The 57,671-nt window shown below is 49.1% G+C and carries 40 protein-coding genes and 2 pseudogenes (2 of these 42 cut by a window edge); 7 read left to right on the top strand and 35 right to left on the bottom strand.

All coding sequences use genetic code 11. The features are described from left to right. A protein-coding gene (locus tag K7I13_RS14845) for a hypothetical protein (RefSeq protein WP_255946876.1) crosses the window boundary here: on the bottom strand, nucleotides 1-2,081 show its 5' portion. It extends 922 nt beyond the left edge of the window; the window shows 2,081 of its 3,003 coding nt (coding positions 1-2,081); the start codon lies at nucleotides 2,079-2,081; its stop codon lies beyond the left edge, outside the window. A 12-nt stretch (nucleotides 2,082-2,093) separates the two neighbouring features. Further along, the gene (locus tag K7I13_RS14840) at nucleotides 2,094-3,023 is read right to left on the bottom strand and encodes an Ig-like domain-containing protein (protein WP_255946875.1); all 930 of its coding nucleotides are present in this window, start codon (nucleotides 3,021-3,023) and stop codon (nucleotides 2,094-2,096) included. A gap of 549 nt (nucleotides 3,024-3,572) precedes the next feature. Here K7I13_RS14840 and K7I13_RS14835 point away from each other — a divergent pair. Further along, nucleotides 3,573-4,421 carry an alpha/beta hydrolase gene (locus K7I13_RS14835; protein ID WP_255946874.1) on the top strand — a complete coding sequence of 283 codons (849 nt, stop codon included), beginning with the start codon at nucleotides 3,573-3,575 and terminating at the stop codon, nucleotides 4,419-4,421. Here the strand turns inward: K7I13_RS14835 and K7I13_RS14830 are convergent. The 3 genes from K7I13_RS14830 to K7I13_RS14820 all read right to left on the bottom strand — a co-directional run bounded on the left by K7I13_RS14830 (nucleotide 4,388) and on the right by K7I13_RS14820 (nucleotide 6,695). Continuing rightward, nucleotides 4,388-5,329 carry a helix-turn-helix domain-containing protein gene (locus K7I13_RS14830; RefSeq protein ID WP_255946873.1) on the bottom strand — a complete coding sequence of 314 codons (942 nt, stop codon included), beginning with the start codon at nucleotides 5,327-5,329 and terminating at the stop codon, nucleotides 4,388-4,390. The genes K7I13_RS14835 and K7I13_RS14830 overlap by 34 nt on opposite strands. A 76-nt stretch (nucleotides 5,330-5,405) precedes the next feature. Beyond that, on the bottom strand, nucleotides 5,406-5,897 hold the full coding sequence (gene ilvN, locus K7I13_RS14825) for an acetolactate synthase small subunit (protein ID WP_255946872.1): 492 nt from the start codon (nucleotides 5,895-5,897) through the stop codon (nucleotides 5,406-5,408). A 150-nt stretch (nucleotides 5,898-6,047) separates the two neighbouring features. Beyond that, on the bottom strand, nucleotides 6,048-6,695 hold the full coding sequence (locus K7I13_RS14820) for an RluA family pseudouridine synthase (protein ID WP_255946871.1): 648 nt from the start codon (nucleotides 6,693-6,695) through the stop codon (nucleotides 6,048-6,050). A gap of 13 nt (nucleotides 6,696-6,708) precedes the next feature. Between K7I13_RS14820 and K7I13_RS14815 the strand changes: the two genes are divergently transcribed. Next, on the top strand, nucleotides 6,709-7,884 hold the full coding sequence (locus K7I13_RS14815; RefSeq protein WP_255946869.1) for a hypothetical protein: 1,176 nt from the start codon (nucleotides 6,709-6,711) through the stop codon (nucleotides 7,882-7,884). Nucleotides 7,885-7,994: 110 nt separating this feature from the next. On the opposite strand, the gene K7I13_RS14810 is transcribed toward K7I13_RS14815, so the two are convergent. Both K7I13_RS14810 and K7I13_RS14805 read right to left on the bottom strand, forming a co-directional pair. Then, nucleotides 7,995-8,642 (bottom strand): PTS sugar transporter subunit IIA, encoded by a 648-nt coding sequence (locus K7I13_RS14810; RefSeq protein WP_255946868.1) that lies wholly within the window; start codon nucleotides 8,640-8,642, stop codon nucleotides 7,995-7,997. A 278-nt stretch (nucleotides 8,643-8,920) separates the two neighbouring features. Next, nucleotides 8,921-9,337 carry a cytidine deaminase gene (locus K7I13_RS14805; RefSeq protein ID WP_255946867.1) on the bottom strand — a complete coding sequence of 139 codons (417 nt, stop codon included), beginning with the start codon at nucleotides 9,335-9,337 and terminating at the stop codon, nucleotides 8,921-8,923. A gap of 42 nt (nucleotides 9,338-9,379) precedes the next feature. On the opposite strand from K7I13_RS14805, the gene K7I13_RS14800 reads away from it, so the two are divergent. Continuing rightward, nucleotides 9,380-10,450, top strand: coding sequence for a TP_0783 family beta-propeller protein (locus K7I13_RS14800; RefSeq protein ID WP_255946866.1), 1,071 nt, complete (start codon nucleotides 9,380-9,382; stop codon nucleotides 10,448-10,450). 43 nt (nucleotides 10,451-10,493) lie between these two features. After that, nucleotides 10,494-11,309 carry a M23 family metallopeptidase gene (locus K7I13_RS14795; RefSeq protein WP_255946865.1) on the top strand — a complete coding sequence of 272 codons (816 nt, stop codon included), beginning with the start codon at nucleotides 10,494-10,496 and terminating at the stop codon, nucleotides 11,307-11,309. A 10-nt stretch (nucleotides 11,310-11,319) separates the two neighbouring features. Here K7I13_RS14795 and K7I13_RS14790 read toward each other — a convergent pair whose 3' ends face one another. From K7I13_RS14790 to ilvD, 11 genes are all read right to left on the bottom strand, one after another. Further along, entirely contained in the window at nucleotides 11,320-11,916 is a 597-nt protein-coding gene (locus K7I13_RS14790; RefSeq protein ID WP_255946864.1) for an iron-sulfur cluster assembly scaffold protein, read from the bottom strand. Then, complete coding sequence (locus K7I13_RS14785; RefSeq protein ID WP_255946863.1) at nucleotides 11,913-13,139, bottom strand: cysteine desulfurase family protein; 1,227 nt, start codon at nucleotides 13,137-13,139, stop codon at nucleotides 11,913-11,915. Before K7I13_RS14785 ends, K7I13_RS14790 begins: the two co-directional genes overlap by 4 nt. Before the next feature lie 451 nt (nucleotides 13,140-13,590). Then, nucleotides 13,591-14,088: a TlpA family protein disulfide reductase gene (locus K7I13_RS14780; RefSeq protein ID WP_255946862.1), complete on the bottom strand. Its 498-nt coding sequence runs from the start codon at nucleotides 14,086-14,088 to the stop codon at nucleotides 13,591-13,593. Then, nucleotides 14,081-14,923 (bottom strand): 4Fe-4S binding protein, encoded by an 843-nt coding sequence (locus tag K7I13_RS14775; RefSeq protein WP_255946861.1) that lies wholly within the window; start codon nucleotides 14,921-14,923, stop codon nucleotides 14,081-14,083. Before K7I13_RS14775 ends, K7I13_RS14780 begins: the two co-directional genes overlap by 8 nt. After that, entirely contained in the window at nucleotides 14,916-15,077 is a 162-nt protein-coding gene (locus K7I13_RS14770; RefSeq protein WP_255946859.1) for a CD1871A family CXXC motif-containing protein, read from the bottom strand. Before K7I13_RS14770 ends, K7I13_RS14775 begins: the two co-directional genes overlap by 8 nt. 185 nt (nucleotides 15,078-15,262) lie before the next feature. After that, complete coding sequence (locus K7I13_RS14765; protein WP_255946858.1) at nucleotides 15,263-25,966, bottom strand: beta strand repeat-containing protein; 10,704 nt, start codon at nucleotides 25,964-25,966, stop codon at nucleotides 15,263-15,265. Between the two features lie 399 nt (nucleotides 25,967-26,365). After that, on the bottom strand, nucleotides 26,366-27,598 hold the full coding sequence (locus K7I13_RS14760) for an LL-diaminopimelate aminotransferase (protein ID WP_255949363.1): 1,233 nt from the start codon (nucleotides 27,596-27,598) through the stop codon (nucleotides 26,366-26,368). Nucleotides 27,599-27,647: 49 nt separating this feature from the next. Next, nucleotides 27,648-28,781, bottom strand: coding sequence for a DUF459 domain-containing protein (locus tag K7I13_RS14755; RefSeq protein WP_255946857.1), 1,134 nt, complete (start codon nucleotides 28,779-28,781; stop codon nucleotides 27,648-27,650). Between the two features lie 91 nt (nucleotides 28,782-28,872). Next, nucleotides 28,873-30,078: an MBOAT family O-acyltransferase gene (locus K7I13_RS14750; RefSeq protein WP_255946856.1), complete on the bottom strand. Its 1,206-nt coding sequence runs from the start codon at nucleotides 30,076-30,078 to the stop codon at nucleotides 28,873-28,875. Between the two features lie 245 nt (nucleotides 30,079-30,323). Continuing rightward, entirely contained in the window at nucleotides 30,324-32,027 is a 1,704-nt protein-coding gene (gene ilvB, locus K7I13_RS14745) for a biosynthetic-type acetolactate synthase large subunit (protein ID WP_255946855.1), read from the bottom strand. 87 nt (nucleotides 32,028-32,114) lie between these two features. Continuing rightward, nucleotides 32,115-33,773 carry a dihydroxy-acid dehydratase gene (ilvD, locus tag K7I13_RS14740; protein WP_255946854.1) on the bottom strand — a complete coding sequence of 553 codons (1,659 nt, stop codon included), beginning with the start codon at nucleotides 33,771-33,773 and terminating at the stop codon, nucleotides 32,115-32,117. 102 nt (nucleotides 33,774-33,875) lie between these two features. Here ilvD and K7I13_RS14735 point away from each other — a divergent pair, with 102 nt between their 5' ends. Then, nucleotides 33,876-34,208, top strand: a complete 333-nt coding sequence (locus K7I13_RS14735) for a helix-turn-helix domain-containing protein (protein WP_255946853.1) — start codon at nucleotides 33,876-33,878, stop codon at nucleotides 34,206-34,208. 81 nt (nucleotides 34,209-34,289) lie between these two features. Here the strand turns inward: K7I13_RS14735 and leuB are convergent, their stop codons facing one another. The 5 genes from leuB to K7I13_RS14710 all read right to left on the bottom strand — a co-directional run bounded on the left by leuB (nucleotide 34,290) and on the right by K7I13_RS14710 (nucleotide 40,940). Beyond that, nucleotides 34,290-35,378, bottom strand: coding sequence for a 3-isopropylmalate dehydrogenase (gene leuB / locus K7I13_RS14730; protein ID WP_255946852.1), 1,089 nt, complete (start codon nucleotides 35,376-35,378; stop codon nucleotides 34,290-34,292). Nucleotides 35,379-35,476: 98 nt separating this feature from the next. Then, nucleotides 35,477-35,971 (bottom strand): 3-isopropylmalate dehydratase small subunit, encoded by a 495-nt coding sequence (gene leuD / locus K7I13_RS14725; protein ID WP_255946851.1) that lies wholly within the window; start codon nucleotides 35,969-35,971, stop codon nucleotides 35,477-35,479. A 90-nt stretch (nucleotides 35,972-36,061) separates the two neighbouring features. Beyond that, nucleotides 36,062-37,327, bottom strand: coding sequence for a 3-isopropylmalate dehydratase large subunit (gene leuC, locus K7I13_RS14720; protein ID WP_255946850.1), 1,266 nt, complete (start codon nucleotides 37,325-37,327; stop codon nucleotides 36,062-36,064). 246 nt (nucleotides 37,328-37,573) lie between these two features. Next, nucleotides 37,574-39,187 (bottom strand): citramalate synthase, encoded by a 1,614-nt coding sequence (gene cimA / locus K7I13_RS14715; RefSeq protein WP_255946849.1) that lies wholly within the window; start codon nucleotides 39,185-39,187, stop codon nucleotides 37,574-37,576. A gap of 211 nt (nucleotides 39,188-39,398) precedes the next feature. Then, nucleotides 39,399-40,940 carry a 2-isopropylmalate synthase gene (locus K7I13_RS14710; RefSeq protein ID WP_255946846.1) on the bottom strand — a complete coding sequence of 514 codons (1,542 nt, stop codon included), beginning with the start codon at nucleotides 40,938-40,940 and terminating at the stop codon, nucleotides 39,399-39,401. A gap of 166 nt (nucleotides 40,941-41,106) precedes the next feature. Between K7I13_RS14710 and K7I13_RS14705 the strand changes: the two genes are divergently transcribed. Next, nucleotides 41,107-42,333, top strand: a complete 1,227-nt coding sequence (locus K7I13_RS14705) for an ATP-binding protein (protein ID WP_255946844.1) — start codon at nucleotides 41,107-41,109, stop codon at nucleotides 42,331-42,333. 55 nt (nucleotides 42,334-42,388) lie between these two features. On the opposite strand, the gene K7I13_RS14700 is transcribed toward K7I13_RS14705, so the two are convergent. The 10 genes and pseudogenes from K7I13_RS14700 to K7I13_RS14655 form a co-directional block, all read right to left on the bottom strand. Further along, the gene (locus K7I13_RS14700; protein ID WP_255946843.1) at nucleotides 42,389-44,509 is read right to left on the bottom strand and encodes an ABC transporter ATP-binding protein; all 2,121 of its coding nucleotides are present in this window, start codon (nucleotides 44,507-44,509) and stop codon (nucleotides 42,389-42,391) included. After that, the gene (locus tag K7I13_RS14695; protein ID WP_255946842.1) at nucleotides 44,502-46,337 is read right to left on the bottom strand and encodes an ABC transporter ATP-binding protein; all 1,836 of its coding nucleotides are present in this window, start codon (nucleotides 46,335-46,337) and stop codon (nucleotides 44,502-44,504) included. Before K7I13_RS14695 ends, K7I13_RS14700 begins: the two co-directional genes overlap by 8 nt. A gap of 272 nt (nucleotides 46,338-46,609) precedes the next feature. Continuing rightward, nucleotides 46,610-47,419 (bottom strand): TP0443 family flagellar-associated protein, encoded by an 810-nt coding sequence (locus tag K7I13_RS14690; RefSeq protein ID WP_255946841.1) that lies wholly within the window; start codon nucleotides 47,417-47,419, stop codon nucleotides 46,610-46,612. Nucleotides 47,420-47,554: 135 nt separating this feature from the next. Further along, nucleotides 47,555-49,238: pseudogene (gene recN / locus K7I13_RS14685) on the bottom strand (DNA repair protein RecN). A 180-nt stretch (nucleotides 49,239-49,418) separates the two neighbouring features. Then, nucleotides 49,419-50,021, bottom strand: a pseudogene (locus K7I13_RS14680) (NAD(+)/NADH kinase); the annotation flags it as partial. A gap of 134 nt (nucleotides 50,022-50,155) precedes the next feature. Then, nucleotides 50,156-51,181: a DegT/DnrJ/EryC1/StrS family aminotransferase gene (locus K7I13_RS14675; RefSeq protein ID WP_255946840.1), complete on the bottom strand. Its 1,026-nt coding sequence runs from the start codon at nucleotides 51,179-51,181 to the stop codon at nucleotides 50,156-50,158. 132 nt (nucleotides 51,182-51,313) lie between these two features. Continuing rightward, nucleotides 51,314-51,787 carry a chemotaxis protein CheW gene (locus K7I13_RS14670; protein ID WP_255946839.1) on the bottom strand — a complete coding sequence of 158 codons (474 nt, stop codon included), beginning with the start codon at nucleotides 51,785-51,787 and terminating at the stop codon, nucleotides 51,314-51,316. Between the two features lie 113 nt (nucleotides 51,788-51,900). Continuing rightward, entirely contained in the window at nucleotides 51,901-52,566 is a 666-nt protein-coding gene (gene rnhB / locus K7I13_RS14665; protein WP_255946838.1) for a ribonuclease HII, read from the bottom strand. After that, nucleotides 52,556-55,201 carry an FN3 associated domain-containing protein gene (locus tag K7I13_RS14660; RefSeq protein ID WP_255946837.1) on the bottom strand — a complete coding sequence of 882 codons (2,646 nt, stop codon included), beginning with the start codon at nucleotides 55,199-55,201 and terminating at the stop codon, nucleotides 52,556-52,558. Before K7I13_RS14660 ends, rnhB begins: the two co-directional genes overlap by 11 nt. Further along, nucleotides 55,198-55,806 carry a phosphoribosyltransferase gene (locus K7I13_RS14655; RefSeq protein WP_255946836.1) on the bottom strand — a complete coding sequence of 203 codons (609 nt, stop codon included), beginning with the start codon at nucleotides 55,804-55,806 and terminating at the stop codon, nucleotides 55,198-55,200. The genes K7I13_RS14660 and K7I13_RS14655 overlap by 4 nt, the downstream gene beginning before the upstream one ends. 299 nt (nucleotides 55,807-56,105) lie before the next feature. Between K7I13_RS14655 and K7I13_RS15805 the strand changes: the two genes are divergently transcribed. Then, complete coding sequence (locus K7I13_RS15805; protein ID WP_369413767.1) at nucleotides 56,106-56,288, top strand: NINE protein; 183 nt, start codon at nucleotides 56,106-56,108, stop codon at nucleotides 56,286-56,288. Nucleotides 56,289-56,457: 169 nt separating this feature from the next. Here K7I13_RS15805 and K7I13_RS14650 read toward each other — a convergent pair whose 3' ends face one another. Together K7I13_RS14650 and K7I13_RS14645 are read right to left on the bottom strand one after the other, a co-directional pair. Beyond that, entirely contained in the window at nucleotides 56,458-57,345 is an 888-nt protein-coding gene (locus tag K7I13_RS14650; RefSeq protein WP_255946835.1) for a DMT family transporter, read from the bottom strand. After that, nucleotides 57,345-57,671 carry the final stretch of an NAD(P)-dependent malic enzyme gene (locus K7I13_RS14645; RefSeq protein WP_255946833.1) on the bottom strand. It continues 1,179 nt past the right edge of the window, so 327 of the gene's 1,506 nt are visible here — the last part of the coding sequence; its start codon lies beyond the right edge, outside the window; it ends in the stop codon at nucleotides 57,345-57,347. The genes K7I13_RS14650 and K7I13_RS14645 overlap by 1 nt, the downstream gene beginning before the upstream one ends.

Below are 57,671 nucleotides of genomic sequence, written 5' to 3'. Positions count from 1 at the left end.
CCGCCCGACACATTAACGGGGGTATCCACATACCGGTAGAACCAATTCCCTGAACTGTCTTCTTCGACCGCAAGCTCCAGATAAACAGCCGTAAGAGACGCCGATTTTGGAATGGTTATGCTCCAGCTTCCGTTGGTCAGATTAGCCTGGGTTTCGCCAAGGTAATTATTAAGATAACTGTCTGCGTAAACCCCTATCCAGGCTTCCGATGCGGTAATCCCGGTCAGGTTGACGGTCCCGCTCAGGGTAATGACCTGCGGTTGGCTTACCGTAATGGTATAAGGACCGGAATCCCATCGATCACTTGAATAAACAAGATAGGGATGCCCGGCCTGAAGATCATAGGTAATACGGGAATTATAGCCTTCCCCGCCGTCGTCATCATAAATAAGCACGGACCCGTCAAGGCCGTCTACCAGATACATATAGGTGTCGATGTCATCGCTTTTCGCATCAAATGTAAAGGCGCCGGCTGTTTCGGGGATAAAGAGGACAACGTATCCGTTTGTATAGAGTTCCGTTACCGCTCCAAGCGTAACGCCTCCAAGATTCAGGGCTATGCCGCTGACATTGGTATCCCGCACAGTCGCGGTTTCTGAAAGCAGCACATCATAGATACCGGAACCTGTGTCAACTGAAACGGCGAAACTGACTTTCGTATCAACGTCAAAGGGTGTAATGTTCGCCGTCCAGGAATTGTCCTGAGTATCAATAGCCGCGGTTCCAATATAATTGCCGTCGTCATCATACATATCCATTGAATCCGAATCGAGGGTCAGGCCGTTTGTGTTCACCGTTCCGCTCAGGGTAATGGCGCCGGACGCGAACGGACCGATGGCAATGCCGGAAACACTTGTGTTATACACGCTTACCGGATCGGCCTTTTTCCTGTCCGCATAACCGCCGCCGTTCAGTTCAATGTACACGTCAAAATAGACATTTGTTGCGGAGGTAAAGGCGGGAACCTTAACACTCCAGGTTCCGTCTGTCTGGACTTCCCCATACCCAAGCCAGACGTTCCGGTCCGCGTCGGCATATACTTCTACTTCGGCATAGACAGAATCATAGCCTGTAAGGTCCACCGTGCCGCTCAGATTGATCAGCGTAAAGGGCCCGAAGTTGATATTCTGAACGCTTTCATTATGAACCGTTACCGGAGCCGCCTTAAGATACAAATCCTCGCCGGAGGCTGTATAGATATAAATTTCGGGATACATTTCCTGGGCAACAGGAAGAGCCAGGAAAAACATGCTCCAGGTTCCGTCCGCCAGGTCAACTTCAACCCAATCAAGCCAGTTCCAGTAGTTTGGATCCTCATAAAAGCTGATCTCAACGTAATTGACGTCGAGGCCGGTAAGGTCCACTGTGCCGCTTAAGATTATGGTGTTTTTAAAGTCCTCGGAGGTAATGGTATAGGACGCCTCTGTTTCCATATTCGAGTAAATATGAACCACTTCCGTGCGGTACGCGCCTTCGGCATTTGTTGCCAGGTATATCCTCATAAGGTAAAAACCGGGAGCCACCGCGAGGGTGTCCGCCGGGTCGGAGAGTAAATCGGCGCTGGTTACCAGGGAGTAGTCACTCAGTTTAAGGAGTTGCAGTGAAGCATACGAAACATGGGAGGGATAACTGACCGAATAGGTAAAGTAACCGTTCCCGGCGTTCTGAGCGGCGCTTATGTCTATGGAAACGGATTTGGCGCTTCCCGCGCTTATGGTTTCGGTTACAGTGTTCGCGGCGGCGGGATATTCCGTGCCGTTAATCATAACATAGCCGGTGGCCGTTATGTCCCAGGTTGCCGGTTCAAGCTCGACCACGGCGCTGTTTTTCCCGGTCAGGGTTATATCACTCTGGGTGGGAAGGCCGTCGGACACAAAAGACAGAACGTATTTTGTAAAGGCCTGCTTCGGGAGCAGGGTGCGCGAACTGTCCCCGGTCCCAATGGAAAGGCTCAGCTTCCCCTTCGAGCTGTCCTGAGAAATTCCATCCGGCGTGCTTATAAGGGGGTTCATACAGCCCGCGAGAACTACCAGGGCGAGCAGAATACCGTATATTCCGAATCGTTTAATTGAATATTTCATTTTTCGTCCTCCTTACGGCGCTACCGTGAAAATTACTTCCCTGGAATAGGGAAGGCCGTTCTTGTACACAATGGCGAGCACAGAATGCTGACCATAAGAATAGTTCTGGGCATATACTCTTATCTCTCCCAGGGCAACATTTTCGTAGTAATTATACTGATCGGCGTCAACTATCCAGGAATATGAATCATACCCCGTAGCCTTCACGGTCAGAGACTGGTTCCGGGCCTGGGAAATACTTCTGTTGGTGTTTTTTTCCATGGTTGGGGGTTCGTCGGTCATGGCGGTAAAGGTAACCGTTATGCCGGCGCCGGTATCAATGTCCGAAACCGTAACTGTGCAGGCTGCCGTTTCGCCGCTTCCGTCGGCGGCCGTCGCGGTTATAACAGCGGTTCCGCCGGATACAGCGGTAACCAGCCCGTCTGCCACGCCGGCTACGCCTGTGTCGCTGCTGCTCCAGGTTACGGCCTTGTTGGTGGCATTAGCGGGGGTCGCCGCTACCGTTAACTGGATAGTCTCCGTCGGCAGCAGTTCCGCCGCCGAAACATTCATTTCCAGATGTGTTACCAACTGTGCCTGTCTTGTAATAACAACGGTATATTCCGTTCCGGCTGCTCCTGAGGCGGAAACAACCTGCAGTTTTGCCGTAGCCGGTACTCCAACGGTAAGGGCTATCTGGCGGCTGGGGGTATAAGCCACAGTTGAGGCCGCGTTTTTCGGGGTGCCCGTCATGGTCACGGTTTCCACCGAGTTGGCTACCGACAGGGTGTAACTTGTTGTTTTTTCCGAAAAAGCAGGGGCCAGTGTTCCCGCGCTCGCGGTAATGCCTGCCATAGCGGTGGGGGAAACGGTTGGGGTTCCCGAATCACTGGCACTCTTGCATCCTGCCGCCAAGAGCAGGGCAATGGCCATGCAGCAGACGATAATACGTTTTTCTCTCATTTGTTCCTCCTGTTTTGTTTGCCGGTTTTGTGCCGGCATAAAAGAAAGCAGACTGCCCCTGTATCAGGGCAGTTGAAGTGTGGGTTATGTGTTGTACCGGGTACGCCGCTGTGGGCAAATTTCCTTATTTGCGCAAGGCTGTCAAAGGTTGAGGAAAATAATCAGTCGTTTTCTCACATTCCTGGCTGCTTTAAGCAGTCATACCCCTAATAGATGAACCTGAGAATCAGTATAAAAGAATCAAATAATACAGTATGACAATACTGTAGCACGGAATTTCCGGAAAAAAGGTAGCACGTCTGGAAATTTCACAGGACCAAGTGTGTTTTACATTGTAAAATGTATAGCTTCCTGAAACCGCAAAAGGTAACAGGGTCCACTACCAAACGCTTGACTATAAGGATTTCAGAGAAGAAAACTCTTCTCCTGGGATATTTATTTTTACGGATATGCAGAATTCTTGTGCAAATCCGCACTGTTTTGTTTTCCCTGCCAATACATCATAAAAGCATATTTACCCCTCCATAGGGGTTTCTGAAAGGAGAATGTATGAGAAAAGCCAAAAATGCCGAGGCCTTTATTACCCCCGCTGTTCTGCTGTTTTTTGTGATCGGACTGTCCGTCAGCTGCAGTTCCACCCCGAAGGATAAATCCGAAGCAAAAGGAAAGCCTGCGTTTACCCCCGTATGGCTTGAAGCGCCGTCGGCAACCATTACCTTTCCGTCCGAGGATGGTATCCCCATAACCGCCGATCTGTATATGGCCTATCCTGATACGGCGCCGCTTATTCTGCTCTGCCACAGGGCTGCCTGGTCCCGGGGTGAATACCTTGAAATAGCTCCGGTCCTCACTGAGATGGGTTTTAACGCCATTGCCATCGACCAGCGATCGGGAAGAACAAAGAACAATGTAGATAATGCTACCAAAGCCGCCGCGGAAGAAGCAGGAAAACCGACCGCGTTTATTGATGCGCTGCCCGATATTCAGGCAGCGGTGGATTATGTGAAAGCCCATTACGCAAAGGGCAAATTCATCCTCTGGGGTTCTTCCTATTCCGCATCTCTGGTTCTGAGTATTGTAAAGAACAATCCCGGCAAAATCGACGCGTGCCTCGTATTCTCACCGGGAGAATACTTTTCCGGTCAGGGCAAAGCGGCCGGCTGGGTAGCCACAGAAGCGGCCGATGTAAATATCCCCATATTCTTCACATCGAATAATAATGAAAAAGCGGAAGTGTCGTCGCTTTACAGACGGGTCCCGTCAGCAATCAAGACCTATTACCTGCCCTCCGGCGAGAGCAGGCACGGTTCAGAGGCACTGTATGGGGCCAGCCCGGAAAGTCAGCAGACATGGAAGGCGGTCCGTCAGTTTCTGGAACCCTTTGCAGCGATGCGGTAAGCCCTGGGGGAAAGCCGGTATTTTTGCCGGAACAGCCGTTCGAAGTGGCTGACGTCGCCTATGCCGACCCTTTCAGTCACTTCAGCGACTGAAAGGTCCGTGTTGAGCAGCATGACCGCCGCGACACGGAGGCGGAGATCGATGAGATAGGCAATTGCCGTCATACCGGTCTCCGCCCTGAACCGTTTATTCAGGGTCGTACGGTTGGTCCCGAATTCCCCGGCAAGATCGTCAAGGGAAATTTTCGTATTGTAAAAACGCATAATAAAATCAAGTACCGGTTTGAATTCATGAGAAACCTGTACCGGTTCGGACAGCCAAAGGGTACTGTTATTTTTTTCGCTCTCTCCTGACAGGCCTGTCCCCTTCTCATGGAGCTGGACCACCAGAAACAGGAGTTCCGTCAGGTATGAACGGGACCGGCATGGCCACCACCCGGTTTCCTGTTCATCCAGTTCATGACGTATTGATTCCAGGAGGTCTCTGATTCTGACCGCAGAGTCAGGGCTGGTATGGTTGAGGAAAACAAGCTGGTCGCCGGTAAAAGCCCTGAGGAGCAGCCTGTTTTCTATGACCTCCGCAGGCGCATCCATCCCTTTTTCACGGATATTTTCCATATTGAGATTCTTGTGGAGTGCGGCGGGATGAAAATAAAGAACCCGGGCGCCAAGAGGAGCAGATTTTAACCGCTGGTTTTCATTAATACAGATGAGACAGGGTGCGACCCATGGCCGGGTCTCGCCGTCGATATCACAGGCGCCTGCTCCTTTTTCCATAAAAATAACCCGGAAGCGCTGATCAAGCTTTTCCTCCGGAATATAGCTGTCTTCATATATCATAACCCTGAGAGGTTCTATCCGGGGAATATCTGAATTTTTCGCCTCTGTACTGAACCGGAGCATATCCATAATAATTTACTATAGCATGCCTTTATACCGCTTGTAAAATGCCGTCTTGCACCGCCGATTTACAATTCGGAAAAGATTATGCGAGAACGCCGCCGCCCCGTTCCATTGCGGAAAGTCCGGTCCTGACAAGTTCACGGATCCCGAATGGTTCCAGGAGGCGGATGAGACTGGCGATTTTATCTTCGCTTCCCGTAGCTTCAATTACCACTGAATCAACTGAAACGTCCACAATTCTGGCACGGAAAATATTGGCGGTTTCAATAACACCGACGCGGGCCACGCCTTCGGCGCTCACTTTTATAAGAGCAAGTTCACGGAAAACAGTAGACTGCGGGTCGCAGTGTTTGATTGAAATTACTTCAACCAGTTTTGCCAGCTGTTTTTCAATCTGTTCAAGAATATATTCGTCACCCCGGACTACAATGGTCATGCGCGATAAATCGGGATTTTCGGTAACACCCACCGTGAGGCTGTCAATATTATACCCGCGGCGGCTGAACAGTCCGGAAACCCGGCTTAAAACACCTGAATGGTTTTCAACCAAAACCGAAATGACGTAACGTTTCATATATTCTCCTTCCGGGAAGCCAATACAGTTATCCGGATAACCGGCAGTTCCCTTCATTTTATCAGATTGTAACAAATATACCGGACTGTTATTTTATATCGGGTATATATAAGTATTTTATCAGTAAGAGGTGGCACTGGCAAGTAAGTTTTAACTCATTTGAATGCCCAGGGAATCGAGACAATGCTGCATATGTTCAGGCAAGGGAACGGTAAAGCGTCTCAGAGTATTATTGACCGGAAGTGTCAGGGTACATGCCGCGAGCTGGAGCTTCCTGATATTATGTGATGAACGGAATTCCCTGTTTTTGCGGAAATCGCCGTATTTATCATCAGCTATTATGGGGCATCCGATTGAGGCAAGATGGATGCGGATCTGGTGCATGCGCCCGGTCCCGAGCTGCAGGTAAAAGAGAGCCGCTTCACTTCCTGCAGCATCAATATGATAGAAGGTCCTGGATGGTTTTTCGCTGCCGGAGCGTCCGGCCGGAAGAGTTATGGTTCCTTTTTTTTCAATGGAATCATTGTAAAAACAAACAGCGGCATATTCTTTTTTTATGCTGCCGTCTGTTATATACTGTGAGTAACGGCCGGCAGCATCGCGGTTTAAAGCAAGGACCAGGATTCCGGCCGTGTCCCGGTCAAGGCGGTGTACAGGATATATTTTTGTTCCCGCCTGCCGTTCGAGAATATCGGTCAGGCTGATTTTAATGCCTTCGCCGCCCTGAACGGGAATTCCGGCGGGTTTATTTACAAGCAGAATATCAGTATCTTTATAGATAACAGGGATGTCCTTCATGGAGACTAGTATAATGAAAAACCGAAAAAAACTGCACTGGTTTTTGAATTTTTTTGAAAACAGTTATTTGAAAAAGGTTTCTGTATATATTTTTATTTTTTCCTTTGCCGGCCTGATCCAGGCGGAACAGCTTTTTTCGCCGGAATGGGGATACGCTCTGGACATGCCGGAAGGGTATGTCCTGGCGGATAAAAGAGACACTACACGGTATCTTTTTGTCCACAATCTGGTTCCGGCCAACCTCCAGATAGCGGTTTATCCCTCCACCCAATTCAAAAAGGCTTCCGAGGCCCTCGGCTTTGCGGCGGAACAGATCAGCAGGGAAACAAAAATAGCGGACTTTGAATGGCGCTTCCGTTCCGCCGCAATAACCCAGATACACAGTGAACAGATTGCCGGATGGGGTATCGCGCTTGAACTTGAAACAAAGGGAAACTGGCTGGTCATGCTGTGCTATGCCAATGCGGAAAAGGCCGCCGGACTCGAAGATTTTCTGGTTTCCACTCTTGATTCCGTGTATACCGATACAGGTTCGTGGTTTGAACCGGGTCCCATGACAGCCTTTGCATGGGGAAATGAGGCTGAAAAAATTGTTCTGTACCGGGACTCGGAACGGAATCTGGCAGTTCCGTTTAATTCCATCGATTCCGAAGCAAATCAGTATATTGTGGACAGGGAATTCCGGATTCTTACGGGATATATGAATTCTCCCTACGTGATAGAAGCATGGAAACGCTACTACCGCAGTATCTACCGGGACGCCTGGAAACGGCTTGACAGGGCCTCTTTTATACTATCAAACAATCTGTCTGCTGAAAGCGACAGACTTACCGCCGAACTGCTTGCCTGGACGCAGGATTTTACGTATGAACGTGATTTTTCAGGAAGCGATTTTCTGAATCTGCCGGACGCCTTTGCGGAAAAACGGGGAGACTGTGACAGCAGATCGCTTCTTCTTGTGCTTTTGCTGAATCAGATGGGTGTCGATGCGATCCTGCTTGTTTCTCCGGAATACAGCCATGCGCTGGCCGCTGTAGACTGTCCCGGAGAAGGGGCCCGCTTTACCGAAGGTGAAAAAAGCTATCTGATAGCCGATACCACCGCGAAGGTCGGACCCGGTCTGATTGCGGAAGATATGGCCGATCCGTCCAAATGGTTCGCCGTCACTTTTCCTGCCTTCGGATACTGATAATTCGCAAAAAACCGTATCTCTGTAAGAATTTCCGGACAGGGAGATAAAAAAATCCCGGATCAAGTCCGGGATTCTAAACTATAAATGAAATATAAACAGAACCGGCGCTATTCTATCAGCAGATTATACGCGTCGAGCGGGGTTTGGGCATTAAGGAGACTGTCCCTCAGGTCAGAATTTTTCAGTTTCTTGCTGAAATAGGAAAGAGTCTGAAGATAATATGAATGCTGGTTATAGGCCGCCGCGATCATAAATATAAGCCTGACAGGCACATCATCTATTGTCTGAAAATCAATTATGTCATTCCGGCAGATCCCGACAGCCATAACCAGATCAGTTACCGAAGAAAGCCGGACATGGGGAATCGCAATACCGCGGCCGATTGCCGTTGACATTAATTCTTCCCGCTTAAGTATTTCAGCGGTCAGTTCGTGCCGGTTCTTTATCTGGGGCGCTGTTCCCAGTGTTTCGGAAAGTGAGACAAGCGCATCATGCCGCGTGGAATGGTTCAGCATGACTATACGGTCAGGAGAAAGAATATTCTGCACATGGATTAAAATGGTTTCCGGCGCGGTTTTTGTTGAACCGGACAGCCGTTCATTAACCCATTTTTCAATATCATCTTTTTTAAAACGCCAGACGGTCCCTATCTTGCCTGAAGGAATTTCACCTTTTTGGGCCCAATCATACACAGTCCGTTCGGAAACACGAAGATATTTCGCAACTTCTTCTATTGTAAGTATATCATCTGCCAAAACTATGACTCCTGTTCTTTTATTCGAGGCGAGGGTTTAATACCCCAGACCGAAGGTCTGCCCTGCTCTGCGACGGTTTTATAACAACCTATAAAAACGTTAGTTTTTGTAGGTTCCATGGTATTAAACCCGAGACCAATTCCTCGGGAGAGAAAAATACTCCGCTGCGGAGCGGCGGGGTATTTTATTTACAATATTTTGCATCAAACCGCAATATATGTCAAGTATTATCAAACAAGGAAAGAGAGAAACTGCCTTATTTTTTTGCTTCGGCTCTTTTACCGGGGCCCGGCCAGTTCATGAAGCGCGTCATAGGGATACAATTCACCGATTGTCGAGTACGTTATTGCGTTCTCCGCCGGGCCAAAAATAACAGGCGTTTCAGGCGGCATAAATTCTGAGAGAGCCTGCCTGCACACTCCGCAGGGACTTACCGGATAATCGGAATCGGGCGTTGCAACGGCAATTGCCCGGAAAGAACGGAAACCGGCGGAAACTGCCGCAAAAAGGGCACTCCGTTCGGCGCAGTTTGTGACACCGAAAGAGCGGTTTTCAACATTCACCCCGGTAATTATATCGCCATTTTCCAAAAGCAGCGCGGCCCCGACACGGAACCGGGAATACGGGGCATAAGCCAGTGAGGCGGCCCTGAGCGCTTCATTAAAGAGCTTCTCATAATCTATTGCATTTTTCATACTCATATTATACCATTATATGCTATGAGCTTCAAAGGAAAATTGAAATACATAATAATCGGTTCCATTGTTTTTCTTTTGCTGTATTTATTTGTTGCGCCGGTTCCTATGAATTATGACATCTTTTTTGAGCCGGTTTGGTCCCGGGACATAACCAGAGCAGACGCATCCGCTGCCGGAGAAAATATAGCGGAAAGCACGGCCGAAAACATCGAAGCTTTTATTCTGGGAAACAGGTTCGGCTATTTTACACCGGAAGGCGATATCATATATTCCGGACAAACAGAAAACAGAATAGCGGCATCGAAAAATTCCTGGGCTGTATATCCCCAGAATGCATCCGGAACCGTTATTTATAATTCCGACGGGTCCCCGAAAATGACTATAGAGCCTGCAGGGTATGTTCATATTGATTATGACCGGACCTACCTCTTTCTTCCCGGCGGGAGCGGCGTTTCACAGTATTCGGAAACAGGGGATGTTATATGGACGCGTGAACATGCTGCGCCCATAACGGCCTTTAATTCTTCGCCCGAGGGAACAATAATCGGATATGCGGACGGAAAACTTTCTTCATTCAGAGCAGATGGGTCCGAGATTTTTTCATTTTATCCCGGCGGCAGCGATTATCAGGTCATTCTTGGCGCCGCAATTTCCGAAGACGGAACCCTGGCGGCCTGCGTTTCAGGAATAGACAGGCAGCGCTTTCTTTTGATAAAAATTACCGGAAGACAGTATAAAATCATTTTTCACGCCTATCTGGACGGAAATCTGCGCCGGCAGACTTTTGTCGATTTTGAACAAAACGGCCGGTTTGTTTTCTTTGAATATGAAAACGGGATAGGGATTGTTGACTGTAAACAGAATTCATTAAGTAAAATACCGATGAGCGGACAGCTGATTGCGGCGGGGGAATTTCCGGGAGACAATGTGTTTGTGATTCTGGTAAAGGAAGGCGAAACCTTCAAGCTCTCCGCGGTAGAACGGTCAAACCATCTGGTTGCCTCCGCCCGTTTTTCAGCCAGAAATGCCTTTCTGATCCAGCATGAAAAAATAATATATCTCGGAACCGATGACAGGATATCACGGATAAACATTAAGGGAAGTCAATGAGAAAAAAAACGGCGTTTTTTTAACCTTTCTGGCAGCAGGACTTGTGCTGCTGTATGCCCTGGAGTGGCCGGTATTAACCCCCTATCCTTCACGTTTATTCGGGCAGCGGTCAAGTGATGTCATGGAACGCGGTGTTATACTGGAAAATGTTGATAATGTGAGGGCCGCCGGACACGGTACTGTGCTTATCACACTTACCCCGAACGCAAATATGTCAGGCTTTCCGGGAACACTGGGAAATACGGTGATCCTTGCGCATGATGACGGTATTATGACCATTTACGGAAACCTCGACTCGGTAGATCTTGTTGATGAACGAATACAGATTGAGTCAGGCTCAATTCTTGCTTCAGCCGGCACAAGCGGCTGGGGAAACCGGTCAAGCTGTATTTTTCAGGTTGTTGACCAGATCCAGAAAACAGTGCTGAATCCGCTGCTCCTTCTCCCTGCGCTGCAGGATACCAGACCGCCGAGTCTGAGAAATATAATCGCGGTGTCCGACAGAAATCAGGTTTTTCCGCTCGGAACAGTAAAATCCCTGCGCCAGGGAAAATACCGGATTTACGGGGATATCTCGGATACAATAAACAATAATACGAATGAACTGAGTGTTTTCAGAATCACTGTTCTTGTAAACGGAAGCGAATATTCTGTGCTGGCTTTTGAAACGATGAAAGAAAATGAGGGCAGACTGTATCTCTCTTCTCCCGAATTTACAGGCGAAACGCTCTATACCGATCCGGCGCGGACATTTTTAGGTGAAATAAACCTGATACGGGGCAAGGCTGATATTTCCGTAATTGCCCGCGATATGGCAGGTAACGAGCGGAGTGTTCTTTTCGGCCTGCAGATTGAGTAATCTCTTTATTCTATTCTCCGTATAAGTGTTCCAGCTGATGAAGGAGTTCAAGAGTCCGCTCCTTGCAGCCTCCGCAGGCCGTTCCGATCTTTGTGCGGGCCTGCAAATCTTCCCAGGTACGGTCTCCGGCCTTATAGGCGTCCTCAATATCCCTGTCTGTAACATTAAGACAGTTGCAGATTACCTCTACATTTTCCTTTCCCTTTAAGGAAGGAAGGTCGTTCTTTTCAAGATAATCATCTATAGCCGCCCGAAGAGCCTTATCACCAAGAACAGAGCAATGGATTTTATTTGACGGCAACCCGCCGAGTTTTGCGACTATATCCTCGGGTTTCAGGACATAGGCGTCTTCCAGGCTCATGCCCTTAATTGCTTCGGAAAGGATGGAAGTCGAAGCTATTGCGCTGGCACAGCCGTATGTTTTCCAGCGCGTATCTGTTATTATGCCGTCCTTTATACGCAGCAGAATGAGCATCTGATCGCCGCATTTTATATTTCCGACAATCCCCCGCCCGTCACTTGGCCAGGAAGCTTCATCTTCTTCCAGCACATTTCTGGGGTGCATAAAATGGTCTTTTACCGTATCCGAATACAACCAGTCGCTCATTTTTTACTCCCCTTGGATGAAACAGTTGAAAAGCCCCGCAGTTTTTTAATAACAGGAGGAACTTCTTTCAGAACATAGTCAATGTCTTCGTCTGTGGTATACTTGCCCAGACTGAAACGGATTGAACCGTGCGCAAGTTCCGGGCCGACGCCGGTCGCCATTAAAACATGGGAAGGTTCAAGGCTCCCTGAAGCACAGGCGGAACCGGTCGAAACGGAAATTCCCAGCATATCAAGCATCAGAAGAATAGCCTCCCCTTCCGCGCCGGGAAATGAAACGTCAAGCGTATTCGGCAGGACAAAATCAGGATGCCCGTTTATTCGTATATCGGGAATATGCGCGAGAAAACCGTCGCGCAGTTTGTTTCTGAGAGCCCGGGTATGATTTTCATATTCAGGAAGCTGGGTCCTGGCCAGGCGCGCCGCCTCGCCAAAGGCAATAATAGCCGGAGAGTTATAGGTGCCGGCCCGCAGTCCGTTTTCCTGATGGCCGCCCTTTATAAAAGCCTCAACAGGCGAATTTTCCTTTATGTATAAAGCCCCGATACCTTTCGGCCCGTAAATCTTATGAGCGGACAGGGTAAGATAATCAACGTCAAGAAGATCGACATCCACGGGAATTTTTCCGGCCGCCTGAACAGCATCCGTATGAAAAAGAGCGCCCGCTTCGTGGGCCATCTTTGCGAGAACAGGAATATTCTGGATAGTCCCTATCTCATTATTTGCCATCATAATGGAAACAAACAGGACCTTATCAGCAATGGAACCGCTTTTTTCCCCCTGAGCAAGAAGGTCGCGGTAAAAATCAATATCCACTATGCCGTAGGAATCAACAGGAAGATAATGGACCTGAAACCCCAGTTTTTCGAGACGTTTTGCCGATTCCATTACGCAGGGATGCTCAATGGAAGATGTTATGACCGTTTTCCTCCCTCCGTAGGCCTTCTGGAGACGCGAGGTCCGGGTTATCGCATCGGTGGTCATAATATTGAAAACCGTATTATTGGACTCGGAACCGCCGGATGTAAAGATGATTTCATCAGGTTTTGCGTTTATCAGCGAAGCTACATAGCCGCGGGCCCTTGCTATCTTTTTTGCCTCATTCCGGCCGTCTTCATGCATGCTTGACCCGTTTGCATAGGAATCCAGTTCCTGTACAAGAACATCCTTCACCCTGGGGTCAATCGGAGTCGTGGCGTTATAATCAAGATATATTCTTTTCATACTGTTTTTTTGTTCCTTTCCGAATTTCCTATTACAGTTATACACTTTTACGTTACGTTTCTGATAAAAAGAATTGGCTGATTTTTTTATCAGAAACACGTACAATCGGAAACAGTCAAATAATTTAAATTATTTGACTATAATATACAGAAAAACAGAGGACAAGTCCACAGTTCCGCACGGGACCGGTTTACAATGGGGGCGTTCCGCTTTCATATTACCGGCGGCTGCGGACTGTTTTCTGGTTCAGGACTTACACATAACAATGTGTAAACTTTATTCGTGACGAGGGTTAATACCCCGGTGCGCCGCGGGGGTATTTTTTTTACACACAGGTATGTGTAAAGTTAAATTTCTTACACATACCTGTGTGTAAAATATAAATCACAGACAGCAGTCATGACCGCGGTTTTTCAGCGTCAGAAAATATTGCGCTCCGGACCGGAAACCTTTATTTTTCCAGTACTTTCAGCACCGCACCGTCGAGTTCCGTTTCCGTAAACGCGCCTATTTTAACCGCCTGAATTACACCATTCCTGTCAATGATAAATGATTGGGGAATGGCGTTGACCTGGTACAGCATTGAAATGGCGTAACCGGTATCAAGGACAGTGGTCATTGTGAGGTTTCTTCTTGAAAGAAAATCGGAAATAGTTTTTGCTGGTTCCGCGCAGTTCACGGCCAGCACCACGATTTCCGCGCCAAGCTCTTTTTCCAGTTTTGCAATGAGCGGAAGTTCCCTGATACAGGGAGGACACCATGTTGCCCAAAAGTGCAAAAACACCGGCTTGCCGCTGTAATCGGAAAGCTTTGCCTTTGTGCCGTCGAGAAAATAGAATTCAAAATCGGGGGCGGTATTCTGGACTTTTATTCCCACTGTCTGTCCGTACATGGCGCAGGCCATAAGAAAAAAGAACGCCGCAAAAAAAGGTTTTACCGTCCTATTCATTTTTTTTCTCCTTTTCCGGAAGTTTTTTCCGGCCGCATGAATTCAGCGCGTTTACGGGGCATCCCTTTACGCATTCGCCGCAGCGGATACATTCATGGTCATTGACCACCACAGTATCCATCTTGCAGTTATCAGTACACTTGCGGCAATGAATACATGTATCTTTATCTAAGGTAACACCAAATACCGCAAAAGAGTTAAAAAAAGAATATATTGCCCCGAGCGGACACAGGAAACGGCAGAACGGCCGGAAAATGAATACCGAAGCCGCGATAAGGGCGACAAGAATGGCGGACTTCCAGTAAAACAGGAACCCGATTATTTCCCTGAACGCCGTATTCAGAAGAACCAGCGGCCAGCCGGCTTCAAGGGTTCCGGCAGGACAGAGGAAGGCGCAAAAGGCAGGCAGACCTATTCCGTTGGTAAGGAATAATATGAAAGGAAGGGCTATTACCAGAATAAAAAGAACAGGGTATTTCAGAAGCGAAAGTTTTCTGGTCACGGTATTCTTTTTCAGCTTGGGAGAAGGAATTTTATATAACAGTTCCTGTATCAGGCCGAACGGACATAAAAAGGCGCAGACAGCCCTGCCGATCAGGACGCCTATGAGCAAAAGAAAGCCCGTAACAAAAAAGGGAAAGCGCCCTCCCCCGATCGAATTCTGCAAAGCGCCGAGCGGACAGGAAGCCACCGCGCCGGGGCAGGAATAGCAGTTGAGTCCGGGTACACAGATGTTTTTGAGTTTGCTCCGGGAAACCGTCCCTGTGACAAAACCCTTAACATCCGCGTTGTAAATCAGCATGGAAAAAAACTGAATGAGTTTCCGTTTATCCAATTCCGATACACTCCAGGCAAATCATCACGGCTTTCCGGAATATGAGAGGCAGATCGCCGAGCAGGATTCCCGCGAGAAGAAGGCCGCAGGCCGCAATGAAAACAGCGAGGCGGGTATACAAAATCTTTTTTCCAGCGAACCGGCTTTTCAGCATATATACAATTATAGACTGGAATTATAAAAAAAGAAACCGGCATATCCGGGTTTTTCCCGTACGCCGGTTTCTCTCTGTTTGCGCGGGCCTGCCAGAGTCCCTCGCGGAAAACGAATGGCAGGGACTTATTCAGTTACACGGATATAAATCCGTGTAACTGAAAGTCCTTCTTCATTCCGGATATTTTATTCATTAATCCAGGAACCGAATTCAATATTCGTACCCAGATATCCGACTACCGGCTTATTGTTCGTATCAAAGTCAAGACAGACATTCTGGAAGTTTGTATTTCCTCCCTGCGGCGGCGTAAGGGCCGGCACCGTCATGTATTCCCATCCTCCGGAAGTATATCCGGAAGCGTCAATACCTGCCGGAACATTGGCGGACGAAATACCGCTGTTGCTGTACGCGAGCTTTATCGAGTCGCGGCTTCCGGATTCGGAATTATTGTAATATCCGATATACGGTATGATATTTCCGCCGGTTTCAAGGACCTTGATCTGGGTCCAGTTTCCGATACTGAAGGCCGCGTCAACGGTCACCTTCTGCAAGTCGGTACTGTTATATGCGGGCAGGTACATGTACGCGAGATCGGAATCCGATGTGTCAAGCGCCGAGATATGGATACCGCCCAGGCTGTCAATCTTCATCGACACATAATTTCCCACATATGAAGGGAACGTTACCGATGAATCGGTCCAGGCGACAGCTGCCGTAGGCGTAGACCCGTCAACAGTACCTGTCGAATACCGGAGTTTGAGCCGTCCGTCATCCTCATCGAAATACACCATAACAACACGGTTATCCGATGTTACATCAAACGTGAAGTGCTTTGAAGCATTTGTTGCAGCTGTAAGCCGTCCGGTTGAATACGTTGTGGAATTACCCGTGTTCTCTGTAAGATTTGAGTATTGGGCATATGTACTACCATTTGTCGCCCGAACAGTACCGTTATAGAGCTGATTGTTCCTTCCGCTGCCGCTTACCCCGATCTGCAGATTACGGAAAATCAGTTCACGGTTTGTTGTGTTGTCATCATAATACAGTATGAATACTTTCGCGTGGTCTGTTGCCGAATTACCCCTGGCAATTACCTTGGGATACTGGTACCGACCGAGCATCAGTCCGTTGCCGTAATTCATCGATTCAAGTGTTATGGCATTATTAACGGTACTATAAGACCAGTTTCCGGCATAATTAGAGTATCCGGTCCCTGAACCCCAGCCCATACCCTGTGAATACAGTTCTGCGTACCGGTCATATATCAGCGACATGCTGGCACCGGCACGGTTATATGTGGTTATATGAATAAATCGGCCCGACTCATCCATTGCCATTCCCATCTGGTCCCAGATGGATGCTTTTATCAGGTACTCCTTATAGACTGTCGCCCCGGTTGATCCGTTGAATTCTGCACGTTGCGGCATAGCATGACTTCCATAGTAATCTCCCGCTCCGCCATTATCAATATTTCCCTGGATACCGGTATTATTTTCCGGGCCGCCAGTCAGGTCCACATACCCGAATACCGGATTGTCGCCGTTCATAACCATGACCGGATAATACCCGTTCTTGATGCCCGTAGTCTGCATGTTGAAGAACCGCAGATACCGGTCGTCATCCAGCAGGGTATTTTTGGTAAGATACTGGTCAGGTTCCCTGTTCGGCATCTCGGCCGGACTTGATCCGGTATAGCTGCCGACAGCGTCATTGTCATTTATGTTGTTCACAGAACGCACTCCATTTGTGAACACTTCAAGGTAACCGGACTTCGTACTGTTATTGGACAGCGTAAATGATGTATACGGACTTGCCGCTCCGCTGTATGCGAGAGCAACGCCTGAGCCAGCCGTGGCCGTACCGAGCGAAGCCGTGTCAACAATACGCACCGCGTTCGGGTTCAGGTTAAAACCGTTTACCGTAATAAAGGATGCGTCGGTTCCCTGGATAATGGAATATTTGCCGGATGCGCCACGGATATTATTTGACTTCAGTCCTCCGCTGGTCCGGTTCGGCGTCGCAATTTCCGTAATATACGGCACTACGTCAACCATATAAGCAGGATCATTATTGAGCTTGTAGGATGCGTCAAGACTCTGAGTCTCGGCTGACGCGTTGGGCGTCGGAGTTCTCTTGTCTTCGGCAATGACCCGTATGTTCCGGTTCAGGGCCGCAACGCCTGTGACTTTTGAACTGTCCCAGTCAAGCCGCCACTCTACCCGGTGTCCGTCATGGGTCAAATCATTGTTTGTCACGGTAAAGCTCCATCCGTTTGCCGACCACTGGTCGGTTCCGGTCCAGGTGCTGGTTCCCGCATCATAGGACGCGACCTTATAGTATGTTCCCTGGGCCGCGGTTTCCGCAGTCCCGTTGAACAGGAAGCTTGCTTTGCTGCCGGACGCTCCCGTGAACGTAAATCCGTCTATCATTACCCACAGGCCGGAAAGCCGCTGATCATCATAGGCCGAACCGCGTACGCTTATCTTTCCCGATACCGCAGGATTAAGCCCAGCCGCCGCGGGCAGTTCTATGTGTCCGTTGTCCTTCGAGTTATTGTACAGGGAGTTGTCCGTACTGCTGTTCCAGTAGAATCCGTCAATTACCGCTACAGGAGGCACCGAGTCATTAACATCCACGAGTACCGGCACATTCAACAGCGCCCACTGGCTGTCCGTACCAGGCGTAGTCTCATCCGTACTGTCCCATACCGAGAAGGTAAACAGCTTCAGGATATCATCCATGGCATCCATCGTACTCGCACTTATGACCACCGCATTCAGGTATGTCGCGTCTCCGCCCACCATCAGCGGGGTAAAGCTCTGCAGCGATGCCTCAGTTCCCGTCACCGGACTCGACGGATACGTCGTCCCGTTCCAGGCAGCCGCAGCCGCGCCGTTATACGTCCAGAAGTATTTCAGCGTCCCGTTCCCGCCCACTATGTCCATGGTCACCGCCATATCACTCTTGATATAGTACGGATTCGCGGAACTGTACGCGATATTAAGTATGGCTACCGCCTCATCCTCAGTCACCGCGTTGTAACTCTTCATCTCGGATGCCTCAAACGTCCCGTTTCCATTCAGATCAGTTCCCACATTGACCTTCGCGAGCCGCGGCCGGTTATTCAGCACACTCGTCGCCACCGAATACACACTGTGGTTCCCCGCCTCATCATAGGCGACCACATAAATCGTTATCGGCCCGTCAGGGATGTTCTTCGAATTAATTGACGCGTCCCAGCTGTATTCTGTCCCGATCTTCACAATTGACTCAGGCATACCATCGCCGTCGTCAATCGTCGGTGTCCACACGCCGTTAACCCAGGTCCCGGTCTCAAGCTGGAAGTTATCAACCACCTGCGCGTACGCAAAGGACGCGTCCGTATAGCTGGTGCTGACACTCGGGGTAAACTTGACCGTCGTTCCCGTTATCTCAGAGATCCTCCGGTCAACACCGCCGATCCTCACGAGTCCGCCGACCCTGATGCTCGCGTTGCCCAAGACGCCCGAAGCGTCAAGGGAGTCCTCGGTCGGACGTGTTACCGTCATCTTGAGGCGCCACAGGCCGTCCACAAACTCGACATCAGAGGACATTATGTCTATCCGGTTATGCGTATTCGTCTTGTCCAGCATCGGATCATACAGCCGGTTCCCCGCGCGTTCGAAGTAGAACGCGAGGCGCTTGAATCCGCTGCCGTCCTCAGTGACCTTGGACCCGATGGTATACGCGTTATTACTCTGTATCACCGGATTCGTGGTATTGTTTATCTCACTTCCGTCAGATGAACCGCTCTTCAGGGACACCATGGTCGGCGCCTTGTTATCATACTGGAGCGTTATCACCTGCGAAGCGGTCTGGGTCGGCGTACTGCCGTCACGCACGTTAATCGTAAACGTAATCGTTCCCGTCTGTCCGTCAACTCCGCTGACCGGTACCTTCATGTCATAGTTATAGTATGTCTCTATAACCGCCCCGCGTGTCGTAAACCATGAGGCGTTATTATTGCTTCCCGGACTATCCACATCAAGGACCGCGTTCACATTTCCCGTTATATTGATCCGGGTGATGCCGCCGTCGTCTTCAATGCTTCCGACCAGGTACCAGGCGCCCCGCATCCACATGCCGGACACATAGTCCATTTCAGCCACTTCCGCTCCAGTGCCGTCTGCATTTTCATACTGCACCAGACGCAGCGGAGAGGACGCGCCGATTCGCGGGATATCATTATCTATGTATACCGTGATGTAGTCGCTCCAGCTGCTGTAATTTCCGGCATTGTCCTTTGACCGTACACTGATGCGGATTTCACGCTGTTCGTCCGCGTCAGGGTCAAACTCGCCGGGGTTACCGCCAACCGATTCATTGATGACCATATTCCAGGACGTGGTGCCGCTGACCTGTTTCCCTTCACCGCTGTTATCCCAGCCAGTGAATATATTGCCGTCCTTGTCATAGATCCGCATCCAGACCGAGTCGACCGACACATTGTCAGTGGCGCTTCCGAAGATACGGATAGCCCCGCCGAGGACCGCCCCGTCTGTCGGGTAAGTCATCGTGACCGTCGGTTTGTCACCGTCAGGGTCTATGTTCAGATACAGCCGGTAGTTTTCGGCATTGCCTACAGCGTCAGTCGCGCGTATCCACAGCGGTACGCGGTAAATACCGCTGCCGCTGGCCGTTTCCGTTCCATATGTACTGTTGCCATATATTGTGATGGCTCCGTTTACCCCACCGTTCTGGAAACTTATGTTCCACGAGACACTTGAGCCGTCCACACTCTTCCAGGCCTGATCCAGGTCCGTCGGAGGCGTGCTGTCATCAGCGCCCTTACCGATCTTCCATTGGACTGTCGAAACTCCTGAACTGTTATTCCCGTCATCCGCCGTTCCGCGGACAATGATGTCCCCGGTTACCTGCTGATTGTCAGCATGGGATACAAACAAGACTGTCGGCGCCGTATGGTCTATGACTATCTGCCGTGAAGCTGTCGCTTCAAGCTCGGAATTATCTGTTACAATAATCGTGACCGTCGGCCGGCCGGAAGACACCGCCGATATATCTATTTCGCTGGTTATGAATATTTCATACCCTTCAAACTTGCTCGCCTCCATCCATGAAAGGTCAGCCGCACGGTCCTGTTTGACCGCCGTATACTGGGTGCTGTCTATATCGATGACAATACTCTGGATGTCATTGGCGTCCTTGGCCATTGCCCACAGGGCAAACTTCGACTTTTCGCCGCCGAATACCATACCATTTGTCAGCTTGTTCCCGTCGGCAAGGTCCGTGCTATCCGTGAAATATCCGTCGCTGCTATCAATATCGATATATATATCCGGATGAATATCAGGTGTCCGTGTGTCGACCCTGAAGGTCACGGTTTCACTTACTTCCGTACCGCCCGAATAGATGATCTTCGGGCGCACAATCGTACCGCCCGTATTGCCGCTGGTAAATACACCGCCGGCAGCATCAGTTACCTTGAAGTCAAGGGTCTTAAGCCCGTCCTCTCCTGCATTGTAGCTGAACATGCCGTTTGAAAGCGTCAGTGCTGTCCACACCTTGTCTCCTGCGTTCCAGGCCTTGCCGTCAGTCGAGATAAAAAACTGTCCGGCCGGAATAGTCCCGTCATCATCAGTGACCGCTCCATACACAAGCGCAGTCATCTTCAGGGTTGAGCCGGGAGAATCTATATTTGTCAGCCGGATTTCAGGCCGGTCTGAATCCTGATCAATGTTCAAGGTCACTGTCGCACTGCCGGTATTTCCCGCGGTATCCGTTGCCGTTGCCCGCAGCTGTATCTGCACCCCGGCTGTTCCGCTATCAGTGTCATACTCGGAAGTATCATACGTTTCCGTGTCAAACGAGGGCACACGCCAGTTATAGCCGCCGGTCCCGCTGAACGTTGATATGGTTTCCCATGCCGCTCCCTTCCGTATTTCAAGCACGACCGCACTGAGACCATTGGCGTCTCCGGCCGTTCCGTTTATCGTTATCTCCTTGTTGACTGTTGATCCGTCAGAAGGCTGCAGGAACTCGATTGTGGGCGCCTCAGTGTCTACCAGACATACAAAGCTCCGGGTCGTTACCAGGCCCGCCACATCCTGTGCCTGAACATATATGAGCGCTTGTGTACCTGTTATAGTCGCAAGCCGGGCCTGCGGTATGGTCGCTTTCCACGTACTGCCGCTGTCAAACGCTGCGGCCGCATCAGGACTGGTAAAGTCATTGCTTCCTATCTTTATTTTCACGGATGATACACCGCTGCCTACATCAGTGACCGTAAATTCGGTCGCGAGGTCCAACTGCTTGTTTATCATAACATCGCCGCTGGGGACCGTAATCGACAGTTCAGGCGCCACCGTATCAACCTGTATTGTCCGTGTGGTATTCGCAACATTGCCCGCACGGTCGGTTGCCCGAATGATCACCGAGTTTGATCCGTTGCCGAGAGACATGGTTCCGCTCCACGAGGTGGTCCCGCTCAGCATATTCCAGTTTGTACCGTCTGTGCTGTACTCAACGGACGCAAGTCCGCTTCCGCCGTCACTCGCCGTTCCGGCAATAGGTACCGGGTTGACCATACTCCATCCGCTAAATGAGGTTGTTACCGCCAGTGTCGGCGCGGTACTGTCCACCATAACCGTGCGTGTGAGCGCTGTTGTTTTATTTGCCGCGTCAGTCGCCGTGAATACCAGCGTATAGATGCCGTCCGCGCGGTTGGTTCCGCTCACATTCGTCGCAAATGTATAGCTCCAGCTTCCGTCGCCGCCGACCGTTATGCCGGTCGCGCTTCCGCCGTTTATCGTTACCGTCAGAGGGTTCGTTCCGTGCAGCTGCCAGTCATCAGAAGCATTGCCTCCATATACTACCGTGTTTGCCGCAGCGGTCCCCGCCGAACGGTACTGAGTATCAGTCGTATCAATTACCGTTTCAGTCAGTACCGGATTCGCCGCATCATAATAGAATGTGACCGATACCTCTTTGTCATTTCCGACCTTGTCGGCTGCCCGTACGCTCAGCGTCCGGCTGCCCTTCGTCGCGCCCATTGTTATGTCAGCGCTCCACGATACACCGCTCAGCGTCAGTGCGGTCCATGTCGAACCGCCGTCTATACTGTATTCAAGCGTGTCTATTCCTACTCCGCCCGTGTCCCGTGCGGTTCCGCTTATCGTATAGGTTGTATTTGCCACCGATTCTCCGCTGACCGGAGCCGATATAGTTACATCAGGAGCCGTCGTATCTATGTGTACCGTTTCCGTAATACTTGTCGTCCGCCCGGACGTGTCTTCCGCCCGGATCGTGTATATGTATAACCCGTCAGCTTTCCCGCTGATGGCTCCGCTCCATTCACCGTTAGTCAGTGTGAGATCAGTGGATGTCGTATTTTCTGTAAGCGTCACCTTCTTCAGCCCACTCGTACTCGCGGCCGCTACCTTGATCGTATATGTCGATGTCAGATAATACACGCCGTCACTGTCAGGGTCCTGTTTCACATCACTGTAATAAAAACCAAGAGTTACTGTCGGAACCAGCGTATCAACCCCGAAATTAAGAGTATTTACTACTGTCTGGTTTCCCGCCTTATCTTCCGCACGGTAATAGAAGGTCTGCCAGGATCCTGTCCCGCCTCCATTACTCAGTCCGGTCAGTGTCGCAAACCAGGCTTCCCCACTCAGGGACGCTTCCGTCCAGCTGTTTCCGTCAAGCGAGTATTCAACTTTGGCGACACCGGTACCACCGCTGTTATCCTGTACCGTTCCCCGGATATCATGACTCGTGCTTGTCAGCCACTGCTCGTTTTTCAGATACGCTTCATCCACAGTCAGCGTCGTCGGGGCTGTGACATCAACCCAAACGCTCCGCGTTACCGTTGCTTCTCGGTTCGCAAGATCTGTCGCCACAATCCGGTATGAATACGTTCCCGATGAGGGACTTGTGTTTTCATAGCTCCAGTCTTTCTCGCCTGTAGGGGACGCCGTATAGTCTATCGTATTTACCGCGCTTTCAGTGCCCGAGTTCAGCTGTTCATATACAACCAGACTCTTCAGGCCATATGAATCGCTTGCTTTGCCGCCTAAGATAAAGCCGCCGTTCTTGTATCCCGTGCCGCTTCCTATCACCGTTTCAGTGACAACAGGCAGGGCGCTGTCTATATAGAACGGACGCACAACAGTCAGACTGTTCCCGGCCTTGTCCGCCGCTTCAATTTCTACATACGACTTGCCTTCGCCTGACGCAGTGTATGCTATTTCAAGCAGTCCCGTTATCTGGCTCAGGGTTGTCCAGGCTGGCTTCGGGTCAGTCCCGTCCTTATATACCCGGTACTTTACCGAGTCCAGTCCAGATCCCGCGTCGGAGACTGTTCCTGTTATTGTCGGTGTTAATGTCGTGAAAAATGCATCATCAGCACCCGGATTCGTTATGTTTATGACCGGATTGTCCGTATCCATGTATATGCTGAATTTCAGCTCGGCCGCGTTCCCGGCGGTATCTTCCGCCTGGAAGATATACGCCTGAGATCCGCTCCCCACAGGGTTCGGCGTATATGTGAATGTTTTTTCCATCTCGGTATCAGTGCCCAGCGTCAGCGTGATGTCACTGCCGTTCTTCGTCGCCCCAACACTCGCGACCCCATTCCCGTCAGTCACCTTCCCCGCTATCGTATAGCTCCCGTTCTGGTACACTATAGCTCCGGACGTTATGGCAGCCGCACTCCCGCCAGACGGTGTTATCGTCATGTCAGAGAACGCCGGCGCACCCTTGTCTATCAGAACCTTACACAGAACCCCTATGTCCCCATACAGTCCCGTGTCATCCGCGAGCCGGTAATATATCGTGTATATCCCTTCCTTCGTCGACGTCTCATTGTCAAGCGCCATCGATATCTTGAACAGCTTATACCCCTCCACATTCGTCGTCCCAGGTACATCTGCCGTCGCCCACGCACTGTCTCCCTCTACAGGAGCCGCCGCCCCATCCTTCTTGTAACACAGCTGCGCCGACTCAAGATCATTGTCTGAATACCCCTCTATCGTGACCCCGCTCTCCTGCAGTATCGCCCACATCACGCCACCGCGGTCCACCAGCGCGGGCTTCGTCACACTCCGCAACACAGGCGCCGTCGTATCCGTCTGGAACGAATACGTCACCGTCCGCTGCTTGTACATATTGTCATCTACCTGGAACCGGTAGTATACCTTCTCATCCTCAAGAGGCGCGCTCACCGTAAACGTATGACTGAATGTAAACGGATCATCTTCTCCCAACCCGGGGTTATTATAACTCTCCGTTACCTCTATCGTCCCGCCAAGCTCATTCCCGCTCACGTCCACCGCTATCGCGCTTATCTTGATCGTTTCACTGTCATAGTCACTCGCGCTCACGACAATATCAAACGTCCCGCTCCCATCAGGCTTTATCTTTCCATTCACCTTCCCGTTCGGCGTGCTGACATCCTCTACCTTCGGCGCTGATCCGTTTATTTCAAACGCAAACTCTCCATAGTGGTCATCCCGGTACGCATGACTCATTGCGTCCCGACGCGTCGTCGTATACCCGCTGCGGTCCACCGCGTCTACCCGCAGTATCCACCGCCCCTTTTGCGCGTTTATTTCATAATTGATTATTCTCGTCTGACCATTGCTCGTGATCTCATCAGCGGGTATCCGGTTCGTGTCCCCGCTCGGTACCTCATCAGGGTCAGGATCAGGATCAGTGCTCCGCCGCATCGTCACATACACCCGGTTTGTATCTATCGCAACTCCGTCTGGTCCAGGCTCTATCGTTACCGAGATATACTGGTTCGCTCCTATCTTGTTCGACGTATACCCAGTCGCAAAATTATTCCCCACATACTGCGTCCACTGCAATATGCTCACATTCGGGTTCTTGTTATATGGATCTATCGAAAACTTTCCGCTCGTACTGGTATCCACTTCAGACGAATGAAGTCCTATACCCGTCAGATCGTCCTCGCTTATCCCGGCTACCATCGTTTCACTTCCGTACACCAGCGACGCAAGCGCCTCAGATGATGGGAACTTCTCGCCGTCAGGCAATAACGCGAGAATACTGTCATAAATATATACCTGCTCCGTTTCATTTCCCGTGGTCACCGTTTCTCCAGGGCCACGGTACTCCTGCGCGTTGTCTACCGCCCGCAGCGTGTAATACAGTTCCCGCGCGCCCTCGCTGCCGGTCATCCCGGCCGCCAGCTGTCCGAATACGGACGTTGGGTCATCTTTGTCCCCCGGGATTATCAGTTTCCAGTCACTCGGGATATTCGTCTGGCTGTACCGCGCCACCTCACTCATGACGCCGCCAATGTCCTGGTAAAATACCACTTCCATTTCAGCGCACGAGTTTTCATCCCACAAGGTCCCCGAAAAGACCAGATCGTCACCATACGGGTCCGCTTTCACCGTCCCGGACGTTGATGGCCGCGAAATTACCACCAGGGGCGGCGTGTTGTCCAGATAATACGGCACCGTCACCGATGTCTTCCGGTTCGACGTGTCTACTGCAGTCGCCACCACCCGGTACTGCCCGTCCGCAAACGGCACACTCCCGTCAGCCGCGCGCGTATTCGGAATCTTCGCCGTCCACCGCCGCGCGCTGTCAGGATGCGCCGTTCCGCTCCACTGCTTTACTCCGCTGCTGTTCTGTAATACTATTTCTACGCGGTCTACCGCTGTTTCGTCCCACGCTTTCCCGGATACCACCAGGTCGCCGCGCGCGATACTGTTTATCGCAGGGTAATCTATCGTTAATTCAGGCGCACTCGTATCGACCGAATCACCCAGCCCTATTTCACACTGGACAAGGGCTAAACTCATGATTCCTATCACCGCCAGGATGATTCGTTTCCGCGCTGTTACTTTCTGCATACGACCCTTCCTTATTTATACCTTCATAAAGAATAAAAGAGTTATTTTCCAACAAAAATAGTTTTTTGATATATGCGTCTTATATTTCAAAAACACACACCTATCCATAATTAAATATAATTTCACATCTTGTGTAAGCCAAGTAAAAATTACCATTAACACTGTAAAACTGATTCAATCTGAATTTTACCGCATAATATGGAAAATAAAACAATTTTCCGATTCAATTATCGACAGACAGGATCTTTAGTTTGAGCTTTATTCTGTATAAAAAACAAACGCTGCATCCGACTGGTACAGCGTTTGCCCTTATTTTGTCATTTTTCCGGGGAAAAGAGAGTTTTTTTACAATATTAAGGCATTAAAAACCACCTGAAAACCGCAGGTTCCGGGTAATTCTTATATTTGTAATGTACCAAGCCGGGAACAGGCTTCTTCTATCTGGTTCCGGTGTCCGAATGAACTGAACCGTATAAAAGATTCTCCGGCGGGGCCGAACCCGGCGCCGGGAGTACAGACCACATGGCAGGAATCCAGAATTGTATCGAAGGCATCCCAGCTTTTCAGGCCCGGAAAGAAGGTCCATACATAGGGAGCATTATCGCCGCCGTATATTTTTACCCCGATTTTTTCGAACGCCGGGCCGGCCAGGGCTGCCCGGATAAGTTTCGCATTTTCAAGATAGTAATCGGTAAGAACCCTTGTTTCCGCAAGACCCTTTTCATCAAGGGAAGCGAGACCGCCGTATTGGGCAATATTTGAGGCTCCATTAAATATGGTAGAAAAAAGGCGTATCCAGTCCCTGTATACCGGCGTGCCGTCCGAAAAGAGGAGTTCCTTCGGGACTATGGTCCAGCCCAGACGGACTCCGGTAAACCCTATGGGTTTTGAAAACGAACTGACTTCAATCGCACATTCACGGGCGCCTTCGATTTCATAAATTGAAACAGGAAGAGAGGGATCGCGGATAAAAGAGGCATAGGCCGAGTCAAAAATAATGATGGATTGCTTTGCTTTCGCCATTTTAACCAGTCCGGTAAGCTGATCCCTCGTTGCAACCGCGCCGGTAGGATTATTTGGCGAACAGAAATATATCAGGGCATTTTCAGGAATAACCGAAAGGTCAGGAAAAAAGTTATTTTCAATTGTGCAGGGCATATAGATAATGCCGGCGTATCCGGAACCGCCGGAGAGAGCCGGACCCGCGGAGCCGGCGATAACAGAACCGTCAACATATACAGGATAGGCAGGGTCCTGTACGGCGACAGCGGTATTTTTTCCGAACAGGTACTGGAGCCGGCCTATGTCGCATTTTGCCCCGTCTGATATAAAAACTTCATCTGTCGAAATTCTTCCCTTATACAGGACCTGGGCGACTTTTTCCCGCAGTTCAGTCAGTCCGGCTTCGTTGTCGCAGTAACCGGTATAACCTTCGGCGGTGCCGAGTCTGGCTACTTCAGCATGAAGTCCTTCAATAATATAAGGAGTAATGGGTTCAGTGGTATTTCCGATCCCGAGGCTGATTATTTTTGCTTCGGGGTGTTCTTTCTGGTAAGCATTGCGCCTTTTTGATATTTCCGGAAACAGGTATCCTGACGAAAGGTTCGCAAAATTAGGATTACGGTTCATGATTTTCTCTCCATTGTATAATTATACATTTTTCTCAAAAGAAAGTATATATTTATTCAGGAAGATATGCAACCGGTATTTCGGAAAACCGGTAATCAGTTATCAGCCTGTCGAAAAAGGGTTTCATAACAAGCTGGCCGCCTTCTACAGTATAATGGGAACCATCATCACCCATAACCCGGATTGACTTCCCGTTTTCAAGCGCAATGGCGTCCATATATGGCTGGTCCTGCCCCGGAATAGTGTCCCGAAGAGATATTCGTATAAGCACGTCAGGGCTGTATTCCGCCGCGAGGGCTTCCTGAACGGAGTCAATATAAAGCAGGCTTTCGTTATATTCCCTGTTTTTCGCCGCGGGCATTCCGAGCCAGTACACGCGGGACACATACGACAGCGCTGTATCGATTATGTTTCTGCACTTCTGTTTGTAGGCCGCTTCCCATTCAGGGGTTCTCTTTTTCATGATTATGCCCTGATTGTTCCAGAAATTCTGGTAATCATTCATTCCCAGCATAATTACGGCCAGATCATAGGATTCCTGATTGAATATATCCCGGATTTTTGTGTTCCAGTTATAGTAGTCGCCCCGGACAAACCCGGAAGAATGTATTGCAAGAAAATCCACATCTATCGGGGCCTTTCGCCCGACAAGGCGGGAAAAACCTGAGCCCAGACTGAAGACCTGTGAATCGCCGAAAATGTATATCCGGAGCGGGTTTTCAGAAGAAAAAACAGCTTCGCCGGCGGGCGGCCGGGTCGGACGAACCGGTGCAGCCGGAGGAATTTCCGCGGAAATTACCGGAACGGCTTCTTCCGCAGGATCGGGGACTGTTTCCACAGGCGGGACTGACAGGACCCCGGGCTCCCCGGCGGAAAGGACATCCCGGTTGTTATAATACCGGGAATCCCAGGACGGATGATCCGCGAGTCCTGTACTTTGGATAAAGGATTCCCGGAGTTCAGGGACAAATCCGTCAATACCGACAGAAGAACTGAACGCGGACAGGGCGTCCGTCAGGGAAAAGAGGACCGATCTGATATGAAGGTTTTTTATCCCGGAGACAGGGACCCACAGGCTTTTGCCGCAGAGCAGAATAATGCAAAAAGCCGCTACGATGACCGTTACAAGGATGTAGTTGGGACTGTATTTGCCGTCTTTTTTGAAATCCATTTTTTTCAGGTTCATATACTCCTTTAATTTAAGTTTCTGATGTTCAGAAACACTTATAATCGGAAATAGTCAAATAATTTAAATTATTTGACTATTTCTTACACACCTAAAACTGGAAATAGATAAAAGGCGCTACTCCTGACATTGAAATGACGGAAAGCAGGGCGAAGAACAGGGCAATGCCTATTCCCTTAAAAGGCAGAGGAATATATGTCCATACTTTTATTCCCGTCTTACGGACTGCTGCAGGGACAAAGTGCATGCCCAGTCCCAGGATAATAAGAACAACTATCATCGGGGATAAAAGTGTAATATTCTGACTGAAATTGCCGAGGGAAGAAAACCAGAGTCCGACTTCCTTCAGGGAGCCCGCGCGGAATACCACCCAGCTGAGAACGGTAAACAGGAACGTTCCGAAAATCTGAAGGCCGGCAAGCGCGGGGGTCCTGTTCCGGGTATTGCCATAATTAAAAGCCCGTTCAATTACCAGGGCGCTCCCCTGCATAACGCCCCATAACAGAAAGGTATAAGAGGGCCCGTGCCAGAGACCGCCCAGGACCATGGTAAAAAACAGCGCTACTAATGTATGCGTAAGTCCAAACCGGGAACCGCCCATGCTGAAGTACAGATAATTCCGGAGCCAGGACGAAAAAGTTATATGCCAGCGCTTCCAGAATTCGGTAATGGAAAAAGACATATAGGGACGGTCAAAATTTTTCGGGGTATGGAAGCCGAGAAGCAGGGCTATACCGATGGCCATATCGCTGTAACCCGAAAAATCACAGTAAATTACAACGGCATATCCAACAGCGGCAAGAAAAACTTCCATTGAATGATATGCTGCAAGGTTTGAAAAGACAGGGTCCACAAACAGAGTTGAAAGAAAATTTGCAAAAACCATCTTTTTGAAGAGTCCGGATAAAATCAGGAGGGTCGCGTTATCAAATTCAATGGGCCGCGCTCCCGGTTCATTACCGGAATCAAGAACAGGCTGTATCTGCGGAAAAAAATCAGCGGCATGGACTATGGGGCCGGAAGAAATCTGGGGAAAGAATGAAACATAGAGCATAACATCGGGAAAAGAACGGACTGCCGGCAGCTTGCACAGGTATACGTCAAAGACATAGCTCATTACCTTAAAAGTATAATAGGAGATTCCTATCGGAAGAATAATGGATAATGTCGGAAAAAGAAAAGACGGGACAGGATTTCCCGTTATCAGTTTTATCAGATTATTGGCCGAATCGGCAAAAAAGTTGTAGTATTTAAAAAAGCCAAGCACCAGCAGGTTAAAAACAACGGAAAGGATCATAAAACTTTTCCGCCGGATATGTTCCTTGCTGTTACCGACAAGCAGACCGAAACCATAATTCGCCGCCGTTGAGGCCAGCAGCAGAATACAAAACCGCCAGTCCCAACAGGCATAGAAAAAGTAACTGGCAGCTATCAGGAAAATTTTACGCTCAGAGTTTTGTCTGAAAACATACCAATAGCATATAAAAACACAGAGAAAAAAGAAAAGGAATCCGAAAGTAGGAAACAGCATTACCTGTAGAATTACGCATCTAACAGGAGTTCGTCAATAGGTTTGCCTGCCGGGACCATGGGAAAAACCATTTCGTCTATATCCATATAACAGTCTATCAGAGCCGGTTTTCTCTCGCTGAGGGCCGAATCAAAGGCTTTGATAAATTCGGCTTCATTTGCGGCGCGGTAGCCGCGAATGCTGAAAGCTTCGGCGAGCTTTACAAAATCCGGCGGACGGTCAAGGGTTGTCTGGGAATAACGTTTATCGTAAAACAGTTTCTGCCATTGCCTGACCATGCCGAGGGTTCCGTTATTTGCAACAATGATAATAATAGGCAGATTATAGTGGGAAATTGTTGCGAGTTCATTCAGATTCATCCGGAAAGAACCGTCTCCGGCAATATGCACTACGTTCCTGTCGGGAAATGCTTTTTGCGCGCCGATCGCGGCGCCGGTCCCGTAGCCCATTGTGCCGAGACCGCCGGAAGTTAAAAGAGTCCGGGGTTTTGAAAACGGGTAAAATTGCGCTACCCACATTTGGTGCTGCCCGACTTCCGTTGTAATAATAGTATCATCTCCCAGTTTTTCGTGTACTGTTTCAAGAACGAATTTGGGATGAAGGGATGTTTTTTTCGTGTACATTGCCGGGATATGGGTTTTCCATTCATCAACAAGATTATTCCACTCATCTCTCGGCCTTTCGGGTACCCGGGATACCAGCGCCGACAGAATTTGCTTGATATCGCCGTTAAGGCAGGCCTCTGTCCTGATATTTTTATTGATTTCCGCCGGATCAATATCTATCTGCAATACGGATGATTCCTGCGCAAATCGGGCGGGATCCGATATAACCCGGTCGGAAAAACGGGCACCGATGGCCACAAGCAGATCGCATTTGTTTGCCGCAGCATTCGAAGCCTTTGTTCCATGCATACCAATCATTCCGGTGCAGAGCGGATGCCGGGAAGGAAAAGCGGTTTTTCCCATGAGGCTTACTGTCACCGGGGCATTCAGTTTTTCGGCAAGCTGTTTTAGTTCCTCTCCTGAATCGGAAATAACCACACCGCCGCCTGCATAAAACAGGGGCCGCTTGGACCGGGACAAAATTGCAACGGCTTTTTCAATATCCGCCTCGGTAACGGCCGGGATTTTCCCGGATAAACGTCTGGAAATAATATCGGCTGGGAGATCCCGGTTATCAGGATTGCCGGCAGGTTCCCACTCGGCTACCTCCGCGGTAACATTTTTCGGTATATCGATGAGAACAGGGCCGGGCCGTCCGGTCCGGGCAATGGCGAACGCCTCACGGATTGTATCCGCAAGATCTTTCACATCCCGGACAATATAATTATGTTTGGTTATCGACATGGTGATCCCGGCTATATCCACTTCCTGAAAGCTGTCCTTGCCAAGGAGATTTGTCGCAACATTACAGGTGATGGCCACAACAGGCACCGAATCCATATAAGCGGTAGCGATCCCGGTGACCAGATTCGTACTTCCCGGACCGCTGGTTGCGAGGACTACACCGACGTTGCCGGTCGCACGGGCATATCCGTCCGCGGCATGGGAAGCGCCCTGTTCATGGGCGGTAAGAATATGTGTAATCCGGTCTGAATGTTTATACAATTCATCATAAATATTGAGTATTGTTCCTCCCGGATATCCGAAAACAGTATCCACTCCCTGTTCGGCAAGACATTCAACCACAATCCGTGCGCCTGTAATTTTCATATTATACACCCTTTATATACGATTTTATCACGTTTTATCTGACCGGAACAACGCTGACTAAGTCATCGGGATTTAATCAGCATTGACCTAAATCAGAATTGCTCCCTGATCGGCGCTGCTTACCATTCTGGCATAACGGGCAAGGTATCCATGGGTTACCTTCGGCGCAGGTTTTACCCATTTAGCCCGCCGTTTGGCCAGTTCATCTTCAGGAACTTCAAGAGTTACGGAATAGGAGGGAATATCAATTGTAATAGTATCCCCTTCTTCTACAAGCGCTATGTTTCCGCCTACAGCCGCTTCCGGGGAACAGTGGCCGATTGACGCACCTCTGGTAGCGCCGGAAAACCGTCCGTCAGTAATAAGAGCGACCTGCTTATCAAGTCCCCGGCCTGCAAGGGCCGCAGTGACCGAAAGCATTTCCCGCATCCCGGGACCGCCGCGAGGGCCTTCATAACGGATAATAATGACATCACCTGCGGCAATCTTTCCGGCCTGAACCGCCGAAAAACTATCTTCTTCCGAATCAAAAACCCTCGCGGGTCCGGAATGCTGCATTAACTCAGGAGCACAGGCGGAACGTTTTACAACACAGCCATTCGGCGCAAGGTTCCCGAACAAAATCGCGATTCCCCCGTTCGGCGAATACGGATTGTCTATTGGGCGGATCACTTCCGGATTCTTATTCCGGGCGTCCCGGATATTTTCACCTATTGTTTTACCGGTAACCGTAATAAGGTCAGTATGAAGGAGCTTTTTCTTATTCAATTCCGCAAGAACAGCCTGAATTCCTCCAGCCGCATATAAATCTTCTATAAAACTTTCTCCGGCCGGCGCGAGACGGCAAAGATTGGGCGTCCGTTCAGAGATTTCATTAACCGATTTCAGATTGATAGTAATGCCGACCTCATGGGCAATTGCCGGAAGATGCAGGATAGTATTTGAGCTGCATCCGAGGGCCATATCCGCTACAAGGGCATTTTCAAAGGACTTTTCCGTAAGCATCTGGCGGGCGGTTATTTTTTTGTTTACCATTTCCATAACGGCCATTCCGGCTTTTTTTGCCAGGGCAGTCCGGTCGCCGAAGGCAGCGGGAATCGTACCGTTGCCCGGCAAACCGAGGCCAAGGACCTCAGTAACACAGTTCATGGAATTGGCCGTAAACATTCCCGAGCAGGACCCGCAACCGGGACAGGCGGCGGAAGCCATTTCCTCGAGTTCCGCTTCAGTGAGTTTTCCCGCGGAAACAGCGCCCACAGCCTCGAACATATTTGTCAGTGACAGACGCTTGCCGTTGTAGTTACCGGCAAACATGGGACCGCCTGAAATAAAAACGACCGGCAGATCAAGACGTCCGGCAGCCATAAGCATACCGGGAACGACTTTATCACAATTGGGAATCATCACGAGGCCGTCAAAGGCATGCGCGGTCGCAACGCATTCAATGGAGTCAGCAATAAGTTCCCGGGTGGGAAGAGAGTATTTCATCCCTTCATGGCCCATGGCGATACCGTCGCAGACACCAATCGAAGGAAATTCCATGGGAGTTCCGCCTGCCATACGTATTCCGGCTTTTACGGCTTCGGTAATCTCATTCAAATGAATATGGCCCGGAATAATTTCATTATACGCATTTACAACACCGATTATCGGCCGGCCCAGTTCTTCATCAGTATACCCCATTGCCCGGAACAGGGACCGGTGAGGAGCCCGTTCCATTCCTTTCTTTATTTTTTCGCTCTTCATAGAAACCTCCACGTATTTGCACGCACACTATACTAATAGTACAATATATTTTACTCTTCAGGATATTTGCAGTGTTATTACACCAATAGTTTAATAGGCATCATGAATCAAAACAAAAATTACGATATTCTTCATATCTTTGGAGAAAATCTGCGCAGACTGCGAAAAAAACACCGGATTTCACAGCTTGAACTTTCATCCAGGACCGACCTGTCTCATACCTTCATAAACAACATTGAGAATGGGAAAAAATGGATTTCTCCGCAAACTCTGACTATTTTGTGCAAGGAACTGCACGCATATCCCTTTGAGTTCTTTTTGACAAACGACCTTCTTGATTCAAATTCCGTATATTTGGCTCTGGCCGAAAAGTCAAATCTTATTTTCGAACTTGACGAGATCATTGCAAAATACCGGAAAGAAAAGCCCGAATAATCTTTTCTTCCGGTTTATTCGGGGCGAGGGTTTAATCCCTCAGACCGAAGGTCTGCCCTGCTCTGCGGCAGGGTATTTTACTCATACTTTTCCGATTGCATCAACAATCAGATCTCCCATCTTTGTAGTTCCGACAAGTTTATCTCCAAGACTGCCGACCGATGTTCCCGCTATATCGCCGGTTCGCCAGCCGTCGTCAAGGACCCTTTCAACAGCCCGTTCAATTGTCCATGCTTCTTTTTCAAGGTTAAATGAATATCTCAGCATCATTGCGCAGGACAGTATTGTCGCAAGCGGATTTGCCTTATCCTGTCCGGCGATATCGGGAGCGGACCCGTGTATAGGCTCATACAGCCCGGGGCCGCTGTCACCGAGGGAGGCGGACGCAAGCATGCCGATTGAGCCGGTTATCTGGCTTGCTTCATCAGAAAGAATATCTCCGAACATATTGCTGGTCGCAATAACATCAAATTGCCCGGGATTGCGGACAAGCTGCATGGCGGCATTATCCACATACATATATGATAAAACAACTTCAGGATAATTATGTTTCATTGATTCGGCAACCTCGCGCCACAAGCGGCTGGTTTCAAGAATATTTGCCTTATCAACAACGCAGAGGCGTTTTTTTCTTTTCAGCGCGGATTCAAAGCCTATTTTGATAATACGCGCAATTTCATCCCAGGAATAGGCTTCGGTATCCCACGCGGAACGGTTGTCGTCGCTGCGGCCCCTGTCGCCGAAATAAATACCGCCGGTCAGTTCCCGGATTATCAGAATATCAAGGCCGTCGCCTATAACTTCCGGTTTAAGCGGACAGGCGTCGGCCAGCTGTTTGAGCATAAGAGCGGGGCGGAGATTCGCATATACCTGCATTCCGCCCCGGAGTCCGAGCAGGGCTTTTTCAGGACGAAGCGATCCGGGCAGGGTGTCCCATTTCGGGCCGCCGACAGCGCCCAGCAGAACGGCGTCCGCCTTTTTACAGGTTTCCAGCGTTTCTTCGGGCAAAGGATGGCCGGTCGAATCAATGGCGGCGCCTCCGGCAAGGACTTCCGTGTATACGAAAGCGTGTCCGAAACGCAGCCCGACAGCATCCAGAGCCCGGCAGGCTTCCCGGACTATATCAGGCCCGATACCGTCTCCGGGAATCAGTGCAATATTGTATTTCATATCTACTCCTTTAATGTAAGTTTCTGATGCAAAGAATCAGTTAATGCTTTACATCAGAAACACGTACAATCGGAAATCATTAATTTTTTCTGAAATTCTTATCCGCAGATTTTTGCCCTTACCTGGTTTATGAGACCGTCCGCCTTGATTATTTCCTGCATAAAGGGAGGAAAGGGCTGGGCCTTAAATGTTTTACCGGTTGTCATGTTTGTAATAACACCGCTGTCAAAATCGACTTCAACAGTATCGCCCTGGCTGATTCCTTCCACAGCCTCAGGACATTCAAGGATCGGAAGACCTATATTGATTGCGTTCCGGTAAAAAATGCGGGCAAAGGTAGACGCAATAACACACGAGACGCCGGCCGTTTTAATTGCCAGGGGTGCGTGTTCACGGCTTGAGCCGCAGCCGAAATTTTTATCAGCCACAATAATATCTCCCGGTTTTACCCTGCCGACAAATTCCTTATCTATATCTTCCATACAATGGGAAGCCAGTTCCTTCGGATCGGAAGTGTTAAGATAGCGAGCAGGAATAATAACATCCGTATCCACATTGTCTCCGTATTTAAAAACAGTTCCTTTTGCTTTCATTTATAAAACCTCATAAAATTAAAATCATGTTCCGGTTTTTCAGGAACAGTCCGGAATTATGCCGGATTTACGCAAGTAATTCCGACGGATTTATGCCAATAATTCCGCAGGGTCCGTAATGACGCCGGTTACCGCACTCGCCGCCGCCACTGCCGGGTTTGAAAGATATACCTCGCTTTCAGGATGGCCCATGCGGCCGACAAAATTCCGGTTTGTGGTTGCAAGAGCCCGTTCTCCCTTCGCGAGAATACCCATATGTCCGCCGAGACAGGGACCGCAGGTTGGAGTTGAAAAAGCAACGCCCGCTTCCACAAAAACCTCGGCGAGGCCTTCCCTTACCGCCTGCAGATAAATTTTCTGTGTGGCAGGGAAAATAATACAGCGCACATCTCTGGAAACCTTTCTGCCCTTGAGTATTTTTGCCGCAATACGGAGATCTTCAATCCGTCCGTTGGTGCAGGAGCCTATAACAACCTGGTCAATTTTAAGGCCCTTTGCTTCTCCTATTGTCTTTGTATTTGAAGGCAGATGGGGAAAGGCAATTGTGGGTTCGATTTTTGCGAGATCAATTTCAATAACCCGCTCGTAAACAGCATCGGGATCAGCTTCATAAATTTTTGGAGTACGGGCGCTGTGTTCTTTTATATATGCAAGGGTCTGTTCATCAACCGGGAAAATCCCGTTCTTTGCCCCGGCCTCAATTGCCATATTCGCGATCGTAAAACGGCCGTCCATGTCTATGGAAGATACGCCTTCGCCGGTAAATTCCATTGACTGGTACAGAGCCCCGTCAACCCCTATCATACCTATAATATGAAGAATAACATCCTTTCCGCTTGCCCAGCCGGAGAGCTTGTTTTTCAGGACGAATTTTATTGCGGAAGGCACCTTAAACCAGGCCGTGCCCGAAGCCATGCCGGCCGCCATATCGGTCGAACCGACTCCGGTGGAAAATGCACCGAGAGCGCCATAGGTGCAGGTATGGCTGTCTGCGCCTATCACCACATCTCCAGCTATTACCAGCCCCTTTTCCGGGAGAAGGGCGTGTTCGATTCCCATACAGCCTACTTCAAAGTAGTTTTCAATATCATGCTGCCTGGCAAACTCCCGGACAATTTTCGCCTGTTCGGCGGCCTTAATATCCTTATTCGGGGTAAAGTGATCCGGGACAATAGCGATTTTTGTCCTGTCAAAAACCGTCCCGCACCCGATTTTATTGAATTCGGTAATTGCGACCGGAGTGGTCACATCATTTCCAAGCACAAGATCAAGCTTAGCATCAATAAGCTGTCCCGCCTCCACGGATTCAAGCCCCGCATGGGCGGCCAGAATTTTCTGGGTCATTGTCATTCCCATAACTTTCCTCCGAATTCAGGCAGAGCCGCTGTTTTCCGGCCTGCCGAATGTGCCAAACTGGCGTTTTAATTATAGTTAAATACAATGCAGTATTTATAAAAATAATACTACTGAAATAGTATCAGTGTAAAGTGCCGGACCGTTTTTTCACGCATAATTTACAATAAACTGCAAACTTCTGCCCGGAAAGGATGATCGGCGGAAATCAGCTGTGTCCATGGGAAACGCTGATTAAGTCATGCTTAATCAGCTGTGTCCGAGCCTCTTTTCCATATCGCTGATAAGTTTGTATTCAAATGAATCAACCAGGGCAAGCCAGGAGGCCTCAATAAGGTCGGCTGAAACCCCGACCGTGGACCAGACAGCTTCTCCGTCTGTGGATTCAATCAATACTCTTACCTTGGCGGCCGTGGCGCTCTTGGAGTCCAGAACGCGGACCTTAAAGTCGGTCAGCCGGATATGGCGGACTGCGGGATAAAAGCGTTCCAGACCATGACGCAGGGCAATATCAAGGGCATGAACCGGACCGTCGCCTTCCCCGGCTGTAATGGACATTTCGCTTTCGACCTCGATTTTTATCTGGGCAAAAGCGGTATTTTCATTTCCGTCAACCGGCTGCTCGCCTATAACCTTGTAATAATGCAGATCAAAGAAGGGTTTGTATTTTCCCATATTTTTCCGCACCAGAAGTTCGAAACTGCCCTCGGCACCTTCAAACTGATATCCCTGATGTTCAAGTTCCTTTACCCTTGTCACTATCTGGGAAGCGACCGGGCTGTCTTTTTTTATGCTGTGATCAAACTTCCGTATTTTTTCAATTATCATGGACCTGCCCGCGACCTCGCTCATAAGGAAGGTCCTCTCGTTTCCGACAGAATCAGGCGTAATATGTTCATAGGCAGTGGGATTTTTAGTCACCGCGTCAATATGCATACCGGCCTTATGGGCAAAGGCATTGCTGCCGACAAAGGGCATGCCGCCTTCGGGCGTAATATTGGCAATTTCAGAAACGCGAAGGGAAATAGGAGTAAGCAGAGCAAGTTTTCCCTCAGGAAGGCAGGGCATATGCATTTTCAGTTCAAGATTAGGGATAATTGTCGACAGATTCGCGTTTCCGGTACGCTCGCCGAACCCGAGAAGGGTCCCCTGGACCTGGCTGGCCCCGCCCTTTACCGCAAACAGGGAATTCGCTACAGCCAGCCCTGCGTCATTGTGGCAGTGGATACCCACCGGAATGCCGAATTCCTTTTTTACAAGAGCGGTCAGTTCCTCCACGGTATCGGGGAGGGTCCCGCCGTTCGTATCACAAAGGACCAGTATCGACGCGCCGCCGTCAACCGCGGCCTTCAGGGTTTTCATTGCGTATTCCGGATTCGCCTTGTAACCGTCAAAAAAATGCTCGGCGTCATACACAATCTTCCGGCCCTGGCCGGCAAGAAACTGCATGGTGTCATATATCATGGCAATATTTTCTTCCAGGGGTGCCCGGAGAATTTCAGTAACATGGAAGTCCCAGGTTTTGCCGAAAATAGCCACATATTCGGTTTCCGCGACCAGAAGGCTGCGCAGATTGGCGTCGTCCTGCGCGGAAATGTCCTTGCGGCGGGTCGACCCGAAGGCAACAATTTTTGAATACTTCAGATTGAGTTTTTTCAGCTCGCCGAAAAACTCGAGGTCTTTCGGGTTTGAACCGGGATTTCCCGCCTCGATAAAGGCGACGCCCAGTTCATCAAGGGCCTGCACAATATGGATTTTATCCTGGACTGAAAAACTTATGCCCTCACCCTGCGCCCCGTCACGAAGGGTGGAATCGAATATATGGACTTTTTGTAGAAAACTGTCACTGTCTGTTTTAGTCATGCACTTCTCCGCATATTTCTGTCCGGCGCCGCAGCAGCCCGGCGGACACCGGCACTTCTGAGTTTACGCATACTTCAAAAAAAAGTATACTCCTTTAATGTAAGTTTCTGATACAAAGAATTAACTAATTCTTTATATCAGAAACACTTATAATCGGAAATAGTCAAATAATGCGAGATTATTTGACTACACAGATAAACCAGGAAAAAAATTATATCTTTTCGGCTCCTTCCAGCTCGTAAGTCATCGCGTTTATTGCCGACAGATAAGCCTTGATTCCGGACTCGACCACATCGGTCGAAACCCCGTTTCCGTTCCAGGTCCGCCCGTCCCGGGTTATCCGCATATAGGTCTCGCCCTGAGCGTCGGCCCCGGTATCAACGGCATCGACAATCTGAAGGGAAAAGTCTTCCAGTTTGATTTCCGAGCCGCCTATTATCTTATCCACCGCGTTGAGGGAGGCGTCAATAGGGCCGTCACCGATGGCTACCTTTTCCACAAGAGAACCGTCCTTTACCTTAAGCCGGACAATAGCTGTGGAGGTAATCGAAGAACCTGAATTAATGACAAAGCGGTCAAGCTTGTAATACTCAGGGATTCCTCCGTGGGCGCCCGAAACAAGGGCCTCAATGTCCCGGTCCGAAACCGTTTTTTTCTTGTCAGCCAGGTCCTTGAAATCGGTAAAGATCCTGTTAAGCTGATCTTCCGAAACCTGATAACCGAGATAGGACAGCCGCTCCTCAAGGGCGTGCCTGCCTGAATGCTTGCCGAGGACCATCTTGTTATGGGGCAGACCGATGGATTCAGGAGTCATGATTTCATAAGTGGCCCGGTTCGCGAGAACACCATGCTGGTGGATCCCCGACTCATGGGCAAAGGCATTTTCGCCGACAACAGCCTTGTTCGGCTGGCACCTGACCCCGGTCGCCTTGGAAACCTTTTTTGAAGTCTGGTAAATCTTTGTCGTGTCAATTCCGGTGACGACGTCAAAGTAATCCTTCCGCGTATGCAGGTTCATGACAACTTCCTCAAGGGAGGTATTCCCCGCCCGCTCGCCCAAACCGTTAATCGTACATTCAACCTGATCGGCCCCAGCCCGAACCGCGGCAAGACTGTTCGCCACAGCCAGACCGAGATCATTATGGCAATGGACTGAAATAACAGCCCTGTCAATGTTCGGGACATTTTCCTTTATGCCCCTGATGATTCCTGCGAATTCCTCGGGTTCGGCATAACCGACCGTATCGGGAATATTAATGGTAGAAGCTCCGGCGTTTATAACGGCCTCGATAATCCGGTACATAAAGGCCGGATCGGAGCGGGATGCGTCTTCAAGCGAAAATTCAATGTCGCCGCACTTGTTCCTGGCGTAAGCTGCCATGGTTTTGGCGATTTCAAACACCTGATCAGGAGTCTTCTTCAGCTTATATTCCATATGAATGGGACTGGTCGCCAGAAAAATATGGATTCTGGGGTTTTCCGCGTCGCGGACAGCGTCCCAGGCGGCGTCAATATCCTTTTCCGTTGCACGGGCAAGGGAAGCGACAGTTACGCCCCTGACCTGACGGGAAATCGCCTGTACGGACTGAAAATCGCCGGGACTGCAAATCGCGAAACCGGCTTCAATTATATCAACCCCGAGAAGCGCAAGACTTTCCGCAACATCAAGTTTGTCTTTCAGATTCATGCTGCAGCCCGGCGACTGTTCGCCGTCGCGCAATGTTGTGTCGAAAATTTTAATCCGTCTTGCCATTAGTTACTCCTTCGGAAGTCCTGTACTTCCTTTTAATGTGAACAAGGGTATTAAAACATAAATCATAATAAAGAAAAACCATTATTTGGCTTAATTTTGTCAATTTTTGTCTTTTATACAAGACAATTACTTTATTTTCTTTATATTGTCTGTTATAATGGATAATATGAAGCATATTCAGAGAAAAAAGTATCTGAAACGGATACTCAGTCTGAAAGACAGCCACAGGACCATTGTCGTAACCGGAATGCACGGTTCCGGCAAGTCCGTATTTCTCGGCGAGCTGGCCCGGGAACTGAAAAAACCACAGGAAGACAGCGGCCGACCGCCGTTCCGTGTGGTGCAGGTTTCCGACGGAGAGAATATCAGGACGGGGAAGGACCTCATTGCAAAAGCAAGGGAACTGGGAAGCGGTCCTTCCGCCCTGCTCATTGATAACGCGGACCGGATCGGAGATATAGCGGACGCGGTCCGGGAAATCCACCGCAGCTATGCCGTAACCATTGTACTGACCGCGGCTGAAGAAACGGACGAGATGGCTGACGGCATAACCGCCGCGGAACAGTCCTCGCCCGCCCTGCTCCATCTGCTTCCGTTTTCATATCAGGAATTCCTTGAACTGCATGAAATCCCGGATTCGCACGCTTCTCTTGAGCATTACGGCGAATGCGGAGGGCTGCCGGAGAATAACGCCCTTCCGCCCGGATCGCCCGAAGCAGGACATTTCAGAACATTCCTTGCCGATTCCTTTATTTTGACTGAAATAATCGAACGGAAAAATATAAGAAATCCCGGCCATATCCGCGCGCTTCTTGAGCTGGCGGCCCGTTCTTCCGGAGAAGTTTTAAGCGCCCGCCAGATCAGGGAAGCCCTGGCCGCGGACCACATAACAATTTCACCCCAGGCCGCGCTTGACTATCTCAGCCACTGTAAAAAGGCTGGACTGTTGGCCCCGGTGCCTGTTTTTGATATTAACGCCGGAAAACTCCTTTCGTCGGGCATGGTCTGGTATTTTGGTGATACCGGACTCAGGAACGCCTTTGTAAAAACCCGGTCATTAAAAAGCGCGGACCAGACAATTGAAAATCTGGTTTTTCTCAAACTGCTGGAAGACGGCTGGGACATACAGCGGGGGAGGACCGACTGCGGACGCAACCTTCGGGAGGATATCAGTTTTATCTGCGGACGGGACGGCAGGAAGGTTTATATTCAAGTCACAGGAGGAAGTCCGGGGGCCGCGGCAATAGAACGGAAAAAAAGGGCCCTGCTTGCCGTCAGGGACGCCTGGCCCAAATACTGCATTAACAGCACCGGTGAAACGGGAATTGAAGACGGCATACGGCAGGTCCTTGTCAGGGACTTTCTGCTGGGCCGGAAGGAAACGGGAGCGTAACACAGGACGCTCTCCGGGCTGTCAGGAGAGCCAGGCGTAATACTATAACGCAGTCCTATTCCTCATACTGCAGCCGGTAGAGTTTCGCGTAGAGTCCGTTCTTTTCAATGAGTTCCTGATGGTTCCCTTCTTCCACAAGAGAGCCACCGGACAACACCAGAATACGGTCGGCATGTTTGATGGTGGACAGGCGGTGCGCGATAACAATGGAAGTCCGGCCGGACAGTACTTCCTGGATACCGAGCTGAATGAGGTGCTCGGTTTCGGTATCGATGGAGCTTGTGGCTTCGTCAAGAATAACGATAGAAGGATTATGGGCTATAACCCGCGCAAAACTGATAAGCTGTCTCTGGCCCGAGGAAATGTTTGTGGCCCCTTCGGACAGGATGGTATTATATCCTTCGGGAAGCCGGGATATGAATTCATGGGCGTGAACAGCCCGGGCCGCTTTTTCAACCTCCTCATCGGAGAGGGAAAGTCCAAGCTTGATGTTGTCGGCAACCGTGCCGGAAAAGAGAAACACATCCTGAAGCACGGGCAGGATTGAACGCCTGACCTCATCGAGGGGAATGTCCTGTATGGGGATGCCGTCCAGGAGTATTTCACCCGAGTCAATATCCCATAACCGCGAGAGTACATTTATTATAGTGGTTTTTCCGGCGCCGGTATAACCGACAATGGCAACCATTTCTCCCGGGTTCACGGTAAAACTGAGACCTTTGAGAATTTCTTCTCCCTTGTTATATGAAAAACGGACATCCTTAAAGGTGATATGCCCGCGGAGCATTTCCTTTATTTCACGGGTTCCTGTATCAGGTATGGATTCTTCGGTATCGAGCAGCTTGAAAACACGCTCGCCCCCGGCCATGGCCGACTGGAGCAGAGTATACTTTTCAGCTATATCCTGTACCGGATTGTAGAACATTTGGACCAGCCCGATAAAGGCGATCAGAACGCCGATGGAAAGGGAAATATTAAAGGCAAGGGAACTTCCCACCGCAATAACAATGGCAATGGTGAGATTGGCAAAAAAATCTATAATCGGGCGGAACGTGGAAAAAACATACATTTCGCTCAGGTTCGCGTTCAAAAGTTCAGTATTGCGTTCACCGAACTGGGCGGAGCTCTTTTTTTCCTGTCCGAAAAGCTGTACCACCTGCACTCCGGAAAGGCGTTCAGACAGGTATGAGTTAACCCGGGAGGAAGCAGTCCGCTGCCTTCTGAAGGCGTCCCTGGCTTTTATTCTGCTGATCGCGGCGGTAATAAATACCGGAGGAAGGGTTATAACCGTGACCAGCGCGAGCTTCGGGGAAATAAAGAAGATGGTGATAAGGACCCCGATCATTATCGATAAGTCCTTTAAAAAGGCCACAAGCACCGAGGTAAAAAATTCATTTATTGTTTCAACATCACCGGTCAGTCTGGTAACAATACGGCCCACAGGGTGCCTCGACAGAAAATCGGTAGACTGTCCCGCTGTTTTTTTGAAAAGGGCGAGGCGTATATCTTCCATAACCCGCTGTCCGATAAGCGAGGTTGTCCATGTCTGTACAAAGGTCGCAAGAAATACGATGGACAGGATTATGAAAAAGAAAATCACCGCATACCATATAAAGGACAGATCTCCGCCCCGGACAAGCCTGACCTCAGCCGGGCTGAGTGTGTACAAATCATCCAGATGGATAGCGCTGGTACAGGACGAACAGGAAAATATATCCTGGCGGCTCAAAACCAGGTCCCGCACGGCGGATTCCTTTTCATAGGAAAACAGATACCAATCGTCACCGTCGACTATATGGGCGGCGGTTAACTCGGTCTCCGTTTTTTTTGTCATCGCGCTTTTATTTCCCTGCGGAAAAAACAGCCGGTCGCCTATCATCTCCGAATCGTCAGCGTCCCGGAAATGTTCCACCGCTAAAATCGCTTCCGGTGACAGCGTCTTTTTGTTACTGTTAAACGCGACCATATTGACCGCCGTATATTTTGCCATTATGACGGTATCAATAATCCGCTGTATCATTACCGGCATCAGAAGTTCGCCCACAGTTGAAAGTGCCAGCGCGAGAATAGCCGCCACTGTAAGGGCCCGGTAAGGCTTCACGTATGAAAGTATGCGTTTGAAAATGCGGCTGTCATATTCTTTTACCACATCTTCGACTTCAAAATATTCAGCCATTAATTTCCTCCGGGTCTCCGCCGAATTCCGCAGTACCATCCGGACCTTCAAGCCGCTGGAGCTGGGCCATGCGCGCAAAAAAGCCCTTATGGATCATAAGCTGTCCGGGCGTTCCGCTTTCGGAAATCCTGCCGTTTTCCAGCACAATCACATAATCGGTATTCTGCAGCGTTGAAACCCGGTGAGACACAATAATGGTTGTCCGGCCTTTCCGCTTTTCCATGAGATTGTCAAGAATACGGCGCTCCGTTTCCGCGTCAACTGCGGACAGGGCGTCATCAAGCACCAGGATTTCCGGGTCCCGCGCGAGAGCCCTGGCAATTGCGACCCGCTGTTTCTGTCCCCCGGATAATGTAAGCCCGCGCTCCCCTACTACGGTGTCCCAGCCATTGGTGAATTCTTTCAGATCTCCTGCGATTGCGGAAAGCTCCGCGGCTTCCAGGAGAACGGCGTCATTTTCTTCGCCGGAGTTTTCTATGCCATAGGCTATGTTGTTTTTTATTGAATCAGAGAACAGATAGGTGTCCTGGGGCGTAACGCCGTATTGTTTTCTTAGCTCGGCAAGGTCCCAGTCACGCACATCTATGTTTTTGACAAATACAGTACCGGACGGAGGATCAATCATCCTCATCAGGGTTTTCAAAAACGTTGATTTTCCGGAGCCGGTTTTTCCAAGAACTCCGACAATCATTCCGTTCCGGATACAGGCATTAACATCACGAAGGACCTGCTCGGGAACTTTGCCGTCCTCAGCTTCCGTTTTATAGGTGAAATCCATTTTAGTGACCTGTATGGCCGGGTCAGCGGATGACAGGGGCACGGTTTCCGGGTTTACCGGAAATTCCGGAGAGGCAATTGACGGTTTTTCATTGAAAATCGCATTAATGCGCGCGAGGCTTACGGCGCCGCGCTGCATCATATTAATGGTAAAACCGATTCCCAGCATGGGCCAAATGAGCATTTGCATATACATAAAGAAGGCCGCAAGATCGCCCGCGCTCATGGTCCCTTCTATAACTTTTGAACCGCCGACCAGGAGTATGATAATTGTGGTCAGCCCGGACAAAAAAGATATAAGCGGAAAAAATACCCCGAAAATACGTACCAGGACCATGTTCGCCTGTTTGTAATCTTCGTTTGTATCCGCGAATTTTTTTATAAACCACCATTCCTTAACAAAGGATTTTATAACCCGTATTCCGGCAAAGGTTTCCTGAACCGTATCGCTCATGGCCGAATAGGTTTCCTGAACGCGGAAAAAACGCCGGCCGACAGCGCCGCCGAAAAGCATGATTAAAATAGTTATCAGGGGCAGCGGAAGAACGGCAAAGGCTGCGGTCTGGGGGTTCTGGATAAAAATGATAACCAATACCGCGGCGGCCATAACAGTTCCGTCTATAAATGAAACCAGACCCATTCCGATTGCCATCCGCACGGCATTCAGATCATTGGTGGCCCTGGCCATGAGATCGCCTATTTTGTTCTTCTGGTAAAAATCGTAGGACAGCGTCAGCATATGGGCAAAAAGTTTGTCGCGTATTTCCGTTTCAATGCGGCGGGCGGATCCGTGTATAAAATAGCGCCATAAAAACCGGCCGCCGGAAATAACAAGCGCAAGGACCACAATTGCGCCGCTGAGCATGTAGATGGATTTCAGATCGAAGGTTCCCGAGGAAATCAAATCAACAGCCCGCCGGATGCACTGCGGGATAAATATCTGACAGATATCGACCAGAACAAGAAAGAAGAAACCGACCAGATATTGGCCGGTATACCGTTTCAGGTACGGACCCAGTGTCCGAAATTCTTTTATGGATGCTTTTTGCATTACATCGTCCTTACAGTAAATCCGTTTATTGACATACTTTTTTCTGCATACTCATTTTTTACTGCAACGTATAGTCAAATAATCTTAAATTATTTGACTATTTCCGATTGTAAGTGTTTCGGATATAAAGAACTAGATAATTCTTTACATCAGAAACTTAACTTAAAGGAGTATATACGCAATATCACCGCTACTATAATATACTCTTATGTCTGTTTTATATCAATGTTGATTTTTAATTAAAGAATGCTGGAAACAGGCTCCGGGTCCATCTATTTTTTCCGGGATTCCGTCTTTTTATGGTCCTTTTCCATTTTTTCCTGCCAGATTTCGGCCTTCCGCTTGGCTTCATCAGCCTCGGCCCTCTCGTTCAGTATAAGATGAATACGGCGCAGGGCAAGCAGATAGTTTATGCCCAGCCTGAAATCATCAATGCGGCCGGTTGATAACTCGTATTTCTCCCTGTAACGGTCTGCAGCCTGCTGCAGAAGTCTTTTCACAAGCCGCAAATGGTAAACCGTATCATCATAATCAGGTGAATGGGGGTCAAGCCCGTCCTTTGAGGCTGTTTTCAGATCGAGAATGTTTTTTGCTACTGTCGCAAACCGCGCTTCAAGCTCCACAAAGGTCCAGCGCCACTTTGTATTGTCTCCGTATGCGTCCGTAACAAGCCGGATCGCAAGGCCCAGTTTGCGTATCAGATAATACCGTTTTGATTCCGGCAGGTTTTTTATTTCGTCCACCTTATCCGCATAATCGGAATACGGAACATCAATATAATTTGACACAACTTCTTCAAGGTAAATAACTGCCTTATACAGGGTTTTCCGGGCGTCATTCAGGGCGTCTTCATTTTTTATTCCCAGTATTGAAACGGAAACGGAATGTTTGGCAAGATACAGGGTGGAGAGATACAGCATATCATCGGTGAGTATGAGTTTTTTATAGGCGGCGCCCGAGGAATCCTTTTCAAGGAGCATAAGCATATTTTTTTCACTTATCAGCAGGGCGTCAATTTGCTGCTGATAACTGGCGATTTGCTCGTTATAGACCTTGCGTTTTTCCTCTGTCAGTTTAGCCATAACTTCTCCCATACATCACAACTGTGATACTATAGTCAAATAATTTAAATTATTTGACTATTTCCGGTTATAAGTGTTTCTGATATAAAAAATCAGCCTATTCTTTATATCAGAAACTTATATTAAAGGTGTATATCAGGTTGTATATTTTGCAAGCATCTCCTCCGCGTGCCGGATTGATGTGTCGCTTATTACGTCGCCGGCAAGCATTCTTGCAACTTCTTCCGCCCTTTTCTTTCCGGTTACCGGGTATGCGCGGGTAATTGTTTTCTGGTTATCGGTATATTTCTCTATCTTAATCTGATTATCGGCACGAACCGCTATACTTGCAAGATGTGTAATACACAAAATCTGTTTTCTTTTTGATAATTCCTTCAGATGATTGCCCACGGCAAGGGCGACCTCGCCTCCTATTCCGGCGTCGATTTCATCAAAAATCAGGGTTCCGGCCTCGTCAGCATCGGCGAGGACCGTTTTCAGGGCAAGCATAATGCGGGAAAGCTCTCCTCCTGAGGCCACTTTCGCAAGAGGTTTGAGGGGTTCGCCGGGGTTTGCACTTATCATGAATTCTATATTATCAAAGCCATAGGGTCCCGACCGTTGCATTGTATCATTTCCCTCGCGCAGTGTCTGCTGTACCCTGAAAACCGTTCCCTGCATTCCGAGGCTTTTCAGAATTGTTTCAACTTTTTTTCAAGGATTCCGCAGGCTTTTTTCTCTTTTCGGACAATTCGGCGCCCGCACGGTACAGATTTTTTTCAAGCTGAGCTATTTCAGCATTGATCTGCTCATGGTTGCTGTTCCAGTCGTTCAGCTGCCTGAGCTGGAATTCCGCGTCTTCCGCATAAGCGAGAATTTCAGATACGGAGGAACCGTATTTTTTTTTCAATTTAAAAATAAGGGCCAGTCTGCTTTCTATTTGTTCCAGACGCGCAGGGTCATAGGTCAGGGATTCCTGGTATACTCTGAGCGATTCAGCCACATCATCGAGTTCATAAAAGGCGTTTTCAATGCGGCCAAGATAGGGCGAAAGGGAATTATCGATGCCCGCCGCCGTTTCAAGAATATTCCGCGTTTTTTTCAGGAGGGGAACCGATCCCGCCGGACCTGAGAGAGATTCGGTTATCTGGTCCATACATGAATACAGTTTTTCATACTGGGAAAGGCGCTGTTCCTCGGAAGAAAGTTCTTCTTCTTCGTTTGCAGTAAGGGCCGCAGCACCTATTTCCTCAACCGCGAATTCGAGAATTTCCTTTTTCCGTTCACGTTCCTTTTCCGAGGTGTTCATCTCGTCCCTGATTTTCCGTTTTGCCGACAGTTCGGTATACTGTAAGGTAAAACCGGCCACTTCATTTTCAATACCGGCGAACGAATCAAGATATCTGCGGTGTTCATCCAGGCGGAACAGGGACTGGTGATCGTGCTGACCGTGAATATCCACAAGAAAGGAGGTGAATTCAGCGAGTTCGGCACGGGTAACAGGAGTATCCTGTATCCAGGCCGAGTTTTTTCCGGTAGACCGGAGCGTCCGCCGGAGCAAAACCCTGGAATTTTCGGGTTCGATACCATACTCGGAAAGCCAGTTAAGGGCATGTTCCGATGATTTATCCAGATATACGGTACCGGACACACGGGCTTCTTCAGCGCCTGTTCTGATTGCGTCCGTCCCGGCTTTCCCTCCAAGAAGAAAGGTTAAAGAGCCTATGAGTATGGATTTTCCGGCCCCGGTTTCTCCGGAAAGCACATTTAAGCCTTTTTCAAATTCGAGGGACACGGAATCAATAAGCGCAAAATCTTTGACCGACAAATCCTCAAGCATTGGGGCCTCCGGAATATCCCGTTCCGTTTTCAGAGTCTGTTTTTTTCCCGGAATTACGGGAGCGCCATTCCAGTTCAATTTTGAACGCAGGGCCTCATAGAATACATTCGGGCCGCAGCCGATAAGACGGACCCGGCTTGAGGCTTCCTGCACAAACACGGTGTCACCCTGCTCAAGAGGAAACACTTCCTGTCCGTCAATAGTTAAAATATACTCCTTGTGTCTGTCTTCAAGCATTGTCACCTTCATTGTACCGTTTGAAGGCAGGACAATCGGACGGTTTGAAAGAGAAAAGGCACAAATCGGAGTAAGCACAAAGGCTGACAGATCCGGAGCAAGAATCGGGCCGCCGGAAGCCGCGGAATAAGCGGTTGATCCGGTCGGAGTCGCGACTATCACACCGTCCGCCTTGTATATACCAAAAGAAATGTTATTAAACAGGATTTCGAGACTCACCAGTTTCGCTATTCCGCTCGCTGATACCACCGCGTCATTCAGGGAATCGGAAGCAAAAACCGTTTCCCCGCCGCGTTCAACATGGACGGCAAGAAGCATGCGCTCTGAACTGTGCATGCGGCCTTCAAGATATTCTTCAAGAGGTTCCTTCCATTTATCAGGCTCGATACCCGCGATAAAGCCGAATTCGCCCAGATTCACCGGAAAAACCGGTATGTTTTTCCGGGCGCAGTGGCGGGCGGCAAAGAGCACAGTTCCGTCACCGCCGAGCGTTATCGCAAAATCATAGGAGTCAAAAGGGTCCTGAACGGTAAAACCGTCATACATATATATATCGCATAAAACCTTTTTTGCCAAAAGAAAAGAACGGATTGTCTGGGCTATGTCTGCGGCGGCAGGTTTTGTGGTGTTTACTATTGCAATTGCTTTTTTACTGTATGCATTGCATATTCCTTAATACCTCAGGGCAGTGTTGCCAGAACTTTCGCTATTTTCGCTGCGTTTGCGGCGCCAAGCCTTGGGTAGAGAGGGAAAAGAACACAGCGCATTGCCAGAGACTTCGCATTCACGCAATCGGGGAGGTCCTCTCCCAGCAATGTGACGACAGAATCCGTAAAAGCAGGTTCAATCTGGATATCCTTCCGGTTCGCATACTGCTTTACTTCCTTGAACCCGCTGGCAAGAATAACAGGGAAACAGTAAAAAGAAGGACTCACCGATTCATTCTGGCTGATGGTTTTATGACGGCCCTGCAAAAGGGAATGAACATATCCTTCGTAAATCTGCCGTCTCATTTCAATATTCCGCTGCAGTTCACGTACCTGGACAAAGGCAAGCGCGGAATTAATATCAGGGAGAATATCCGTCAGAGGAGCTTCATCGGCAAGGCGTTTCAGAACGATAGCTTCGCGTCTGTTCGGGGCAAGAAGAAGCGCCCCTCCTCCTCCGGTAATCATATCCCGTTCTTCAAGGCCCAGAATTGAAAACACGCCGAACTGGCCCGCTTTTTTTTCGCCGAACGAGGCGCCTGCGCTCTGGGAAATATCCTCAATAACGGGAATATTGAATGCAAGGATCGAATCGATATCGGGAAGAACACCAAGCGTTTCGTGAAGCAGAATAAGGCGCCCGCCCCGCGCGATTGCCTTTTCAATGGCATCCGGAGTAACGCAGGCCGTATCGGGATCAACATCAACTGTAACAGGAGAATATCCAAGGGCGGTAACAGCCTGATATTGCCAGGCAGGAGCCAGCGCAGAAATGATAATCCCTGAACCGGGCGTCAGATCAAGCGCTTTCAGGGCATACTGCAGGGCAATGGCTGAACTCCTGAAAGCCGCGGCCCCATCTGTCCCGAAAACCTCCCGGACAAGCTGCGCCAGCTTCTGGTTCATTTCCCCGGGGCCGATTTTTTCCGCCACCATACAGGTTAAAACTGCATCCATTTCCTTTCTGCGGATTGTTGAACTATAAACTGGTAATTTCATGTACGCCACACACCTGAACGATTCGGATTATAATGATAAATGGCTGTCTTTTATACCATATTTTTGCGCCGGGAACATATATCCGGGCGCGGGTTCAGAAAGACAGCAATTGCAAACAGAATAGCCGGAAAACTACAGAATTGCCAGTTTTTGCAGCTCTTTTACATTAAACAGACGTTTTGTATCAAGGATAATCAGATAACCGACTTCCTGACGGACAACTCCATGAATATATTCTGTCCCTATACCGCTGATCATCTGGGGAGGCGGCTGAATCTGGTTTCTGTCAACAATTACGACACGGGCAATTTTATCAATAATTATGCCAAGCCGGGTATTTTCTATATTAAGGATAACAAACCCGCCCAAATGCTCATCGCCCTCTTCCATATGGGCCTTTTTCAGATGAAACCGCTTGTGCAAATTAATTATAGGAATGATTTCGCTTCTGAGATTAAAAATTCCTTCAACATAATAAGGCGCGTTCGGAATCGGTCTGATATCCTGAATGTGGACTATTTCCTTTACATTCATTATATCAACGCCGTACAGTTCGTCGCCGAGCTGAAATGTTACGAGCTGAAACTGAGAATCGTTTTCATTCATACAATTCCTCCAAGTTTATAATACTATTTTATTCTCTAAATGTACAATGCCTGATGATTTTCTGCAAGGTAAAGCTGAAAATATCATCAGTCAAATTCCTGATATTCCTGTCTTTAAGGAAACCTTTCAAACAAATCCTGCTGCATTTCGCTTTTCAGCCGGAAGGTTTCCCTCTGAATTCCGGACGGCCCGTTTTTTCTGAAGGCCTGTATATGGGCCGCGGTCGGGTATCCCTTATGTTTTTCATATCCGTATTCGGGATACAGCCAGCTGTAACGGATCATCATGCGGTCACGGGCGGTTTTTGCCAGAATCGAGGCCGCCATCACCGCCGGATATGTCCCGTCCGCCTTAGGGAAGGCGCTGCATTCGGCCGCCGAAATTGACGGCTTATGGAGACCGTCAACAATTACTTCAATTTCCTGTTCGGAACAGGAAAAACCGGGTTCCGTCCTGTTTTTCAGCTTTTGCAGCATCCCCTCATAGGCTCTTTTCATTGCCAGAAGAGAGGCATTCAGGATGTTTATTTCATCGATTTCAAAGGATGAGGCCCAGCCGATATGCCAGGCAAAGGCATGCCGGTATATTTCAGTCATAGCGGTGTTCCGCCGGGCTTCGGAAAGTTTTTTTGAATCATTCAGAACAGAACAGTCAAAATCCCCGGGGAGAATAACCGCGGCGGCACATACGGGACCCGCAATCGGCCCCCGTCCGGCCTCATCAAGGCCGCAGATAAACCGTTTTGCGGATAAGGAAGAGGACTCAGGGTCACGGTTCATATTTTTTTCCCGGAGTAAAAAATTCAAACCCTTCAACAAGAATATTCGAACCGAAAACAACAGTACTGGCGGAATCGAACCAGAATGCGGTATCCCGGTTCCGCTGTATGGGACGGTTTGTTTTGCGGACAAAGGAAACATTTCTTACATCAATCTGGGAATTCCATGATTCAATGGCCCGTCCGGCGCTTCCCGGCGTAACGGTAAAGATAGTGTTTTTCAGTTCGGTTTCACTTCCGGTAAGGACAAGAGCGGAAGCGTCGGAAGCTGTTATGGAAAGCCTGCAGTTATTAAGCGTAACACCGGAATACCGGGCGTCAATAAGCTGGCCGTATTCCGACGCCGAAAGGCTGATACCGGTATTTGAACATACAAGCACCGATGAAACAGACCTGATTATGGAGGCGCTTGGCAGACCGCTGCGTTCAATTTGGACATTATTCATGCTCAGGGAACTGTTCTGCAGTTCGAAAAGGGCCGCAGGATTATTATAGGCCATTGAGGCGCTCCGGGAAGAGCTGCCCGCAGTCTGGGAAAAAGTACAGTCCGAGACGGAAATATTCGAAGCCAGTATGGTAAAAGAAGCGTTTTCGCCCATTTTCACGACCGCATCGGTCCCGAAAATCTGAATATCATTCTGGATAGTATGCTGCCGGTTCATTTCCGTTTCACCGGTAATATAAATCCGCCATTCATCTACCCCGCGTATAACATTGAGGGCATCATCAAGGCTGGTATAGGGAGCAAGAGGCGTTCCGTTGGAGCGCCCGGAAAAGGACGAATCAACATACAGGGCATTAAGGTCAACCGTTACTTTCTGGCTTACCACAGGACTCCGGTTTCCGACACGGTCAATGCCGAATAGTTCAATTTTATATTCAATCGGTCCCGAAATATCCCCGTGGAGGACAAAGGATTTACCCTCCTGCACAAAAAGAGGAGGCTGAATGGTTAGCTGTATCGTATCTTCTCCGGTCGGAGAAAACGCAACAGGGGAACGGGAATAGGTTAAGCCGGCATCAATTCCTGAAGAAGGAGTCCGGGGAGGCTTTCTGTCAATGATGAAGCGGCTGTTGATTTCCCCGTGTACCAGACCGTCATACTCGGCAAGGATTCTGAAAAAAAAGTCTTCGGACATGCCTGATGGTATTTCAACAAGAATTCCGCTTGCGAGCTGGGGAGACAAAGGATCCGGCAGGGACGGGTAAAAACTGTTTCCGCCGGTATAATAGAAAGTATAGGGAGAATTCGGGATTGAAAGAAAAACAGGATCAGCGGTAATCAGCAAGGGAGGAACGCCGGTCAGACCGGGTTTAACCGGCAGTCTGACGGTCTGCACTTCAGCATTGTTGAGGACAGGGGAATACCACTTCAGTTCCGATTCTTTGGAACGGTCCAGGAAAAACGGATTGGTATATATCTGCCAATCCGTATCATTCAGAGCGTAATATACCGGTCCGTTATAATCAAAACCCGCAAAATACCAGTTATATATGACAGGCTGAATGGAATCCTCATTATTTCCGGCAATATCCGTCCCTGTTCCGGCCTCCGTGGAAATACCGCTCGCGCAAATCCAGCGCCACACTGATTTTCCGTCGGACAGAGTCAGGGGGAAGAACCACCGGACTCCACGTACGGCAGTAAAAAGCAGGGCCCTGCCTCCCGGAGAACCGGGAACCGCATCGCCGAAGCTGAAGGTATAGTTTTCCGGAATAAAGATTTCGGCAAATTCACCGGTTTCAATAACAGGGGAATCCGTATTAAGTCCGGAAATTACCGGGGAACCCTGAGGGGAGACCGAATATCTGACCTGGGATGTATAGCGGTTTCCGCCTTTGTCTACGACAAGAACGCGGAGGGAAACCATACCATCCTGTTCAATGAGTACGGGTCCGGTGTAGACAATGCCGGAAATGGAAGGGTCGGAGCCGTCAATTGAATAATAGATTTGCATTTCAGGCATTGCTTTTATAAGGAGGACCTGATAGTTTGCCCAATTTCCCGGAACAGGATTAAGTATTTGATACGGCGAACCCTGGCTGCTGATTACGTCCACTGCCGGAGAGACCGCAGGGCCTGTGTTTCCCGCCAGATCCGCGCCATAAGCGCAGATATAAGAGCCGTCAGGAACAAAAAGTGTCGAACCTGAAATAACACTTCCTGATGAAAAGGAAGCAAATTCCGGATGAAATATTTGATAATATATTTTCCCGGGTTCATTGAGTGTAAAGAGAAACTCACTGCCGCCTTCCAGCCGCCGGGCCGTTATTACGGGTTTTTCCGGTTTTTTTCTGTCAATCCGCCATACAAATTCCGCACTGAAAAGAACGGGAGCGCCGGGCAAAAGGGAACGGAGTTCAGTCTTTATAGTAAAATCTTTTTCGGTATTTTCAGGTACGGAAAGCAGGACGGAAGCATCTGCCGATGTGATTTCCTTTCCGTCCATAAAAAGCGACAGGCGGGTCCCCTGAGGGTGAGAAAAAGAAATAACCTGGGGTTCGGCATAAGAACCGGGGGGAACGGAAGGGATAACGGGAACGCTATCAAGGGCAAATGAAGCGGAACCCGCTGTCATGCCGCCAAGGAAAAAAGCCAATTGTAACAGCCCGTGTATTTTTCCGCCCTTCTTCATTTTTCCTCTTCAAGCACGGAAAGGATTTTCCGCAGTTCAGGATCCTGGTAATAATACTCTTCCAGTTCTTTTTTATCCAGGCCAATCAATTCATGGCTCATATAATGAATCCAGATATCTTCTTCCGGACTGAGGATTTCATGTTTTCTGCACCAGTAATCAGGCTGGATCGGAAGCTGTTCTTCTTTGTACGCAAAATACTTATAATCATGAACAACGACCTTGATATCTTTTCTCGGAATTCCTTTTTCAAGGAGGACTTCAACAAGATAGTTGATTGTTTTTCCGGAATCAAATATATCATCAATAAGAAGAATTTTATCACCGTGACGCAGATGTTCAGGGGAATATGTCCAGCCGTCAACCATAATCCGGTCATGCTGGCGCACATCGGTATATGAACGGGCCACAACCGCGGCATACAAAACCGGATGAGCATCTTTACGGACTATTTTAAAATATTCACTTATTACATTTGCAAGATAGGCTCCGCCCCGCAGGGATACATAAATTACATCCGGAATAAAACCGTCCTGATGGATTTTATAGGCTATTTTAAGAGCATTATTCCGTACCAGTTCATAGGGCAGAAACTCTTTGGTCATTCTATAAACCTCATATATACACCTTTAAGTCATGTTTCCGCTATAAAGAATCAGCTGATTCTTTATAGCGGAAACATTTACAACCGGAAATGGTCAAATAATTTAAATTATTCGACCATAATTTACTGTACCGCTTTTTCCGCGATTGCTCAAGTAAAAAAGGCGGTACGGTTATAATTCAAATAATTAAAACTTGACAGCAGAAAAAAATGCCCTGATACTGGATTATCCGGTTTTCCCGGAAAAATAGTAATAGTATTGGGGGTATTTATGGCAAAAACTGCAATTGATAAACTCGGCTGGGGGTCAATCTGATTCTGACTATTTTTTTTGATCCGGTCTGGCAGGGTATTAACCGGGTTTTACGCGGAAAGACGTTAATCGGAATCATCTGGATAATTACAGTCGGCATTTTCGGCATCGGCTGGCTGATTGATATAGTTACCATGATAACGAAAAAAGATATTACGATTTTAACATAAAAGCATTTTATAGTCCTGATTTCTCCAGAATCCAGTGCGGAAATCAGGACCGGGGCAGGAATCTCTCTGTTTTTCCATGTATGCTCAGATAAAATTGAAACGCTGACAGATAGTGATATATTTGCCTGCTCCTCACCAGATACAGCGAAGGCGGCGGACCCAGGTCCGGTCAGACTTTCTGCGCGGTTTTTATATTTTTTTCCCTTCTTTCTTTAAAAATGGTTCTGACAGTCACACTGACGAGTATAATGCCCCCTCCTATCAGGGTCCTGACCGAGGGAATTTCACCGATAAAGAGCGCCACCCATACAGGACTCATAATGGGTTCGAGCATGGTAATGAGGGACGCGGTTATGGCCGGGACTCCGGAGACACCCCGGGCATACAGAACGGACGGAATCCCGGTCTGGAATATACCAAGAAGCAATAGTCCGGCAATACCGGTCAGGGACGGCATTCCTCCGCGGATTATGAAATATACTGAAAAAATAAATGTAATAAGGTGGGCAAGCATAAATGAATCCGCGGGACGCTCATTTTTCTGTCTGCGTATGAAAATGGCTGAAATGGCATACGTAAGTCCTGAAATCGCCGCCAGAATATTTCCAAGATTTGCCTGAAAACTGAGATCATCAAGAAAAAAAAGTACCATCCCGCAAAAAATTCCGGTAATGGCTATCCAGTCTGAAAGCCCTGTTTTCTCGTCGGGGAGCAGCCATTTTCCGAGAATAACTATATAAATAGGCTGGGTATACTGAAGCAAAATCGCATTGGCCGCTGTCGTCGTTTTATTGGCAAACATAAACAGAATCATGGTAGCGCTGTAACAGACAGCGGCCGTTATCTGACTGAAGCTGAAGGTAAAACGGGGCAGTCCGACCAGTACAATCATAGTTATGAAGCCTATGATGCTCCGTATGCCGGCAATGGCAAAGGGATCCCAGTCAACCAGTTTTATTAAAACGCCCCCGGAACTCCATAAAAAGGCGCACAGAACCAGCGAGGCAATGGACAACCCTCTTGAATCGCGGAAGCCGGATTTATTATGCCAGAACATCAGGATCTGCCGGATTCCCGCTCAGAAATAATCGCCTTTATTGATGCGTCAAGGACTTCCTCAAGCATTTCCCGGGGAGGTTCCTCAATCAAACCCTTATCCATCAAAAGCCGGGTTGATGTCCGGGCATTCTGAATGTCTGCAAGGGCGCGGTCATAGACTTCCTGCCAGGATAGGGTAATACGCGCAACTTCCTCATCTATTGCCTTCATAGCTACATCGGCGGCTTCAACAGCAAACACATCGGTATCTTCCATGCTTACCAGAATATGTTCGGGATCTATACCTTTTTTCTCCGAATAGTCGGCAATTGAATGGGCGCAGGT

This window comes from Brucepastera parasyntrophica (genome assembly GCF_022376835.1).
Taxonomy (GTDB): Bacteria; Spirochaetota; Spirochaetia; order Treponematales; family Treponemataceae; genus Brucepastera; species Brucepastera parasyntrophica.
This window is presented reverse-complemented; position numbering and strand designations above follow the sequence as displayed.

Excerpts from the sequence above, each read along its gene's own strand:
- K7I13_RS14840 (WP_255946875.1), bottom strand. The coding sequence starts at position 3,023 with ATGAGAGAAAAACGTATTATCGTCTGCTGCATGGCCATTGCCCTGCTC.
- K7I13_RS14835 (WP_255946874.1), top strand. The coding sequence starts at position 3,573 with ATGAGAAAAGCCAAAAATGCCGAGGCCTTTATTACCCCCGCTGTTCTG.
- K7I13_RS14830 (WP_255946873.1), bottom strand. The coding sequence starts at position 5,329 with ATGGATATGCTCCGGTTCAGTACAGAGGCGAAAAATTCAGATATTCCC.
- ilvN (WP_255946872.1), bottom strand. The coding sequence starts at position 5,897 with ATGAAACGTTACGTCATTTCGGTTTTGGTTGAAAACCATTCAGGTGTT.
- K7I13_RS14820 (WP_255946871.1), bottom strand. The coding sequence starts at position 6,695 with ATGAAGGACATCCCTGTTATCTATAAAGATACTGATATTCTGCTTGTA.
- K7I13_RS14815 (WP_255946869.1), top strand. The coding sequence starts at position 6,709 with ATGAAAAACCGAAAAAAACTGCACTGGTTTTTGAATTTTTTTGAAAAC.
- K7I13_RS14805 (WP_255946867.1), bottom strand. The coding sequence starts at position 9,337 with ATGAAAAATGCAATAGATTATGAGAAGCTCTTTAATGAAGCGCTCAGG.
- K7I13_RS14790 (WP_255946864.1), bottom strand. The coding sequence starts at position 11,916 with ATGAGCGACTGGTTGTATTCGGATACGGTAAAAGACCATTTTATGCAC.
- K7I13_RS14785 (WP_255946863.1), bottom strand. The coding sequence starts at position 13,139 with ATGAAAAGAATATATCTTGATTATAACGCCACGACTCCGATTGACCCC.
- K7I13_RS14780 (WP_255946862.1), bottom strand. The coding sequence starts at position 14,088 with ATGAATAGGACGGTAAAACCTTTTTTTGCGGCGTTCTTTTTTCTTATG.
- K7I13_RS14770 (WP_255946859.1), bottom strand. The coding sequence starts at position 15,077 with ATGCTGAAAAGCCGGTTCGCTGGAAAAAAGATTTTGTATACCCGCCTC.
- K7I13_RS14765 (WP_255946858.1), bottom strand. The coding sequence starts at position 25,966 with ATGCAGAAAGTAACAGCGCGGAAACGAATCATCCTGGCGGTGATAGGA.
- K7I13_RS14755 (WP_255946857.1), bottom strand. The coding sequence starts at position 28,781 with ATGAACCTGAAAAAAATGGATTTCAAAAAAGACGGCAAATACAGTCCC.
- K7I13_RS14750 (WP_255946856.1), bottom strand. The coding sequence starts at position 30,078 with ATGATCCTTTCCGTTGTTTTTAACCTGCTGGTGCTTGGCTTTTTTAAA.
- ilvB (WP_255946855.1), bottom strand. The coding sequence starts at position 32,027 with ATGAAAATTACAGGCGCACGGATTGTGGTTGAATGTCTTGCCGAACAG.
- ilvD (WP_255946854.1), bottom strand. The coding sequence starts at position 33,773 with ATGAAGAGCGAAAAAATAAAGAAAGGAATGGAACGGGCTCCTCACCGG.
- K7I13_RS14735 (WP_255946853.1), top strand. The coding sequence starts at position 33,876 with ATGAATCAAAACAAAAATTACGATATTCTTCATATCTTTGGAGAAAAT.
- leuB (WP_255946852.1), bottom strand. The coding sequence starts at position 35,378 with ATGAAATACAATATTGCACTGATTCCCGGAGACGGTATCGGGCCTGAT.
- leuD (WP_255946851.1), bottom strand. The coding sequence starts at position 35,971 with ATGAAAGCAAAAGGAACTGTTTTTAAATACGGAGACAATGTGGATACG.
- leuC (WP_255946850.1), bottom strand. The coding sequence starts at position 37,327 with ATGGGAATGACAATGACCCAGAAAATTCTGGCCGCCCATGCGGGGCTT.
- cimA (WP_255946849.1), bottom strand. The coding sequence starts at position 39,187 with ATGACTAAAACAGACAGTGACAGTTTTCTACAAAAAGTCCATATATTC.
- K7I13_RS14710 (WP_255946846.1), bottom strand. The coding sequence starts at position 40,940 with ATGGCAAGACGGATTAAAATTTTCGACACAACATTGCGCGACGGCGAA.
- K7I13_RS14705 (WP_255946844.1), top strand. The coding sequence starts at position 41,107 with ATGAAGCATATTCAGAGAAAAAAGTATCTGAAACGGATACTCAGTCTG.
- K7I13_RS14700 (WP_255946843.1), bottom strand. The coding sequence starts at position 44,509 with ATGGCTGAATATTTTGAAGTCGAAGATGTGGTAAAAGAATATGACAGC.
- K7I13_RS14695 (WP_255946842.1), bottom strand. The coding sequence starts at position 46,337 with ATGCAAAAAGCATCCATAAAAGAATTTCGGACACTGGGTCCGTACCTG.
- K7I13_RS14690 (WP_255946841.1), bottom strand. The coding sequence starts at position 47,419 with ATGGCTAAACTGACAGAGGAAAAACGCAAGGTCTATAACGAGCAAATC.
- K7I13_RS14675 (WP_255946840.1), bottom strand. The coding sequence starts at position 51,181 with ATGAAATTACCAGTTTATAGTTCAACAATCCGCAGAAAGGAAATGGAT.
- K7I13_RS14670 (WP_255946839.1), bottom strand. The coding sequence starts at position 51,787 with ATGAATGAAAACGATTCTCAGTTTCAGCTCGTAACATTTCAGCTCGGC.
- rnhB (WP_255946838.1), bottom strand. The coding sequence starts at position 52,566 with ATGAACCGTGACCCTGAGTCCTCTTCCTTATCCGCAAAACGGTTTATC.
- K7I13_RS14660 (WP_255946837.1), bottom strand. The coding sequence starts at position 55,201 with ATGAAGAAGGGCGGAAAAATACACGGGCTGTTACAATTGGCTTTTTTC.
- K7I13_RS14655 (WP_255946836.1), bottom strand. The coding sequence starts at position 55,806 with ATGACCAAAGAGTTTCTGCCCTATGAACTGGTACGGAATAATGCTCTT.
- K7I13_RS14650 (WP_255946835.1), bottom strand. The coding sequence starts at position 57,345 with ATGTTCTGGCATAATAAATCCGGCTTCCGCGATTCAAGAGGGTTGTCC.